This window comes from uncultured Pigmentiphaga sp., assembly GCF_937950555.1.
Taxonomy (GTDB): Bacteria; Pseudomonadota; Gammaproteobacteria; order Burkholderiales; family Burkholderiaceae_B; genus Pigmentiphaga.
This window is the reverse complement of the sequence record NZ_CALFCW010000043.1, coordinates 1-55,625: the sequence shown is the minus strand read 5'-3', so window position 1 is coordinate 55,625 and position 55,625 is coordinate 1. Positions and strand designations below refer to the sequence as shown.

Sequence of the window (55,625 nt, the reverse complement as noted above, 5' to 3'; positions counted from 1 at the left end):
TACCTCTGCCGTTCGCAGCAAACGGTGCAGGAGCGCGTGGAAAAGGTCTACGCACGCTTTCCCCGGCTGAAGGAACGCCACGGCCAGCTGGCCGGCACCTTGAGCGGCGGCGAGCAGCAGATGCTGGCGATCGGGCGCGCGCTCATGTCCGAGCCCGTTTTGCTGCTCCTGGACGAGCCGAGCCTGGGGCTCAGCCCCAAGATGGCGGCGGAAGTGTTCGACGTAGTGGGCGAGATCAACCGGCACGGCGTGACCGTCTTGCTGGTCGAGCAGAACGTGCACAACGCATTGCAGGCGGCCTCCCGCGCCTATGTGTTCGAAACCGGGCGCATCGTCGCGGAAAGGGAGGCCGCCGGGCTCTTGGAGGATCCGGAGTTGCTGACCGCCTATCTGGGAGGGTGAGCAGCGACGGCCAAGCCATGGGCCGGGTATCGGACATTATTAATTTGTTGATTAATTATTTAACGGAGGCGGCTTCTGCCGCACCCGTTGCGAGAAGGGAGAAGCTGTATGAGTCGTCCTCTACGCGTAGGCATCGTGGGTGGCGGGATCGGAGGCGTGGCGCTATCCCGTGCGTTGACGTTGCGCGGCATCGAACATCATGTGTTCGAGCGGGCGCCGGCCTTCGGCGAAGTCGGCGCAGGCGTACAGATCACGCCTAACGCGGTCAAAGTGCTCAAGGCGCTGGGCCTGGGAGACGATCTGAAGCGGGTCGGCTTTCTTCCGAACGCCATGGTCGGGCGCAATTGGCGCTCCGGCCGCGAGCTGTTCCGGACGCCGCTCAAGGATAGCTGCCCGCAGATTTACGGGGCGGAGTTCTATCACGTGCACCGGGCCGACGTGCATGCCATCCTGTCGCAGCACTTGCAAGACGGCAAGGGCGCGACGCTCGGTACCCAGTGCACGGGCGTGCGCACGGAAGGCAACGTCGCAGTAGCGTCTTTCGCGGACGGCACCGAGTACGAGGCGGACCTCATCGTGGGCGCCGACGGCGTGCGCTCCATCGTGCGCGATGCGCTGTTCGGCGCCGAGGCGGCCCGCTTCACCGGACACATGTGCTGGCGTGCGCTGGTGCCCGTGGATCACCATCCGCTCAAGTTCGTGCGGCCCGACGCGGCGTTCTGGATGGGGCCGCATGGCCACATTGTGACGTACTACGTCAATTGCGGCGCGTCGGTGAACATCGTCGCCGTCAGCGAAACGAACACCTGGGTGGAAGAGTCCTGGAACGTGCGCAGCAGCCGCGAAGAGCTGATGAAAGCGTACGAAGGCTGGCATCCCGACATCATCGAGCTCTTTAGCCGCACGCAGGACGTCTACAAGTGGGGCCTGTTCGACCGGGACCCGATGCCGAAGTGGTCAAAAGGGCGCGTGACCCTGCTCGGCGATGCGGCCCACCCGATGTTGCCTTTCTTGTCACAAGGGGCCGCGATGGCGATCGAGGACGGCTACGTGCTTGCCGCCGCGCTGGAGCATTACCGCGGCGACGTGCCGGCTGCCCTCGATGCGTACGAGGCGGAGCGGCGGCCGCGGACCAGCCGGGTGCAGCTCGAGGCACGCGAACGGGGCAGGACCTATCACCTGCCTTCGCCGTGGGCGCAGTTCAAGCGCGACCTCCTGTATCGCTGGCGCGAGCTGCTCAATCCCAACGCGGTGGGCATCCAGGCCAACTGGGTCTACGTCTACGACGCGACGAGCTGCACGGAGCGCTTCAACCGCCAGGCGATGGCGGCGTGAGCGGAGGCCTGCTGACATGAAAACGAACTACCGCATCGGCCAAATCGTCCCGAGCTCGAATACGACGATGGAAACCGAGATTCCGGCCATGCTCCGACTGCGTGAGCAGGTCCGGCCCGAACGGTTCACTTTCCATTCGGCACGCATGCGCATGAAGCACGTGACCAAGGAAGAGCTGGCCGCCATGGACGCCGAGTCCGATCGCTGCGCGCTGGAGCTGAGCGATGCCCGCGTCGACGTGCTGGGCTATGCGTGCCTGGTGGCCATCATGGCCATGGGTAATGGCTACCACCGGGAGTCCGAGGCGCGCTTGCGCCGGTGCACGCGCGAGAACGGAGGCGAGGCGCCGGTGGTCACGAGTGCGGGCGCGCTCGTCGATGGGTTGCGTGTGCTAGGAGCCCGGCGCATCGCCTTGGTGGCGCCGTACATGGTGCCGCTGACCAAGCTGGTGATCGGCTACATCGAGAACGAAGGCATCGAAGTCGTGCAATGGCGTGCGCTCGAAATTCCCGACAACCTGGAGGTGGGCAGGCATGATCCCTCCCGGCTGCCCGGGATCGTCGCATCGATGGACACTTCCGGCGTCGATGCCATCGTGCTGTCGGCCTGCGTGCAAATGCCTTCGCTGCCCGTGATTGCGCGAGTCGAAGCCCGGGCGGGCAAGCCCGTCGTGACGGCATCGGTCGCCACGACCTACGCGATGCTCAAGGCGCTGGGGTTGGAGCGGATCGTGCCCGGGGCCGGCGCACTCTTGTCGGGCGCATATTAAGGAGGTGCGCATGAGCAGTACGTATCTTTATGGCGCCAATGTGCGCGCCAATGGAATCCGGCAGCATTACCTGCGTTTCGGGGGCAAGGGGCGGCCGCTCGTGCTGGTGCCCGGCATCACCAGCCCGGCGGTAACGTGGGCCTTTGTGGCCGAGAGGCTGGGGCGGCAGTTCGACACCTATGTGCTGGACGTCAGGGGCCGGGGCCTGTCGGAAACCGCGCCGGGCATGGACTACAGCCTGGAAGCGTGCGCGGCCGACGTGGGGGCGTTTGCGCAAGCCCTCGGGCTGCAAGACTACTTCTTGGTCGGGCATTCCATGGGGGCGCGCATTGGCGCCATCGTGGCCGCCCATCATGCCGAAGGGTTGGCGCGGCTGGTGATGGTCGATCCGCCGGTCTCTGGGCCGGGGCGGCGTCCCTATCCGGCCAAGATCGACTGGTATGTGGATTCCATCCGCCTCATGAGCGAGGGCAATGGATGGGAAAAGCTCAAGCCCTTCTCGCCGACCTGGACCGAAGCACAATTGCGGCTTCGCGCCGAGTGGCTGCATACCTGCGACGAAGAGGCGGTGGTGTGCGCGTATCACGCCTTCGGCACGCAAGACATGCATGCCGACTTGCCTTCGATCAAGGTTCCCACCTTGCTCATGGTTGCAGGCAAAGGCGGCGTCATCGAGCCTGCGGACATCGAAGAGATCAAGGGCCTCATCCCGCAGCTGGAGGTGCATGTCGTGCCCGAGGCGGGACACATGATCCCTTGGGACGACGAAGAAGGATTCTTCAAGGGTTTCGGCAATTTCCTGGGAACCCCCGTTTAGCGAGGTAGCAACCATGGCTGTCAGCGATTCCGATCTCATCCAGGCGTGGACCAGGGTCTTGACCCTCTCCCGCTTGAAGCGCGGCGACGTCGTGACCGTACTGACCACCGAAGGCGTGACGCATCCCCAGACCTTGCGTTGTGCCATGACCGCGGTTGGCCTGATGGGCGCGCGCGCCAACCGGCTCGATCTATCACCGGTCAACGGCGACAAGTCGCTGAGCCGGGATTCCCTTGCCTACCTGGGCACCACGCCGCTCAGCGGCAACCGGGCGGCCATCGCGGCGCTCAAGGCCAGTGACCTGGTAATCGACCTGATGACGCTGCTGTTTTCGCCGGAGCAGCACGACATACTCCAGGGCGGCGGAAAAATTTTGTTGGCGGTCGAGCCGCCCGAGATCCTGCTGCGGATGGTGCCCACCGAGGAGGACAAGCAGCGCGTGCTGGCATGCGCCGCCCTGCTCGAAGGAGCGCGCGAGATGCGCGTGCGCTCGGCCGCAGGCACCGACCTGGTGTGCCCGCTCGGCGAATTCCCCGTGATGAAGGAGTACGGCTTCGTCGACGAGCCTGGGCGGTGGGACCACTGGCCGAGCGGCTTTGCGCTCACCTGGCCCAACGAGGGTGCCACCCAGGGCCGCATCGTCGTGGACCGTGGCGACATCCTGCTGCCGATGAAGTCGTACGTGAACGATCCCATCGTGATGGAAGTGAAAGACGGCTACGTGACCTCCATCAGCGGTGGCGTGGACGCAGAGCTACTCAAGGACTACATGAGTTCCTTCGGCGATCCGGAAGCCTATGCCATGTCGCACATCGGCTGGGGCGCCCAGGAGCGCGCGCGTTGGTCGACGCTGGGCCTGTACGATCGCGAGGCCACGATAGGCATGGACGCGCGCGCCTATGCGGGCAACTTCCTGTTCTCGCTGGGGCCCAATAACGAAGTGGGCGGCTCGCGGACCACGGCCTGCCACATGGACATTCCGCTGCGAGGCTGCACCGTGACGCTCGACGGGCGCGAGGTCGTGCGCGAAGGGCGCTTGTTGAACGAGTGCCTGGCCACGCCGGAGGTTGCATGACGGCCGGCCGCGGGGACGACGTCGCGGTGTATGCCCGCCAGGGCTTTGGCGCGGGCCTGCAGCTCGAGCCGCCCTTTGGCCTGCTCATCGTCGACTTCGTCAACGGGTTCGCCGATCCCGAGCTATTCGGGGGCGGCAATATCCCCGATGCGATCGCGGCCACGCAACCTCTGCTGGACGTGGCGCGTGAAAGGAACTGGCCCGTCGCGCATACCCGCATCGTTTACGCTGACGATGGCGCCGATGCGAATGTCTTTTCTGCCAAAGTGCCGGGATTGCTGAGGCTGACGGAGGACGCGCATGCCAGTGCGATCGTGCCGCAGCTGGCGCCGCAGGCCGGCGAGCTGGTCGTGCGCAAGAACGTGCCGTCGGCCTTCTTCGGCACGTCGCTCGCGCCATGGCTGACGCAGCGGGGGGTGCGTACGCTGCTGATCGCCGGCTGCGTCACCAGCGGCTGCGTGCGAGCCAGCGTGGTCGATGCCATGTGCTGGGGCTTTCGGCCCGTCGTGGTGGCCGATTGCGTCGGCGATCGCGCATTGGGCCCGCACGAGGCGAGCCTGTTCGACATGGCGCAGAAATACGCCGAGGTGCTCGATCGCGCAGCATTGATGCGGCGGCTATAGGCCGGCAGGCGCCCACCTACGGCCGCCGGGGCGCGGCCCGGGCGCCACTACGGCGCCAGCATGCCGCCTGTCACGAAGCGGGTGACCTGGTCGATGAGGCTATCGGTGTCGTCCGGGTCGTAGAGCCCGGGCGGCGCCATTTCTTCCATCCGGTGGGTATCAGAGAACGCGTACAAATACGTGCCCACCATTAGCGTGACGCGCCAGTAGGCATCCAGTTCCGGCAGCTTCGGCAGGGCCTGGCGCAATGCATCGACGTACATGCGCGTCGAACTTCCATAGGCGTCGGTGCGTAGCTTGTACGAGATCTGAGGCGGCTCGGTGTGCAGGCGCGCCTGCAAGCGCAGGAACGCGCGACCTTCGGGCGTTGAGCGGAAAGCCAGCGTGGGCAGCAGAAAAGCCTGCACGATGTCCCGTACCTTGAGCTTGCCGGGCTTGGCCCGGAGCCGGGCCAGGTTCTCGATGCGCTGCTGCGAAATGATCTGGCTGCGGCGCATGAATACCGCCTCGAACAATCCGAATTTCGATCCGAAGTAGTAGTTGATCAACGCCTGGGTGACGTTGGCCTTGGCGGCTACCTCCCGTAGCGTCGTGCCTGCATAGCCCAGATTGGCAAAGAGTACTTCGGCTGCATCGAGAATGTCGTCCCTGACGACGCTCTGGCCTTCGGGCCTGCCTGGCCCCTTTTGGCCGGCCTTGCGCCTGGTTGTGGCGGCGGGGATGCCCCGTCGGCCGCTGACCAATTTCATAATCGGCTGTTTAATTATTTATTGCGAAGCCTCCATCCTAAGGCTTTTCGGGGCGGGGGGCTATGTCTTTGCCCCCCATGTTCGCGCGGCGATGACCGCTTCACGCTCAGGCGGCGCCCTACGAGTCCTCGCTTGTCGTGGTGGGCTGCTTGCCTCGGGATGGAGGCGGCCGGCGTTAGGCCGTGGCGCCCGACGCGCGAATCACGTCGCCCCACTTCTTGCTTTCCAATTCGATCCGGCGCGCATATTCGGCGGCTTCGCCCAGCAGTGGCTCGGCGCCTTCTATGCCAAGCTTGGATTGGAACTCCGGCGTGGAGGCAGCCTTCAGTATTTCTCCGCCGAGCTGCGAAACGACTTCCTGCGGCACCCCCTTGGGGGCGAGGATGCCGTAGGTCAGCGTGCTTTCGAAGTTGGCCAGCGCCGGTACGCCGGACTCCGCAATCGTCGGCACGTCGGGCAGCAGCTTCATGCGCTTGGCGCTCGTGACGGCCAGCGCACGCAGTTTGCCGGCCTTGACCAACGACATGGCCGCGGGGATGACGCTGAAGCTGAAATGGACTTGTCCGCCTGCCACGTCCGCCAGCGCCGGCGCAGTGCCCTTATACGGTGCATGCACGGCACGAGCACCGAGCGCATGCAGGAACATTTCCCCGGTCAGGTGATTGCCCGTGCCCGAGCCGCTGGAGGCGTAGCTCATGTCTGCGCCCTTTTGCAGGGCTTCGGCCAGCTGTGCGACGTTCTGGATGGGCGAAGAGGCCGGCACCACCAGCAACAGCGCCGAAGACGCAAACATGGCCACCGGCTGCAGGTCGGTGGATGCGTTGAACCTGAGGTTCTTGTAGAGCGAGGGGTTGATGGAGATGGTTCCGGTATGCCCCAGCAGGAAGATGTTGCTGTCGGGCGCGGCGCGCACGACGTATTCGGTCCCCAGGTTGCCTCCGGCCCCGGGCTTGTTCTCGACGATCACGTCTTTCTTGAACATGTCGTTGAGGCTGTGGGCGAGCTGCCGGGCGAACACGTCGTTGCCGCCGCCGGGGGCGAACGGCACGACGATGCGCATCACGGGCTTGCGGGCCTGCGCCCGGGCCGGCGAGGACGCAAGGGCGGCCAGGCTCGCGGACGAAGCGGCCAGGAGCAGCGTGCGGCGGGTCGAAGAGGATGGCTTGTGAGTCATGTTGTCCCCATTTGTTGAAAATCAGTAAGGACGCCTTATCCGAGCGTGGATTCCAGCGCCAACAGGTGTTCGATGGTTTCGCGTGCGCGCACCACGTGGTAATGATCGCCGTCAACCATGACTTCGGCCGCGCGCGGGCGCGTGTTGTAGTTGCTCGCCATGACCATGCCGTACGCGCCGGCCGACTCGACGGCGAGGTAGTCGCCTTCGCGCACTGCAAGCTCCCGGTCCTTGGCCAGCCAGTCGCCGCTTTCGCAGACCGGGCCCACGACGTCGTAGACAGCCGTCGACGCGTCGGCGCGCGGTGCGACCGCCAGCACGCCATGGTAGGCGTCATACAGCGTCGGCCGGATCAGGTCGGTCATGGCAGCGTCGACGATCAGGAAGTTTTTGGCGGCGGTGGGTTTCAGGTATTCCACCTGGGTCACCAATATCCCGGCGTTGCCGACGAGGGACCGGCCCGGCTCGAGCACGATCTGGCGCGAGCCGTAGCCACGCGCGTCGATGCGCTCGAAGACTTGGCTGAGCAATTGCGAGGGCGCGAGCGCCGTTTCGTCGGCATAGCGGATGCCCAGGCCCCCGCCTAGGTCGAGGTGCTCGACGTGGATGCCGTCGGCCGCCAGGGCATCGAGCAGGTCCAGCAGCTTGTCGAGCGCGTCGAGGAAGGGCGCCGTCTCGGTGATCTGCGAGCCGATGTGGCAGTCGACCCCGACCACTTCGATGCCGGGCAGAGAGGCCGCGGTGAGATAGGCGGCGCGCGCCTCTTCGATCGCGATGCCGAATTTGTTCTCTTTCAGTCCGGTCGAGATGTAGGGATGCGTCTTCGGGTCTACGTCGGGATTGACGCGCAGCGACACCGGCGCGCGTTTGCCCATGGCATGCGCGACTTGCGATAAGCGGTGCAATTCGGGCACCGATTCGACGTTGAAGCACTTCACGCGGGCCTCGAGCGCAAGCCGCATCTCTGCCGCCTGTTTGCCGACTCCCGAGAAGACCACTTTGCCCGGATCGCCGCCCGCGGCAAGAACACGCTGCAGCTCGCCGGCGGACACGATGTCGAAGCCGGCGCCCAGGCGAGCGAACTCCCGCAGCACGGCCAGGTTCGAATTGGCCTTCATGCCGTAGCACACCAGCACGTCGCGCCCACCGATGCCTTCCCGGTAGGCTTCGTAGGCGGCGCGCAGCGCGGCGCGGGAGTAGACATAAAGCGGCGTGCCGAGCCGCTCGGCCAGAAGGGCAACGGACACGCCTTCCGCATGCAGGACGCCGTCGCGGTAGGCAAAGTGGGGGCTGCCGACGGGGGTCGGCAGGGGAGCTGGGGTGGTCATTGTGTCAGAGGAGTGTGCGAAATCGATTCGTTGCGCCGGGAAATGTCGTTGGCATTGCCGGAAGGCTTGGCCGCGTCCGGCTGGGCAGGCGGCGCGGCGGGTTCGGTGGCGGCCGGCGCTCTCTGCGGCAGGTAGAGCGGCCCCTTGATGCCGCAGCCGCTAGCCATGCCCAGGGCCGCCGCGGCCGCGGCGACGGCGACCCAGCGCCGGCCGGTGCGGCGCGGGCAAGCGTGCGCGCTGGCTACAATGCCAGTATCAGCAACCAACGAGGGGTCTGGGCATGTAGCGTGCGGAGCGCGCGGTAGTTTCATGTCGGACATAGTGGAAATTATGAACGAAAGCGAATTTCTTGCCTTGGCCGAGGCCATCCTGGATTCCATCGAGCGGCAGGCCGACGCCTGGTTCGAAGAGCGCGACATCGACATCGAGGCCACGCGCAACGGCAATGTGTTGACCCTGACCTTTGCGGACGGGAGCCAGGCGGTGATCAACAGCCAGGCGCCCAAGCAGGAGATGTGGGTTGCTGCACGCAGCGGCGGCTTCCATTATCGCCTGAAGGACGGCAAGTGGCTGGATACCCGCAGCGGGGAGGAGCTGGCGGAAGCGTTGTCACGGATTTGCTCCGAGCAGTCGGGGACGCAGATCGTCGTCGAGCCTCTGCCGGTGCGGTAACAGGGCTGGCAGTCTGGGCGCTGGTCCCCCGCTCCCGCCTACGGCAGATACGAGTCCTGCCGCGTGCCGCCGCCACCCGAGCCGCGTGCCCCGCCGTTGTCTCCACCGTTGATCAGGTTGCCCAGGCTGTCGATGAGCCGCGACATCGGATCGGCGGACGGGGGTGGCAGGCCTACGCTGGCGACGGCTTGGCCGGGCGGGAATTCGGCGAAGTAATAGTCGCCGTTCTCCACGATGATGCCCGGAGGCATCGGCTGTTCGCGCTCCGGAATGTTCTTGAGCGCGCGTTGCATGAACTTGAGCCAGATGGGCATGGCCGCCCCGCCGCCCGTTTCGCGCGTGCCCAGCGAGCGCGGCTGGTCATAGCCGAGCCAGGCGACGCCAACCAGGCCGGGCGTGTAACCGGCGAACCAGGCGTCCACGGAGTTGTTGGTCGTACCGGTCTTGCCGCCCACGTCCTTGCGCTTGAGCGCGAGCGCGGCGCGGGCCGTGCCCGTGCGCACCACGTCGCGCAGCATGGAGTCGGCGATGAAGGCCGTGCGTGCATCGATCGCGCGCAGCGACGGGTCGCCGGCCTTGGTCGGGCGGGCCTGCATCAGCACGCGGCCGGTGCTGTCGGTGACTTTCTCGATCAGGTAGGGCGTGACGCGGTATCCGCCGTTGGCGAACACCGAGTAGGCGCCGGCCATCTGCAAAGGCGTGACCGAGCCGGCGCCCAGGGCCATGGTGAGATAGGCCGGATGGCGCGCGGCGTCGAAGCCGAAGCGGGTGATGTAGTCCTGTGCGTATTGCGGCCCGATGCTCTGCAGTACGCGGATCGACACCATGTTCTTGGATTTCGCCAGGCCCTGGCGCATGGTCATCGGCGGGTCGTTCTTGCCGTCGTAGTTCTTCGGCTCCCAACGCTGCGAACCGGTGGCCGAAGCCTCCAGCACGAAGGGATCGTCGGAGATGAGGGTTGCCGGCGTGAGGCCGCGCTCGAGCGCCGCGGCGTAGATGAACGGCTTGAAGCTGGAGCCGGGCTGGCGCCAAGCCTGGGTGACGCGGTTGAACTTGCCGTTATAGAAATCGAAGCCCCCCACCATGGCGCGTATCGCCCCGTTCTGCGGGTCGGTCGACACGAAAGCCGCCTGTACCTGCGGCAATTGCAGGATTTCCCATTCATTGCCGGTCTTGATGATGCGGACGATGGCACCGCGGCGCAGCCGCACGTTGGGCTGGGCTTTCGGCGAGAGGGCCGATTGGACGAAACGGAGGCCTTTGCCGGAGATGTCGATGATTTCTCCCGAGCTGCGCGCTACGCGCACCAGCTTTGGATCGGCAGATAGCACCACGGCGGACAGGAGGTTGTCGCTGTCGGGGTAGCCGTCGAGCGCGTCATCGACGGCCTCGTTCAGCTTGGCCGCGTCGTTCTCGATGCCGGCAGGCAAGTCGACGAAACCTTCCGGGCCGCGGTAGCCGTGCCGCCGCTCATAGTCGAGCACGCCTTCGCGCAGCGCCTGGTAGGCGGCTTCCTGCATGTCACGGTCGACCGTCGTGTAGACGTTCAGCCCACGGGTGTAGGTTTCTTCCTTGTAGATGTCGTAGACGAGCTGGCGCGCGAGTTCGGCGACGTATTCAGCGTGTACGCCGAATTCTCCCCCCAGGTGCCGGATTTTCAGTTTCTCGTCGAGCGCCGCCTGATATTCCGCTTCGGTCAGGTACCCAAGGTTCCGCATGCGCTGCAGGACGTACTGTTGGCGCAGCTTGGCCCGGGCCGGGTTGACCACCGGGTTGTATCGCGAGGGGGCCTTGGGAATGCCCGCCAGCATGGCGGCTTCGGCGGTGGTGATCTCGGATAGGGGCTTGCCGTAATAGATGCGAGCCGCCGAAGCGAAGCCGTACGCCCGCTGGCCGAGGTAGATCTGGTTGATGTAGAGCTCGAGGATCTGGTCTTTGGTGAGGTTGGCCTCGATCTTGAACGTGAGCAGGATTTCGTACAGCTTGCGAGTCCAGGTTTTTTCCGAGGACAGGTAGAAGTTGCGCGCTACCTGCATCGTGATCGTGCTCGCGCCCTGGCTCTTGGAAAAATTGACCAGGTTGGTGAGTGCGGCGCGTATGACGCCGGTCCAGTCTATGCCGCCATGTTGGTAGAAACTGTCGTCTTCTGCGGACAAAATTGCCGATTTCAAGACGTCCGGGACCTCCCGGATGCGCACGACGTTGCGACGCTCTTCACCAAATTCGCCGATCAGGGTGTTGTCGGCGGTGTAGACGCGCAGGGGCATCTTGGGATGGTAATCGGTGAGGGCGTCCAGGTCGGGCAGGTTCGGATAGGCCAGGGCGAGGGCCAAGCTCACCAGCAGGGCGCCGCAGATGGCCAGACCGACGAAGACGCCGACGACCTTGAGGAGAATACGGGACATGAGGAAGCTGTTTCTCGTGCGAGGACGAGACCCATTATAGGAATATCGACACGAATCGGCTTGTAGACAGCTCCGCGGCGGCCGCGTTCCTGTAACAGTTGGTGTGCCGGCCCCCGGCCGCCGATTTTCCGCTCGTGCCGCTCTTGCGGGATAATGCAGGGATATTGTTTCTCTCGTGGCTTCGGCCCAACCGCTCGTGGACCAGGACTCTTTCGACCCCTGCGCGGCAGATGCCGCGGCGCCGGCCGGTCCGGCATTCGTGCCGCCCGTGTTCTTGGTCGGAATGATGGGCGCCGGCAAGACCACCATCGGCCGCGGGCTCGCGCGGGCCTTGTCGCGCGAGTTCCTGGACGTGGACCTAGTGCTCGAAGCGCGCTGCGGCGTTCGCGTCCCGGTCATCTTCGAGCTCGAAGGCGAGGAGGGCTTCCGACGCCGCGAAACCCATGCCCTGGACGAGTGCAGCCGCATTCCTGGCGTCGTGCTCGCCACGGGCGGGGGTGCCGTGCTGGCCGAGCGCAACCGGCGCATGCTCAAGGAGCGCGGCATCGTGCTGTACCTGCGTGCCCGCGCCGAGGAGCTCTACCAGCGCACGCGCTACGACCGCAATCGGCCGCTGTTGCAGACGCCCGATCCGCTGGGCCGCATTACGGCCCTGTTGCGGCAGCGCGAGCCGTTGTACGAAGAGATCGCCGACCTGATCATCGATACGGGCAGGGGGTCCGTGCCGAAGCTGGTCAACCGCATCCTGCCCTTGCTGGCCTCATGCAACAAGCAGGTGCGCCACCCCGCAGAATTGCCGCCGCTGGAGTGTCTATGAAAGAAGTCCGTGTCGAGACGCCGGGCGGGAGCTATCCCATACGGATCGCCCCGGGACGTCTCGATCGCCTGGCCGAGGCCGTTCCGGCCGACGCCACCACGCTGGTCTTGGTGACCAATCCCACCATTGCCGCGCTCTACGCCGAACGTGCCGAGCAGGCGCTCGCAGCCTCCGGGCGGCCGGTGCTGCGCATCGAATTGCCCGACGGCGAGCAATACAAAGACTGGCAGACGCTGAATCGGATCTTCGACGCCATGCTCGCCCGCCACTGCGACCGCAAGGCCGTGATCGTGGCGCTCGGCGGCGGCGTGGTGGGAGATATCGCCGGTTTTGCCGCGGCGGTCTACATGCGTGGCATTCGTTTCATCCAGGTGCCGACCACGCTGTTGTCGCAGGTGGATTCCTCCGTGGGCGGCAAGACGGCCGTCAACCACCCCATCGGCAAGAACATGATCGGCGCCTTCTATCAGCCCATCGCGGTAGAGATCGACACCGACGTGCTGGGCACGCTGCCGGCGCGGGAGGTGTCGGCCGGCCTGGCGGAGGTCATCAAATACGGTGCCATCCTGGACGCGGACTTTTTCGCGTGGTGCGAGGCGCATGCGCGGGACTTGCGCGCGCTGGAGCCGGAGGCGATGTCCGTAGCCATCGCGCGTTCGTGCGAACTGAAGGCCTTCGTCGTTTCGCAGGACGAGCGCGAAACAGGGCTGCGCGCCATCTTGAACTTCGGCCATACGTTCGGCCACGCCATCGAGGCCGGGCTGGGCTACGGCGCATGGCTGCACGGCGAGGCCGTGGGCTGCGGCATGGTGCAGGCGGCCGAGCTGTCGGTGCTGGCTGCCGGGTTGCCGCAAGCCGACGCCGAGCGCATCCGCGCCCTGGTGCTTGCCATCGGCTGCCCGGCCTATGCGCCCGACCTCGGGACGGAGCGCTGGTTCGACCTGATGCAGGGCGACAAGAAAACCGAGGCGGGCCAGATCCGGTACATCTTGTTGCCGAGGCTGGGCGAAGCGGTCCGCATGCCGGTCGAGGCAGCCCTGGTCAGGCAGGTGTTGGACCGGACGGTCGCCAAAACGGCAGGCGAGCAGCCAAGCATTCTCGCCTGACCCATTTCTTCTTTCGGAGGAGCCCTTACGTCCATGCCGCAAGTCCTCGCTCCGTATGCCGCCGACCCGGCCGCCACGCGCGGCCGGCGCCATCCCGAACCTTCGCCGCAAGGGCGCACCGAGTTCCAGCGCGACCGCGACCGCATCATTCACTCCAACGCCTTCCGGCGCCTGGAATACAAGACGCAGGTGTTCGTGAACCACGAGGGCGACTTATTCCGGACGCGGCTCACCCACAGCCTCGAGGTCGCGCAAATCGCCCGCTCCGTGGCCCGCAATCTGGGCCTGAACGAGGACCTCGTCGAAGCCATTTCCCTGGCTCATGACCTCGGCCACACGCCTTTCGGCCATGCCGGGCAGGACGAGCTCAACGCATGCATGCGGGAGTTCGCGCCTGGTTCGGGCGGTTTCGAGCACAACCTGCAGAGCCTGCGGGTCGTGGACGAGCTGGAGGAGCGCTACGGGGATTTCAACGGGCTGAACCTGTGTTTCGAGACGCGCGAGGGCATCCTGAAGCACTGCTCGCTGAGCCGGGCTGCCCAGCTGGGCGACGTAGGCGAACGGTTCCTGAATCGCACCCAGCCCTCGCTCGAAGCGCAGCTCACCAATCTGTCGGACGAGATCGCCTACAACAACCACGACATCGACGACGGCTTGCGCTCGGGGCTCATCACGCTCGAGCAAATGCGGCAGGTGAAGATTTTCGATCGCCATTATGCTGAGGTGGTGGCGCGTTATCCGGGGCTGGCAGAGCGACGGGCGATCACCGAAACCGTGCGGCGCATGATCAACACCTTGATCATCGACCTGACCGAGACCACCGCTGCGCGCATCGCGGAACACAAGCCTGCCTCCATCGACGACGTGCGGCAGGCGCCGCCACTGGTGGGGTTCAGCGCCGAGATCCGGGCCGAAGCCGACGAACTCAAGCAGTTCCTTCGCGACAACCTTTACCGGCACTATCGCGTGCTGCGCATGACCACCAAGGCCAAGCGCATCTTGCGCGACCTGTTCAAGGCTTTTCTCGACGATCCGCGCTTGCTGCCCCCGCAATACCAATCGCGCGCCAGCGTGGACCAGGCCCGCGCGATCGCCGACTACATCGCCGGAATGACGGACCGCTACGCCATCAAGGAGCACAGGCGCCTGTTCTTGGTGAACGATGAATAGCGGATGATTCCGTCCTTCGTCTTATTGCCGCGTGCGTCCGCCAGCGCCCTGCGTATCGGGCGTGCCGCACCAGAATTCATTCAGCGCGCTGTTAGGTGAACCGCGGCACAATACCGGAACTTGACAAGTCTTTGCCGCAACGATGCGGGCGCATGGTTGCGACGTTCCCGGCTACGGGCGGGAGGACGTTGGGTCGCGTGCGCCGGCATCATCGATCATCAGGTTGCACGTGATTTTCTCTGACCCGATATCGGTCTTCCTCGCTCCCAGGCCGGCGCCGGCGGGACGCAAACCGGAGGAGCCCCAGGCCGAAGGGCCCGGCCCCCATCCCCTTCCGCTCCATGCCTTTCCTCACTTGGCTCGGAGCACGCTATGGGCGGCGGTTTCATCCGGGGCGGAGCGCCTGACGACGCTGCATAGCGTCCCGGTAGGGCGAAGGCCCGCTGGCCGGCCATGCGGGCCGGCGAACCGGCTCCCCCAAGGCGCCAGTTCGGCCGATTTTTTCCAGACGCCGGATGCGCTCGCCGACGAGATGGTCGAACTGGCCGGCATCGAGCCCGGCCAGCGGATCTTGGATCCCAGCGCGGGCACGGGCTCGTTGCTGCGCGCAGCGCGTCGGAAGTTCGGCTTGAGCCTTACTTACGCGGCGGTGGAGGTCAATCACGCCATGGCGGCAGATCTGCGTGAGCGCTTGGCCGATGAAGTGCATCACGGCGATTTCCTCGGGTTGACCCCGGCGCGCGTCGGGCGCTTTCCCCGCATTCTCATCCATCCTCCGCTCGCCCATGGCGCTGATGTCCCGCATATCCTGCACGCCCTGGGCTTTCTCGAGCCCGGCGGTCGCCTCGTCGGTATTTGCGCCGACGGCGCAAGCCAGGGCCGCATTCTGCGGCCCTTGGTCGAAGCGCGCGGCGGCGTGTGGCTGCCGTTGTCGCCGCACCTGTTCACAGGCGTTGGAACGAGGATGCGCGCGGTGCTGTTCACCCTCGCGGCATGACTGCCGGCCGGGTGCTCCAGCCGGCGTCCCGGCGGACACGTCGCCCGCCGTCGGCGCAGCCACGCGCTGTGCCCCCTGGTTAGGCAGGCCTGGCATCCGTTGCCGGAACGGCAACGGGATTTCCGCAAAAAAGCAGGGCTTGTGCGCGCAGCCTGGCATGGGGCGTGCATGGATCGGCGCATGGCCCGGGAACAGGACGCCGCACGCACCAAGTGAGGGCATCCTGCCGCTCCACTGAGCGGGCAAGCATGTCTTCCGGGGCGCAACCCATTGAAGGAACCGATCCATGCTGATGTCTCGCTGGTTTACCGTAGGGGCCGGTCTGCTCGCGCTCGCGTGCGCTCTGCCGGCCGCCGCCCAAGCTCCCACCAAGATCAAGTTCATGCTGGACTGGAAGATCCAAGGCGTGCACGCCTGGTTCTATTGGGCCAAGGACAAGGGCTATTTCAAGGAAGCCAACCTGGACGTGACGATAGACCAAGGCGACGGTTCCGCCGCGGCCGTCACGCGTGTCATGTCGGGCGGCTATCACGCGGGCGTGGGAGACGTGAATGCGATTATCCAGAATGCCGCGTCCAAGCCGGGCGAGGCGCCCGTCATGGTCTACATGCTGTACAACCAGGCGCCGTTCGCATTGATCACCAAGGCCAACGGACCGATCAAGACGCTCAAGGACGTCGAAGGCAAGACCTTGGGCTCGCCCGCAGGCGCAGCGGCGCTGAAAGTGTTCTCCGCGCTTGCCAAGCGCAACGGCATAGACGAAAGCAAGGTCAAGTGGACGAATATGGCGCCCAACCTGCAGGAGCAAATGCTGCTGCGCGGCCAGGTCGATGCTTCTGCGGTGTTCGCGGCGACCAGCTATATGAACTTGGTCGCACAGCAAGTCGATCCGGACAAAGACATACGCTGGATCTTCTACAACGACAACGGCCTTGATTTGTACAGCAACGGCTTGCTCGTTTCCTCCAAGCTGCTCGCAGAGCAACCGGGCGCCGTAGAAGGCCTGGTCCGGGCCGTGAACCGTGCGCTGAAGGACTGCATCGCCGCGGCGGACGCCTGCATCGACAACCTGGCGCGCAATGAGCCGCTGATCGACAAAAGCATCGAGAAGCGCCGCATGCTGTACGTCCTGAAGCATTCGGTCCTAACGCCCGAGGTGGCGGAAATTGGCCTGGGCGACATCCGCGACGAACGCATGGCGCGCGCCATCGACCAGATCGCCGATAGCTATGGCCTGCCTCGCAAGCCAGCGTCGGAGGAAGTCTTCAACCGCCGCTTCCTGCCGCCCAAGGCCGACCGCACGGTCAAGCTGCCGCTATGACGAGCGCACCTGAGCCACGGGATGCCTGGAGCATCCGCAATGCATCCCTGCCCGGGCGCGAAGGTCGCTGGCGCGTGACGGTGGAGGCCGGATGCATCAGCGAGATCAGCCCGGAGGGCGAGGGCGGCGGCCATGCCGGCGCCTGGGATGCCGGCGGCCGCTTGTTGTCGCCGGCTTTCGTCGATCCTCACGTCCATGTCGACAAGGCGCTCACCGGCGACAGGGTAAGCGATGCGGTGGCCGCGTCCAACCTGGAGGCGGCGATACGTGCCGTGCGCCGCTTGAAGTCTGCGTTCACCGAGGAAGATGTCGCAACACGCGCGGAGACCTCGCTGCAATGGGGGCTGGCGCACGGCACGACGGTGGCGCGCACGCACTGCGAGGCGGACCGCTACGTCGGCTTGCGGGCGGTGGCGGGCGTGCAGGCCGCCGCGCGCGCGATGGCTGGAAAAGTGGATGTCCAGCTCATCGCCTTTCCGCAGGAAGGCTGGTTCGAGACCGAAGGCACCATGGAAGACGGCGCGGCGCCCTATATCGAGCAGGCACTGCAGGCCGGCGTGCGCATCGTGGGCGGAAACGTCAACCGTGCGCTGTGGCCTTCCGATCCCGAACGGCAGGTCGACGAGAGCTTCGCGCTTGCTGCGCGCTACGACTGTGACATCGACTATCACCTCGATAATTGGGATACGCCAGAGTCTTTCACCCTGCCGTATGTGGCGCGCAAGACCGTGGAGCAGGGATGGCAAGGCCGGGTTTCGGTCTCACATATCGCTTCGTTGGCGATGGTGAGCGATGCCGAGGCGGCCGATGCCATCGACGCAGTCCGCCGCGCTGGAGTGAACGTCTGCGTGCTGCCCACCCGCATCCGCCTGACCCGGGTGCTGGAGCTGATGGAGGCGGGCGTCAACGTCGCCTGCGGCACCGATAACCTGCGCGATCCCTTCGTGCGCTATGGCGACGCCGATCCGCTCAAGGCCATGCTGCTGCTCGCCCAGATCACGAACCAGCTGCACAACGCGGGGCTGGAGCGGATCTGGCGCACCATGACCGACAACGCGGCGCGCATGCTACGTCTTGCCGACTACGGGCTCGAGCCGGGCTGCCGGGCAGACCTGGTGCTGCTGGACGCAACTTCTGCCCCGGACGCGATATTGCGGCAGGCCGCCCGGCTTGCCGTATTCAAGCGGGGCGTGCAGGTGGCGGGACCTTTGCGCGTTTCCTGACGCCCGCTGGCGGCGGGTCATTCCCCTGCCAGCGTTTGCTGGATGTGCTCGATGAAGGCATGCGCGATCACCGGCAGCTGCCTGTGCCGCAGGCACGCGAGCACCAGCTTGCCTTTGGGGAAGTGCCGGTCTTCCAACTGTCGCGCGATGAGTTCCCCGCCCTCCGTGACGGCGCCGATGGCGATTTGGAAAGAAATGGCATGCTGGTGATACAGGCAGCCGCGCAGGAACTCGAAGGAGTTGCTTTCCACCATGGGCTGCAGCTTGACTGAGCTGCGCATCATGAATCTTTCAAGCAGCTGTCGTCCGCCTATGTCCCGGTTCGGCAGCACCACCGGATAGTCCGCACAATCGCGCAAATACAAATTAGGCCGCTTGGCCAGCGGATGATCGCGGTGCATGAGCGCGACCAGGGGTTGGTCGAACTGCCTGATGGCCTCGATATCGGCCTCTGGGGAGAGATTGAATACCAGGGCCAGATCGACGTTGAAGCCGCGCAATGCCGCGAGTGCCTGCAAATGGTCGCCGATGGTGACTTCGAACGCGACGAGCGGATGCGTCGCGCGGAAGGACGCGACCGCGCCGGGAAGATAGGCGGGCGCTAGGGCCTGGCTGGCAACGATGCGTACCGTTCCCCGGCGCTTTCCCTTGAGTTCCTCGATTTGTGACCGGACACCTTCGAGCTCGGCGGCGCGGCTGCGTATGTAGCGCACGAAGAGCTCGCCGGCGGCGGTCAGGCGCATGCCGCGTGGCAGGCGTTCGAAGATGGGAGCGCCAAGTTCTTCTTCCAGGTCCTGGATGCGGCGATTGACGGCGGATGGCGCGACATGAAGCCTTTCGGCGGCTTGCCGGATGGACCCGACGCGTGCGACCTCGTCGACGTAGCGAAGAAAGCGAAGGTGGTTCATAGCGGGCGAGAGGGAGAGGATGAGGCCAAGGGATGCACCGATTCGTGGCTCGCACGGCCCAATGGCGGGCGCTTTGCCTCGTGTTGGTGCGCTGGGGGCAGGGCGGAGGAGCATCGTGCGCGCTCTTGCGGTGTGCGCGGTAGCGCGTGCGCGTCGCGCGCAGTTTCCAGCCCGGCCCAAAGCAGCCCGGCGAAATGGAGGATCGTTGCTGGATCGGCAACGGCTAGTCCGTTAAATGGCATTGAACTGAATCGCTAAAAGAGGTTGGACGGGTACGGTCATTGCATTGGACAGAGAGCAATTCACGTTCCGGGCTTGCCCGATCATCTACTGCCGAGACCATGAGTGCACCCGTTTCCACCTTTCCCAGCTTCGGCCCCTCGCCGGACAACGCATGGACACAGCGGGCCGATTGCCTGAGCCTCGTTCGCCCACTGCGGGAACCGCGCCCGGTGCGCCTCGTTGCGGATGGCCAGGCGCTGGAATTCGACATGGCGCGTTCCGCGCTGATCGTGATCGACATGCAGAACGACTTCTGCCACGCCGACGGCTGGTTTGGGCAGAAGGGAATCGATGTCTCTCCCATGCGCGCCCCCATCCCTGTCATCGCGGAGCTGCTGCCGGCCTGGCGCGCGGCGGGCGGCAGGGTCATCTGGCTCAACTGGGGAGTGCGTGCGGACCGGCTCAACCTAAGTCCCACTATCCAGTTCAAGGGCAAGCGCACGGCCGACGGCGTGGGCTATGCGGAGCGTTCGCCGAACGATCGCGGGCGCAGCGTCGTGCCCGGGGAGTGGGGCGCGCGAGTCGTCGATGAACTACCCGTGGCCGATGCCGACGTGACCGTCTATAAGCACCGGCTCAGCGGATTCTGGGACAACGAGCTCGATAGCCTGCTTCGCCTGCAGGGCGTCACGACGCTCTTTTATGCCGGCGTCAATACCGACCGCTGTGTGTTCTCGACACTGCAGGACGCAGGTTTCCTCGGCTACGACAACATCCTGCTCGCGGACGCCTGCGGATCGCCTTCTCCCGATTACGTCACCCAGGCCATTCATTTCCTGGTCAAGCAACTGCATGGTTTCGTCGCCACGGCGCGCGACCTCGCCAGTGCGTTGACTGCCCTCGCCCCTTCATCTGCGGGGCGCTCATCTTCCTCCGTCCTCTAGGAGCCGTTCCATGATCGACCGTTTCAAGAAAATCGCCCATTGCGCCGCGGGTGCTGCCGCACTGGCGCTGTGCTTGTCCGTATTGCCTTCCGCAGCCAGCGCCCAGACACCGATCAAGCTGACCTTGAACTGGAAATACGAAGGAGCGCAGTCTTGGTTCTTCCTGGCACAGGAGCGCGGCTATTTCAAGGCGGAGGGGTTGGACGTGCAGATCGACCAGGGGGAAGGCTCGGCCGCCGGCGTGCCCAAGGTGGCTGCCGGCACGTATACGGCCGCGTTCGGCGACATGAATGCGCTGATCGAGTTCGCCGCGCGCCGGCCTGACGATGCTCCCGTCGGCGTCTACATGCTCTACAACGTCGCGCCGTTCGCGGTGGCGGTCAAGCAGGACAGCCCGATCAAGGCACCCAAGGACTTCGAAGGCCGCACGCTGGGCGGGCCAGCCACCGATGCAGCGCTCAAGCTGTTCCCCACCTTCGCCAAGATGACCGGCATCGACGCAGGCAAGGTCAAGATCAACAACATGGCGCCCAACCTGCGCGAGCAGATGCTGCTGCGCAACCAGGTGGACGGCATATTCGGCTATGTGAACACGATCTGGTTCGCTGCCAAGCTGACCGGCATGGATCCCGAAAAGGACATGCGGTTCATCAAGTACGCAGACTACGGCCTGGATCTCTACTCCAACACGATCATGTTCTCGCGCAAGTTCGCCAAGGAGCACCCCGAGGCGGTCAAGGGCTTCCTGCGTGCCCTGAACAAGGCCATCAAGGACGTCGTGGCCGATCCTGACGCCGGCATCGCCGCAGTGCTCAAGCGCGAGCCGCTGCTCAAGGCCGAACTCGAAAAAGAGAAATTGCTGGCCACGATGAAGCGCGACATGAGCCATCCCGAGATCGCGAAATTCGGCCTGGGAGACGTCGATGACGCCCGCATGAAGCGCGCCATCGATCTCGTGGTCCAGGCCAACGGGTTGAGCAATTCGCCGGCTCCGTCCGCCGTGTTCGACCGCAGCTTCCTGCCTCCGCGCGACGAGCGGCTGACGCATTTCTGAGCAACACCTGCGCGTCGCCCGCCGGCCGCGACGAGGCGGCGCGGCGCATCACCGCATTCACCGAGAGATTCGACATGGATTTGCAGCTGAAAGACAAAGTGGCCGTCATCACCGGGCCGGCCAAGGGCATGGGGCGGGCGATCACGCTCGCATTCGCCAGGGAAGGATGTGCGCTAGTGCTGGCCGGCCGGGACGTAGGCGCCATCGAGCCAGTCGCCGCCGAGGCGCGGGCCCTGGGCGTGCGCGCCAAGGTGGTCCCATGCGACCTGACCGACGCCGCCCAGGCCGAAGCCTTGGGGCGGGCAGCCGCAGAGGCCTTCGGCCGGGTCGACATATTGGTCAACGTCGCGGGCGGATCGGGCCCGATCGGCAAGACCGGTTGGGAGACGACCGCCGAAGAGTTCGACGAGATCGTCGGCCTGAACATGAAAGGCTGCTTCAACACCATGCGTGCCGTACTGCCAGGCATGATCGCCCGGCGCTACGGCAAGATCGTCAACGTCGGCGGGACCTTCGGCATGCGCGGCCGGGCCGGGCGCATGGCTTATTCCGCCTCGAAATGGGGGCTGCGCGGAATCACCAAGAGCTTCGCGCTGGAGGCCGGCCCGCACAACATCAACGTCAACTGCGTTGCACCGGGCATGGTGGACGGCCCGCGCTTTCGCGAAAAGGTCTGCGCCGACATGGCCAAGCGCCTGGGGATCTCCGTCGAGGAGGCCATGGCGCGCCATGCCTCCGACTATGCACTGCGCCGCGTCTCTACCGACGAGGACGTGGCCATGGCCTGCCTCTTTCTTGCCAGCGACGTGTCGCGCCAGATTACCGGCGTGGATTTGCCCGTCGACGGCGGTTGGGCTGCGCTGTAACGGAGAGTCGACATGAAAGAAGTAGACCTGGTCATCCGTGGCGGAAAAGTCGTATCGCCCGATCGCATCGTCGAGGCGTCGGTCGCGATCGCCGCCGGGGAAATCGTGGCCCTCGGACACGACGACCTCATGCCACCCGCGCGGGAGACCTTCCAGGCCGACGGCCTGTACCTCTTGCCGGGCGCGATCGATAGCCACGTGCATTTCCGCGATCCGGGCTATCCGCACAAGGAAACATGGAAGAGCGGCTCCGCGGCGGCGGCCTGCGGCGGGGTCACCACCGTTTTCGAAATGCCTAACACCAATCCTCCCACCGGAACGGTGGAAGCGCTGCGCATCAAGCAGCGGGCCGCGGAGTCGTCCTACGTCGATTACGGCATCCACGGGTTGCTCGGCGACGACACGATAGACCGGCTCGAGGAGCTGCTCGAGGCCGGCGTGACGAGCTTCAAGGCGTTCGTCGGCAATACCTTCGGCAACCTGCCCGCTCCCACTGACGGGGCGTTGCTGGAGGGCTTCGAGAAGCTCGCTCCGCTCGGCATCCGCACCGTCGTGCACGCAGAGAATTCCTCCATCATGGCGCGCCGCCAGCAGCGCATGGAGGCGGCAGGGCGCATCGATGCGCTGGCACACCTGGCCTCGCGCCCGGCAGTGTGCGAGATCGAGGCCATCGGCCGCGTGCTGGCGCTGGCCGAGTGGACCGGCGCGCGCGTGCACATTGCGCATCACAGCTCGCGCGACTCCCTATTCCTGCTGCGCGAGGCCAAGCGGCGCGGCGTGGACGTCACGGTCGAGACCTGCCCGCAATACCTGCTGCTCAATACCGGCGACATGACCCGCCTGGGCGGCATTCTGCGGCTGAATCCGCCCATACGCGAAGCCCATCACAATCAGCCGCTCTGGGATGCGCTCGTAGAAGGCGTGATCGACATGATCGCGACCGATCATGCCCCGCACACGCCAGAGGAAAAGAGCCGCGCCAATATCTGGGAATGCGACTGCGGGTTCCCGGGGGTCGAGACCCAGATGCCGCTCATGCTGACCGAAATCAATCGTGGCCGCGCGAGCCTCATGGACTACGTGCGCTGGAGCGCCGCTAACCCGGCCAAGGCCTGGGGGCTGTACGGCAAGAAGGGAGTGATCGCCGTCGGGGCCCATGCCGACATCGCGATCGTGGATCTCGAGCGCGAAGGCGTCCTCTCGGAGGGCAAGCTGCACAGCATCAGCAAGATCTCGCCCTGGAACGGCCGCGTCGTCAAAGGTTATCCCTTGCACACCCTGGTCCGCGGGCGCTTCGTGGTGCGCGACGGCCGCCTGGTCGAAGAGGCCGCGGGCTGGGGGCGATCGGTCAAGGACGTGCAGCGCATGCCGGACCCCGCGCCCCGCAACATGGAAACCTACATGTCGAACATCCTGGCCACGCCTGCAGGCGTACCCCCTACGGCGACGCCGCGTCGGGAGGCAGCATGAGCGACGCAATAGCCACGGGCAGGCCGCAGATCGTCGGCGTGCATCGCGTGTCGTGCCGGGGCCCAGGCGACTTGTCCGGGGTGCAGGCGCTGGTGGATGCCGGCGAGCTCGACCCACGCGACATCGTCGCGGTGATGGGCAAGACCGAGGGCAACGGCTGCGTGAACGACCACACGCGCGAATACGCGGCAGTCAGCTGGTGTCATTTCCTCGCGCCATACTTCGATTGTGCGCCAGCCGAGGTCGAGTCGCGCGTGGCGCTGGTGATGTCGGGGGGCACCGAGGGCGTGCTGTCGCCGCATTTCACGGTCTTCACGCGCCGCTTCGCTGATGGCGTGGAGCCGTCTTCTCCTGGGAAGCGTCTCGTGGTGGGCATCGCCCACACGCGGGATTTCGCCCCGGAGGAAATCGGCCGCGCGGCGCAGGTCGATGCCACCGCCCAGGCGGTGCGGGCGGCCATGGCCGATGCGGGCATCACATCGGCGCAGGATGTGCATTTCGTGCAGGTGAAATGCCCGCTGCTGACCTCGGCAAAGGTGAACGACGCGCTCGCGCGCGGCTTGGACCCGGTCACGCGCGATACCTACGAATCCATGGGCTATTCGCGCGGCGCCTCCGCGCTGGGCGTGGCCGCTGCGACGGGCGAAGTCCCGCGCGAGCGGATAGCCGATGCCTCAGTGCTGAATGACTGGTCGCTGTGGTCGGCGCGGGCATCGGTGTCGGCAGGCATCGAGCTCGAGGGCAACGTGGTCATCGTCCTCGGCGAGGCAGAGGGCAGCCTGTCCCCGTATCGCATCGCGCATACGCTGATGCGCGATGCCGTGGACGCGGCAAGCGTGCGCGCCATGCTGCGCGAAGCCTTCGGCCTCGATCCGGACCGGGACGCGCAGGCGCTCGGCCAGCGGCTGGTGAATCTGCTCGCCAAGGCCGAGGCCAGCCCCGACGGTCTCGTGCGCGGACAGCGCCACACCATGCTGAACGATTCGGACATCAATGCAACCCGCCATGCGCGGGCGGCCGTCGGCGGCGTGCTCGCCTCCGTAGCGGGGCACACCGCCTTGTACGTTTCGGGCGGCGCCGAACACCAGGGCCCGCCCGGGGGCGGGCCGGTGGCCGCCATCTTGCGTGTCGATGCTCCGCCTTTCCTCAGGGAATGAAACCATGACCAAACCTTTCATCGAACTGGCCGATGTGACGCTGCGCTACGGCGGCGGTACGTTGGCGCTCGACCATACCGACCTGGGCATCGAGCAAGGCGACTTCGTGGCGCTGGTCGGGCCCAGCGGCTGCGGCAAATCGACCATCTTGAAGCTGGTGGCGGGGCTGCTGGACCCCAGTTCCGGCGGGGTCATCGTGGGCGGACGCGAGGCGGGTGCCAAGGGCGCCGGTCCGGCCGACCCGCACGCGCCGCGCGTGCGCATCGGCTTGGCGTTCCAGAATCCCACCATGCTGCCGTGGCTGACGATACGCGAGAACGTCATGATTCCGCTCAAGATCGTCCAGCCGTTCCGCTCCGAGTATGCGCGAAAGAAAAAAGGCGAGTTCGCCGACCGCGCCGAGGCCTTGCTGGAACAAGTAGGGTTGAAGGGCTTCGGCGACAAGCGCCCGTGGCAGCTGTCCGGCGGCATGCTGCAGCGGGCATCGCTGTGCCGGGCACTGGTGCACGATCCGCAGCTGCTGCTGCTCGACGAACCTTTTGGTGCACTGGACCAGTTCACCCGCGAAGAGCTGTGGGCCATCATGCAGGACCTGTGGATCGCCAAGCGGCCGACGGTGCTGCTAGTGACCCACGACTTGCGCGAATCCGCCTATCTCGCCAATCGCATTTGCGTGATGAGCTCGCGTCCCGGGCGCATCCTCGAAGACCGGAAGGTGGCCTTTGCACGGCCGCGCACGCTGGAGGGCAGCTATGCGCCCGAGTTCGCCACGCTGGTCCAGGAGCTGCGCATGCGCATAGCCCATGCGCGCACGGAAACCGAGACCGTCTCCCCGAAAGACGAAGCCCTCCCAAGGAGAGTCGCATGAGCGATGAGAAGAAACCGCTGCTGTCGCCCAAGGCGAAGCGACGCGTCCTGTCCGTGCTGGCATTGGCCGGCTTCTTTCTGCTCTGGGAAGTGATCTGCCTGGCCACGGGCGTATCCGACCTGGTATTGCCGCGTCCTTCGCAGATCGCAGCCGTGCTGGTGTCGAAAATGCCGCTGCTCTGGCCTCACACGTTGCAGACGCTGTACACGACGGTCACGGGCTTCGTGCTCGGCGTATTGGTGGGCATCCTGCTGGGCGTGATCATCGGCTCTTCGCGGCTCGCCTACGATGTGGCCTATCCCCTGCTGGTCGGCTTTTCCAGCATTCCCAAGGTCGCGGTGGTGCCCATCTTCGTGGTCTGGTTCGGAGCGGGCACCATGCCGGCCATCCTGACCTCGCTCGTCATCAGCATTTTCCCGGTAGTGGTGAACGTCGCCACGGGCCTGGCCAATACCGAGCCCGAGCTGGAGGACGTGCTGAAAGTGCTGGGCGCGAGCCGGCGCGACGTGCTGTGGAACGTGGGCCTGCCGCGCGCGCTGCCGTACCTGTTCGCGTCGCTGAAGATAGCCATTACACTGTCGTTCGTCGGCACCGTGCTGTCCGAGACCGTCGCCGCCAACAAGGGAATCGGCAACGTCATGATGATCGCCAGCGGCAACTTCGACGTTCCCCTCGTGTTCGCCGGACTGGTCATCCTCGCCGTGCTGGGGGTCGCGCTGTATGCGATTTCTGCCCTGATCGAGATCAGGCTGACCGGGTGGGCACAGCGCAAGAACGACATGGCCATGGCATGACGCGCCGGCCCGCGGCGGCGTGCCGCGGGCTTGGCGATGGGAAATCGAATGAACACTACCGCAGTAACATTGGCTCGGGTCGCAGTCTTCTGCGGCTCGAATATCGGATTTTCGGACGCGTACGCGCAGGCCGCGCGGCAATTGGGCGAACAGATTGCCGCCCGGGGCCTGACCTTGGTTTACGGCGGGACGCACAAAGGCTTGATGGGCATCATGGCCGATGCCGTGCTGCAGGCCGGAGGGCAGGCGACGGGCATCATCAACCGGCGCCTGCACGAGCGCGGCCACCTTCATCCAGGCCTGTCCTCGCATGAGATCGTGCCCGACATGCGCGCGCGCAAGGCCCGCATGGCGGAACTGGCAGATGCGTTCATTGCCATGCCGGGCGGCTTGGGGACGCTCGAGGAACTGTTCGAGGCAGCCACGCTCACCCAGCTCGGCGACCATACCAAGGCATGCGGGGTCCTGAACGTCCGCGGCTTTTATGAACCCATGCGCGCCATGCTCAGCCATGCCGTCGCCGAGGGGTTCATGAAGCCAGAGCACCGCGACATGATCGTCGTCGAAGCCGATCCCGGCGCGCTGCTCGACGGCTTGGCGGCATGGAAGGCGCCCACGGTGACGAAGTGGATCGGAGATCCCGATCCGGCACCGGCCGCCTAGCCACGGCCTTCGCCTGGGTGCTCCGCCCCCGGGGGTGCCCGGGGATTAAACTGAATCAGCGCCGTCCCGTGGCCTCATCCCGGCCGGCCTTTTGACTCTTTGCAAACGACCATGACGACGAGAATCCGCATCCGCGCCGCCGAATACACTTTCATCGCCGAAACGCATCCCGACGCCCCGCAGACCGTGGCCGCGTTCATGAAGCTGCTGCCCTACAAGCAGAAGCTGATTCACGTGCGCTGGAGCGGTGAGGGGTGCTGGATCCCGCTGGGCGAGTTCCAGCTGGGCGTTGGCTTCGAAAACCACACCAGCCATCCGTCTGTGGGGGACATCCTTTTCTATCCCGGCGGCTACAGCGAGACCGAGATCATCATGGCCTACGGCAGCTGCATGTTCGCGAGCAAGATGGGCCAGCTGGCGGGCAACCATTTCCTGACCATCGTCGAAGGCAAGGAAAACCTGCGCGCGCTGGGAGTAAAAACGCTGTGGGAGGGCGCGCAGGACATCGTTTTCGAGCTCGCGTAGGCAGCCCTATGCCGGCGTGCCGGAGCCTTCCAATAGCGCGCGCAGGTCTGCATCGAAAGCTCCGTCCAGCAGGATGAACACAATGGTGCAGGGCTGGTCGGAACGATTGCTCCAGGCATGGTTGGTGCCACACTGCACCACGATGTCGCCCGCATTCAGCTCGACTTCAGTGTCGTCGAGCACCATGACAATCTTGCCGGACAGTACCACCGCATAGTCAATGGTCTCGGTGCGATGCATCATGGCATGCCGCACCGGGCCGCGGGCCGCCGCCGACGCGGCGCGGTTGCCCAGCGCCTCGAACTCCCGTGCGATCGTTGCCGGATCCAGGTTCTGGCGGTCCGGCGGGAAATGGTTGACGCGAATGACACTCCCGTTTCGGTGGGGAAGTTGCCGGCGGGGGCCCGGCGTCGGGTCTTCAGGCCTGGCGGAGATCCGTGCGGGGCTTTCGGTGGTGCGCCAAATATCATTGGACCAGAACCCGGGCCGGGCCGTGGACTCATGCAGGAAGGGGGCCACGTCGTCGGAGATGACGATGGCCTTGCCCGTTTCGTCATGCCCGGTGACGACCCTGCGCACTCGTCCCCTGGCAGCGGTTGGATTGGCTGTCATTCTTGACCCATTGGTTTGATTTGCCGGATGCGGGTGTGGCAACCGGATACGGCAGTAATCCTAATGGCGAACGATGCCGTTGGGTTGATAGCTTATGGCACAACGCTTGTGCCATAGAGGTGCACATGCCAGGGCGGGGCCAGGGGGTGGCTTGTCTGGCCCGTCTTCGACCGTGCGGCCCAAGGGAGGATCATGGACAAGTTGGCGGCGCTAATAGCCTTTGCTGAAGTGGCGAAGACGGGTAGTTTCACGCGAGCGGGCAATGCCCTGGCCCTGGGCCCTTCCGCCGTGACCAAGAAAATCGCCGCCCTGGAACAGTGGCTTGGCATCAGGGTTCTGCAGCGAAATACGCATGGAGTCGCGCTGACCGATGACGGGCAGCTGTGTCTCGACATTGCGCAAAAGGTGCTGCAAAGCGTCGATGAGTTGGAGCAAGCCGTGGCCTTGAGACGGGCCCAGCCTGCCGGGCAGGTTCGCATCGGCATGCCATACGCCATGGGCCAGCTCTACTTGGCCCCCATGCTCAGCGAGTTTCTCTCGAAAAATCCCGAGCTGGTCCTGGACGTCCAATATTCGGACGAAGTTCCCGACATCCTGGAGCAGCGCCTCGATGTCGTTGTTCATATCGGTGAGCCCAGAGACTCCCGGGTCATTGCGAAGCCCCTTGCCAAGTCGCGGCGCGTGACCTGTGCCTCGCCGGCATACCTCAATGCTCACGGCGTGCCCCGGGCCGTCGGGGATTTGCAGCAGCATGAACGAATCGCGCTGCTCATCAATGGCCGGGTTCGGCCATGGACCTTCAAGCAGGGACAATCTGTCATTGCCGTGCCGCCTCAGGGAAAGCTCACGGTCAACTCTGGTGTTGCCTTGCGCCAGGCCGCGCTCGCAGGGGTGGGGCTGATTCAGTGCAATTCGATCCTGGTCGCCCCTGACCTGGCCAGTGGCGCGCTATTGCCCGTCCTCGATGATTGCTCGGTGGAAAGTGAGGGCCTTTACGCGGTATTCCTGGAGAATCGGCGCATGGTGCCGCGAGTTCGCGTGACGGTGGATCTGCTTGAGAAAATCTTCCTGCCCTACCGGCACGGGACGTCCGGCGCTGCGGCAGTCCTTCCGAGACAATGAGTCGCGTGTTCAAGCAACGCTCGCGGCCGCACCGTCTGGCGTGGGATGTCCTGGGCCGGTGCATGGCAGCACGTTCGGCCCAGGGCTCGTTCATTCATCCACCTTGATTCCCTCGGATCGGATGAGCGCGCTCCAGTGTGCGGTATCGCGCTTGACCGTCTCGGCGAATTGCTGGGGTGTGCCGGCGATGAATTCGACGCCGGTGGATTCGGCGTAGGCCCGCATTTCCGATGAGGTAAACGCCCTCTGGACCGCTGCGTTGATCGCATTGATTTTTTCCGCCGGCGTACCCGTTGGTGCAAACAATCCATACCAATTGTTCACATAAACATTGGGGACGCCGATCTCATCAAACGTCGGCACGTCGGGCAGCACGCGTGACCGTTTCGGTGCCGCTATCGCAAGCGCCTTGAGCTTGCCGGCCTTGATGTTAGCCAAGAGGCCGGAGATGTCTCCGATGAACCCATCCACTTGTCCACCGATGGTGTCGGTCGTCGCAGGGGGCGCTCCTTTGTAGGGAACATGCAGCACCTTCGCCGACGTGGCCAGTTTGAACTGGACAATGCCCATGTGGGACATGCCTCCCACTCCCGTGGAGGCCATCTTGACGCCGCTGCTCTTCGCCTGGCGTATGTATTCGCTCGCGGTGTTGATGGCATGTCCGTGGCCGACGACCAAGACTTCCGGGGAAGATGCGAGCATGGCCACCGGAACGAAATCTTTCTCGGGGTTGTAAACGAGCTTCGGGTAGAGGGAGGGGTTGATGGCGATGGCGCCGATGGAGCTCAGGAAAAGGGTGTTTCCATCCGGCTTGGAGCGGGCGACGAGATTGGCGGCAATGGCGCCGTTGCCTCCCGGCTTGTTCTCGATGATGACGGGCTGGCCCAGTTCTTTCTCCAACTGCCTGGCCGTCACCCGCGCAAGGGAATCCGCCGGACCGCCCGGAGGAAACGCGAGCACAAGGCTGACCGCCGACTGGGCGTGAGCTGCGCCCGCGCATGACATCAAGGCGAGGAAGATTACCGTCCTACGCCACCGTTCGTTCGCAAGAGGTCGTCGCACATCCGTCTCCAGAATCGTTGCCAGCCTCGAAAGAATCATCTTGTGGCCCGGCTGATTGTTTTCGACCGCCTCACATCGTTCTGAGGGCGTACCGCTACTGTTTCACATTTCGACTTGCCTGACCTCGTCTAAGAAGGCATAACGCTTTTTCCAATTTGATCAGTTGGACGGCGTTCGGGGGGGCGTGGCGGACGACAAAGACGCCGGCGCAGACATGCCGCGGCCGGCATCGGCGGCGAGGAAGATCGCGTTTTGAAAGGAGAGCTTGTGGGGGCTGCGCCGCGCATGGCGGGCCAGTTTCCGTTTCGCGCCGTCACCGGAGACCGGCGGCGCGGCCGAAGCCGCGCCAGGAATGCATCGGGGAAGCGGCAGGTGACCTGCCGCTCGGGGTTACCGCAGGAACAGTTTGTAGGCCGGGTTCTCGGTTTCGTCCCAGTGACGGTATCCGAGTTCCGACAGGAAGGTCTTGAATGCCTTCTTATCGGAAGGAGGAACTTGCATGCCGACCACGATTTGTCCGTAATCGCCGCCCTGGTTGCGGTAATGGAAAAGGCTGATGTTCCAGTTGGGCGACATCGAATTGAGGAACCGCATCAGCGCGCCCGGACGTTCGGGGAACTCGAAGCGGTACAACTGTTCGTTGTCGGTCGCCGGAGCCTTGCCGCCTATCATGTGGCGCAAGTGCGTCTTGGACAGCTCGTCGTGCGTCAAGTCGATGGCGGTGAATCCATGGCGGCGGAAGTTGGCCGCAATCTTCGATGACTCGCCCGCCGACGCAATCTGCAGGCCTACGAACACATGGGCCAGCTTCGAGTCCGCCATGCGGTAATTGAACTCGGTCACGTTGCGGTTGCCGACCAGCTCGCAGAAACGGCGGAAGCTGCCGCGCTCTTCGGGCATGGTGACGGCGAACACCGCTTCGCGCGCCTCACCGACCTCGGCACGGTCGGCGACGAACCGCAGGCGGTCGAAGTTCATGTTGGCCCCGCAGGCGATGGCGATCAGGGTCTTGCCTTTCCATCGATGCTGCGCGGCGTATTTCTTGAGGCCGGCCAGGGCGAGCGCGCCGGCCGGCTCGAGCACGCTGCGCGTCTCCTCGAATACGTCCTTGATGGCGGCGCAGATGGCGTCGGTGTCGACGATCACGAAGTCATCCACGTATTTGCGCGCGAGACGGTAGGTTTCCTCGCCCACCAGCTTGACCGCGGTGCCGTCCGAGAACAGCCCGACGTCGGGCAGGGTCACGCGGCGGCCTTTGCTGATGCTCTGGGCCATGGCGTCGGAGTCTTCGGTCTGGACCCCGATGATGCGGATTTCCGGACGCAGCTGCTTGATGTAGGCCGCAACCCCCGCGATCAGTCCGCCCCCGCCCACGGCCACGAAGATGGCGTCGATGGGGCCCGGGTGCTGGCGCAGGATCTCCATGCCGATGGTGCCCTGGCCGGCGATGACGTCCGGGTCGTCGAACGGGTGCACGAAGGTGAGCTTTTCCTTGGCTTCGAGCTCCTTGGCATGGTTGTAGGAGTCCGTGAAGCTCTCTCCGTACAGGACGACTTCGGCGTTGCGCGCACGCACGGCGTCCACCTTGAGCTGGGGCGTGGTGACGGGCATGACGATGACCGCCCGGCAGCCCAGGCGCTGGGCGGAGAGGGCCACGCCCTGGGCGTGGTTGCCGGCCGAGGCGCAGATGACGCCGCGTTCCAGGGCCTTGGGCGGCAAATTGGCCATCTTGTTGTAGGCCCCCCGCAGCTTGAAGCTGAATACGGGTTGGGCGTCTTCCCGCTTGAGCAGCACCGTGTTCGCAATTCGCGCCGAAATCTGCGGAGCGCTGTCGAGGGGAGACTCGACGGCGACGTCATAGACTTTGGCGGTGAGAATGCGCTTTAAATAGTCGGTAGCCATGATGCTGCTTTCAGGGTTGGAGGGAAAAAAGTTAACCCTTTAGTGTGACACAGATATGGGGCGGGGCGTTTTCGGCGACGCTAATACACCCTCTTCGTTGCTACACTCCGCCCATGCAACAATGGCTCGAATCCTCGACACAGTGGCTGCTCCACACCCTGGCCTTGCCGGAGGTGGGGCTGTCGGCTGTCTTCGTGGTCAGCTTGATCTCTGCCACCCTCCTGCCCATGGGGTCGGAGCCTGCGGTGTTCGGCTACGTCAAGCTCGCGCCGCACATGTTCTGGGTCGCCATCCTCGTGGCTACCGCGGGTAACACCGTGGGTGGTGCCATCAGCTACGGGATGGGCGTGCTGGCCAAGCGGGCCTATGAACGCATCAAGGCCAGGCGCGAAATGCGTCACCCCCACGATCGCTCCGCCGACGACAGGCACGAACAGGACAAGCACGAAACCTCGCGCAAAGATCGCTGGCATGCCTACGCCCATGCTTGGATAGAACGCTTCGGCCCGAAGACGCTGCTCTTGTCCTGGGTGCCCTTGATCGGCGATCCGCTGTGCGCGGTGGCGGGGTGGCTGCGCCTGGATTTCCGGGCCTGCATGGTCTATATGGCGATCGGCAAATTCGGCCGTTACCTCGCCATGACGGCTGCGCTCCTGTGGGTATTTCCGAATTCATGAACGAGGGATGTCGACGAATGAAGACGATACGGATCTACGGCCTGGGCACTTGCGACACGTGCCGCAAGGCGCGCAAATGGCTGGCAGCGCAGGGGTTGGAAGCAGAGTTCATCGACTATCGCGAACACCCGGTCGGCGGGGATGTGCTGCAGGACTGGGCGAGCCAGGTCGGAGGCTGGGAGAAGCTGGTCAACCGCGCTTCCACGACCTGGCGCAATCTGCCCGAGGCGCGCAAGCAGCCCTCGAGCGAGGCGCAATGGCTCGCGTTGGCAACCGAGTATCCGCAATTGGTGAAGCGTCCGGTGCTGGTGACACCGGACGGAGCGGTCAGCGTCGGGTTTTCCGAGAAGTCCTGGTCGGCGCGTTTGGGCTGAGGCAGGCTCTGCCGGGGCGCCCGGAAGCGTCGAAATGCGCGCGTAATGCCCGTATTTCACGCCGGATATGACCCTTTTGGCAGGTCGGGAAAGGGGGCCGCCTTCAGCGGGGAAGCGGGCCAATCGGCTAGAATGGCTGGCTACCTTCGGGATGAAGTACAGCCCCACCATGAATGCCCCTTTGCCCATCGCCCTCGCTTCTGCGCACGTGCCGACCCGCCTGCGGGAGATTCCCTACAATTACACGTCTTTCTCCGACAGGGAGATCGTGCACCGCATCCTGGGGCCGGAAGCCTGGGAGATGCTCAGCGAGCTGCGCAGCGAGCGCCGGACCGGGCGCTCGGCGCGGATGCTGTACGAGGTCCTGGGCGACATCTGGGTAGTGCGCCGCAACCCCTACCTGCAAGACGACCTGCTCGACAACCCCAAGCGCCGGCACCTGTTGATCGAGGCCCTGCATCATCGCCTGCGCGAGATCGAGCGCCGCCGCGAGCCGGACGATCCCGAGCGCGACGGCAAAGTGGGCCGCCTGCTGGAGATGGCGCGCCGGGCGGTGCAGGCTTTCGAGCATCAGTTCACCGAGACGCTCGAATTGCGCCGCCGGGTGCAGAAGGTCCTGGGCCGTGCCACGGCACGCGACAACATCAAGTTCGACGGCCTGTCGCGCGTAGCCCACGTCACCGACGCGACCGACTGGCGGGTCGAGTTCCCCTTCGTGGTGCTCACCCCCGACAGTGAAGAAGAGGTCGCCGCCCTGGTGCGCGGTTGCATCGAGCTCGGGCTGACCATCATTCCGCGGGGGGGCGGCACGGGGTATACGGGCGGCGCGGTGCCGCTGACCTGGAAGTCCGCCGTCATCAATACCGAGAAGCTCGAAACCCTGAGCGAGGTCACGGTGGGGCCGCTGCCGGGCGTCGACCGCGAGGTGGCCACGATCTTCACCGGCGCGGGCGTCGTTACCAAGCGCGTGGCCGACGCCGCCGATAAGGCGGGATATGTGTTCGCGGTGGACCCGACCTCGGCCGAGGCGTCCTGCGTGGGCGGCAATGTCGCCATGAACGCGGGGGGCAAGAAAGCCGTGCTGTGGGGGACGGCACTCGACAACCTGGCCTGGTGGCGCATGGTCGACCCGGATGGGAATTGGCTCGAAGTCACCCGACTGGAGCACAACCTGGGCAAGATCCACGACGTGCCGGTGGCGCGCTTCGAGCTCAAGTGGTTCGACGGCGCCGGCAAGCCGGGCGAGCGCCTGCTGCGCAGCCAGGTCCTGGAGATCGAAGGCCGCGTGTTCCGCAAGGAAGGCCTGGGCAAGGACGTGACCGACAAGTTCCTGGCCGGCCTGCCGGGCGTGCAGAAGGAAGGCACCGACGGCCTGATCACGTCCGCCCGCTGGGTGCTGCATCGCATGCCCAAGCACGTGCGCACCGTGTGCATGGAGTTTTTCGGACAGGCGCGGGATGCGATTCCTTCCATCGTCGAGATCAAGAACTACCTCGACGGGGAAGGGCGCGCGCGCGGCGCCATCCTGGCGGGCCTGGAGCATTTGGACGAGCGTTATCTGCGGGCAGTGGGGTATGCGACCAAGAGCAAGCGCGGCACCCTGCCCAAGATGGTGCTGATCGGCGACATCGTCGGGGACGACGAGGACGCCGTGGCCGTGGCGGCCAGTGAGGTCGTGCGTTTGGCCAACACGCGTCACGGCGAAGGCTTCGTCGCCGTCAGCGCCGAGGCGCGCAAGAAATTCTGGCTCGACCGTTCGCGCACGGCGGCGATATCGCGGCACACCAATGCGTTCAAGATCAACGAAGACGTCGTGATCCCGCTGCCCCGCATGGGCGAGTACACCGACGAGATCGAGCGCATCAACATCGAGCTGTCCATCCGCAACAAACTCAAGCTAGTCGATCGCCTGGCCGAGTTTTTCGATAGCGGCGACCTGCCCCTGGGCAAGAGCGAGGACGCGGAAGGCGAAAAACTGTCGCGCGAAGAAATCCTCGGCGACCGCGCCGCCCAGGCGCTCGAGCTGCTCGATGCCGTGCGCGCGCGCTGGAACTGGATTTTGAACAACATGGACCTGCGGCTGGCCGACACGCTGGGCGAGTTCGCCCGCATCGGCCTGGGGCAGCTGCTGCAGGGCCTCCAGGAACGCCTGCAAGTGCAGCCCGAGGCGAGGGTGTTCGACGTCGTGCAAGATCGCACGGTGCGCGTCTCCTGGAAGAACGAGATTCGCGCCCCGCTCTCGCGCATCTTCTCGGGCGCCGCCTGTGCGCCCATCCTGGCCAAGGCTCAGGAAATACACGACCGTGTGCTCAAGGGCCGGGTGTTCGTCGCGCTGCACATGCATGCGGGCGACGGCAACGTCCACACCAACATCCCGGTGAACTCCGACGACTACGAGATGCTGCAGGAGGCCAACGAGGCCGTGGCGCGCATCATGGACGTCGCCCGGCGGCTGGACGGCGTGATTTCCGGGGAGCACGGCATCGGCATCACCAAGTACGAATTCCTCTCCGAGCAAGAGCTGGCGCCGTTCCAGGAGTACAAGCGTCGCATCGATCCGCACAACCGGTTCAATGCGGGCAAGCTCATGCCGGGTGGCGACCTGCGCCATGCCTACACGCCGAGCTTCAACCTCATGGGCTACGAGTCGCTCATCATGCAGCAGAGCGACATCGGCGCGATCTCCCATGCCATCAAGGACTGCCTGCGCTGCGGCAAATGCAAGCCCGTCTGCGCCACGCACGTGCCGCGCGCGAATTTGCTGTATTCGCCTCGTAACAAGATCCTCGCGACATCGCTGCTGATCGAGGCGTTCCTCTACGAGGAGCAGACGCGGCGCGGCATCAGCATCAAGCACTGGGAAGAATTCGAAGACGTGGCCGATCACTGCACGGTCTGCCACAAGTGCGAGAAGCCCTGTCCGGTGGACATCGACTTCGGCGACGTATCCATGAACATGCGCAGCCTGCTGCGCCGCATGGGCCGCAAGTCGTTCAATCCGGGCACGGCGGCCGCGATGTTTTTCCTGAACGCGAAAGATCCGCGCACGATTAACGCCACGCGCAAGGCCATGGTGGACGTGGGCTACAAGGCGCAGCGCCTGGCGCACGACCTCTTGGCCAAATTCGCGCGCAAGCAGACCGAGCATCCGCCGGCCACGGTGGGCAAGCCGCCCATCCGCGAGCAGGTCGTGCACTTCGTCAACAAGAAGATGCCGGGCAACCTGCCCAAGCAGACCGCGCGCAAGCTGCTCGACATCGAGGATCCCAAGTACATCCCCATCATCCGCGATCCGCACAAGACCTCGGCCGACACGGAGGCGGTGTTCTATTTCCCCGGATGCGGGTCCGAGCGGCTGTTCTCGCAGGTCGGACTGGCGACCCAGGCGATGCTCTGGCATGCGGGCGTCCAGACCGTCCTGCCGCCGGGCTACCTGTGCTGCGGCTACCCCCAGCGCGGCAACGGCATGGAAGACAAGGCGCAGAAGATCATCACCGAGAACCGCGTCTTGTTCCACCGGATGGCCAACACCCTGAACTACCTGGACATCAAGACCGTCGTCGTCAGCTGCGGGACCTGCTACGATCAGCTCGCCGGCTACGAGTTCGACAAGATCTTCCCGGGGTGCAGGCTGATCGACATTCACGAGTACCTGCTCGAGAAGGGCATCAAGCTGGACGGCGTGACGGGGGCACGGTACATGTACCACGATCCCTGCCACACGCCCATGAAGCTGCAGGATCCGATGAAAACGGTCCGGGCGCTGGTCGGCGAGGGCGTGGACAAGAGCGACCGCTGCTGCGGCGAATCGGGTACCCTGGCGGTCACCCGGCCAGACATCTCCACGCAGGTCCGATTCCGCAAGGAAGAGGAGCTGCGCAAAGGCGCCGACAAATTGCGCGCCGACGGGTACAACGGCCAGGTCAAAGTGCTCACTTCCTGCCCGTCGTGCCTGCAGGGGCTGAGTCGTTACAACGATGACGCGAACCTCGATGCCGACTACATCGTCGTCGAGATCGCACGTAACGTTCTGGGGCAGCAATGGATGGAGGACTACGTCAGGAGGGCGAACGAGGGCGGCATCGAACGCGTGCTGCTTTGAGTGTTGCGGCGCATCGGCACGATGCGCCGCGGCTGCCGCGATGAAAGCGAACCCCTTGCTTCCGCTGTCGCCCGAGCCGGTCGATGCGGCGTCGCTGGAGGACTTTCGCATCTCCCAGCCGCTCGAGATCCTCACCCTGCTCGGGCGGATGGCCGAACAGGGCGAGATCCTGTCGCTCTCCAGCGAGGATGGCGTCTCCTACCTCTCCGCCATCGATCAGGTGGATCGTGGCCGGCGCCTGCTATGGCTGCGCGGCGCCGAGGGCGACGAACGCTTGCAGCAGCTGGTCCAGTCCCGCGAGGTGGTGGCCGTCGGGTACCTGGACCATGTCAAGATCCAATTCCCCGCCCTCAACTTGTTGTGGCTGCCGGGCCCCGGCCGGAGCCAGTTGAGCTGCCTCTTGCCGCTGCACATCTACCGCTTTCAGCGGCGCTTGCACGCCCGCGTCCGTCCCCCGGGGCCGGCAGTAGCCCGGGTGAGGCTGGGCGCTGCGGCGCACGAGTTCGAGCTGGAGGTCATCGACGTCAGCATGACCGGCATCGGCTTGCGCCTGGCGCCAGGCGGCCCCCTCCTCGAGGTCGGCGCGCAAGTCGGCAGGGCGTCCATCTCGCTCGAGCCCGCCACGACGTTCGAGGCGGATCTCAAAGTCATGCACGTCACGCCCTGCCGCCCGCCCCGCAGCGGCTATCACGTGGGGTGCACGATGAGCGGTGTCGGGGAGGAGGCTTTGCAGGCGCTGCAGCGCTTCATCGGCAAGGTACAGGCGCGGCTGGGCGCGGGCGAAGCTCCTGGTATGCTCGACCCATGAGTTCCGCCCCGCTTTCCCCTTGCCCCCTCTGCGCCTCGGCCAACGCCCCTGCACTATGGCGCAACGACAAACTTCGCGTGATTGCCGTCGATGACGCGGACTATCCAGGCTACGTGCGCGTCATCTGGCTCGCCCATGCGGCAGAGATGACCGATCTCGGCGATGCCGACAGGTCGCTCCTGATGCAAGTGGTGTGCGAAGTCGAGTCGGTCATGCGCGACCACATGCGTCCGGATAAGGTGAACGTGGCTGCGCTGGGTAACATGGTGCCTCACCTGCATTGGCACATCATTCCGCGCTGGCGCGGAGACCGTCATTTTCCCGATGCGATATGGGCGCCGCCGCGGGTACCGGCGGGCGATGAGCCGGAAGCGTTCCGGCGCATGCTGCAGGACGCCGCCGGGCGCGTGCCGGCGTTTCACGACCGGCTCCAAGAACGGCTATCGGTGCGTTTCGGCCGCGCCACGTGCGCCACGTGACCCGCGGGCCGGTCCGGCGCCGCCTACAGCAGGTCGCAGCGCACGGTGATGGGTAGTCGCCGCAGGGCTTCCATGAGCGCAGCGTCGGCCTGGTTGCCGATGTCGGTTAACACGTAGCCGATCGGCCCTTTGGTTTGCAGCTGTTGGCTGCAGATGTTGATCTTGCGTTCGGCGAAGACTGCGTTGAGCGTGGCCAGGGCGCCCGGCTCGTTGCGGTGCACGTGCAGGATGCGCGCGGTGCCGGCGAGGTCTTGGTGCGGCAGCTCGGGGAAGTTCACTGCCCCTTTGGTGGTTCCGCTCTGGATGAAGCGCACGAGTTTTTCCGCGACTTCCTTGCCAATGTTTTCCTGCGACTCCATCGTGCTGCCCCCGATGTGGGGGGTCAGGATGACATTGGGCATGCCGATGAGCGGGCTCTTGAGCGGTTCGTCTACGCTCTTGGGTTCGACGGGGAACACGTCGAGCGCCGCGCCGCGCAAGTGGCCCGCGTCCAGCGCTGCCTTCAGGGCGTCGATGTCCACCACGGTGCCCCGCGACGCATTGATGAGGATCGCGCCGCGCTTCATCTGGGCCAAGGTTTCGGCGTTGATGATGTTCTGGGTCGCGCGGCCGCCGGGGACGTGCAAGGTCACGACGTCGGCCTCGGCTAGCAGCGCAGACAGGTCCGGATAGGCGCGGGCGTTGCCCAGCGGCAGTTTGGCCTCGACGTCGTGGAAGATCACGCGCATGCCCAGGGCTTCGGCCAGGATGCCCACCTGCGAGCCGATGTTTCCGTAACCGATGATGCCCAGCGTCTTGCCGCGTGCCTCGTAGGCACCGGTTGCGCTCTTGTCCCAGTATCCTTGGTGGACCCGCAGGTTTTTCTCGGGGATGCGCCGCAAGAGCAGAATGGCTTCCGCCAAGACCAATTCGGCCACCGAGCGCGTATTGGAGAACGGGGCATTGAAGACCGGAATGCCGCTTTCCATGGCGGTGGCGAGGTCGACCTGGTTGGTGCCTATGCAGAAGCAGCCGATGACCCGCAGGTCGGGCAGGCTGGTAATGATGCTGGCGTCCAGGTGTGTGCGGGAGCGTATGCCCACGACGCTCGCGCCCCGCAGGGCGTCGCGTAGCGCCTCCGGCGGAAGGGCGCTGGCGTGCGTTTCGATCTGCGTGAAGCCGGCGGCGGAGAAAACCTCGACCGCGCTGGGGTGAATGTTCTCGAGTAAGACGATTTTCGCCATGGGGTACGGTTCCGGCTAGGGCGGCGCGCTTCGGCGTGAGGCGGCCGGCGGGTATGGGTTTTCCTATCTTAACCCCAGGCGTGCGCCAGGTCCGGAGAAACCCTAGTGCCGACCGGTTTGGTCGCCCTCGGCGATGCGGGATTCGGGGAAAATCAAGGAGAACGTGCTGCCTTGCCCCAGCTCGCTGTCGATTGTCAATTCGGCTTCATGCCGCATGGCGATGTGCTTGGTGATCGCCAGGCCCAGCCCCGTGCCGCCAGATTCACGCGAGCGGCTGCGGTCGACCCGATAGAAGCGCTCGGTCAGCCGCGGCAGGTGATGGGGAGCGATGCCGATGCCGGTATCCCGGACGGCGAAGCAGGCGCCGCCGTCGGGCGTGCGTCGCCAGCTCACGGAGATGCGGCCCCCGTCGGGCGTGTAGCGCACGGCGTTGACGATGAGGTTGGACAGGGCAGAGGCAATCTCGGTGGCGGTGCCGAGGATGTCCAGCCCGGCATCGACTTCACTGGCGAACGCATGGCGGCCGGCCGAAAGCGCGCGCGCCTGGCCCAATGCGGTTTCGATCAGCCCGAGCATGCCGACGGGGCGCGGGTCGGCGCTGGGCGAGGATTCCAGGGTCGAAAGGGTGAGCAGGTCCGCGACGATGGCCTGCATGCGCTGGGCCTGGTCGTGCATCAGCTTGAGGTAGTGCGCGCGTTGATCCTCGCTGAGGGCGTCGGGCGGCATGTCGCGCAGCGTTTCCAGGAACCCGGCCAGGACCGTGAGCGGCGTGCGCAGTTCGTGCGAGACGTTGGCGACGAAATCGCGGCGAGTCGTCTCGAGTTTTTCGAGCTGCGTGACGTCGCGGGTCAGCAGCATGCGTTGGTTCCCGCCGTACGTAATGAGTTGCGCCAGCAGCATCCGCTCACCGCCTCCCGGGCTGCGCATCAGCAACGGGGCGGGCCATTCCGGCTGGCGGGCGTATTCCACGAAGGATGGCGCGCGCACGAGGTTCAGCAGGTTCTGGCCGCGGTCTGCAGGAAAGCGCAGGCCCAGGTGCTGGCGCGCGACGCGGTTGCACCAGTCGATGTGGAATTCATGGTCCAGCGTGACCAAGCCGTCGGGCAGTGCCTGCGCGGCGGCGAAGAACCCGTGCACGTTGCCTTCCAGCTCCGCCAGCTGGCGCTCCTGCTGGCGCAGGTGCTGATAAATGCGCGCCAGCGCGTCATCCCATGAGCCGGCCGACGCAGGTGGGGGACGCTTCAAGTCGAGGGTCCAGCGCGTGACCCGCGAGAGCTGCCAGACGTGCCACAGCAGCAGCGTTCCCAGTCCGAAGCAGAGCACTTCCCAGCCGAACCTGCCGGTGGCGGGCCGGGCGAGGGCGGCCAGCGCGGCCCAGGCTAGGGCGGCGAGGAGGGTGCGTAGCCAGACCATGGCGGGCATTGTCGCATTGCGGGCCGGGGTAAACGACGGGGCGAGGGGGCAGAAGCCGCAGAGCGGGCCGGCTTCATCGATCGGTGCCGTTCGCGAAGGCGGATCAGGCGCCGCTGCCGTTCATGGCGGGACGCGCCGTGAACCGGTAGCCGCTGCCGCGGATGGTTTCGATGTGGCAATCGTGCTTGCTCGGCTCGAGCGCCTTGCGCAGGCGGCGGATGTGCACGTCCACGGTCCGTTCTTCGACGAACACGTGATCCCCCCAGACGTGGTCCAGCAATTGCGAGCGCGTGAAGACCCGTTCGGGGTGGGTCATGAAGAAATGTAGCAGGCGGAATTCCGTCGGCCCGATGTCGAGGGGCCGGCCATGGCCGTTGAGGCGGTGGGTAGACGGGTCCAGCTGCAGCCCGGCCACCTCGATCGGGTCGTCGGTCAGCTGGGGCGCCCGCCGGCGCAGCACGGCCTTGATGCGGGCCATGAGCTCCTTGGGCGAGAACGGCTTGGTGATGTAGTCGTCGGCCCCGGCTTCGAGCCCGTCGACTTTATCCTGTTCCGCGCCCTTGGCGGTGAGCATGATGATGGGAACGCCCTTGGTGCGCTCTTCGGCACGCAGCTTGCGGGCCAGGGCGATTCCCGACGTGCCGGGCAGCATCCAATCGAGCAGGATGAGGTCGGGCAGTTCGGCGCGGATCAGGGTTTGCGCCTGTTCCGCATCGGCCGCCCGCAAGACTTTATGGCCCGCGAAGGACAGGTTGACGGAAATCAGCTCCTGGATGGCCGGTTCGTCTTCGACGACTAAAATGGTGCTGGACATGGTGTGCCGCTCAAGGTTGCTCAAGCATGTCCATAGTATGGCGGTATTGTTTCACGTATGTGACACGCGGGCACCGGTTCCTTCGGTGGCGGGGGCGCGGCGCGTCCATCGGCTACCATGGAGGGCTTAGCGCGAGAAAATTATGGCAGGCCTCGACAAACACATCCCTTCGCCGACCAACATCGTCGTGCACCGCAAGTCCCGGGTGCTCGAGATCTCCTTCGATGACGGCAAGACTTTCAAGCTGCCGTTCGAGCTGCTGCGGGTCTATAGCCCCTCCGCCGAAGTGCGCGGGCATGGGCCGGGCCAGGAAACCTTGCAGGTCGGCAAGCGCGACGTCGACATCGTGGCACTGGACCCGGTGGGCAACTATGCGGTGCAGCCCCATTTTTCCGACGGGCACAGCACGGGCATTTACTCCTGGGACATCCTGTATGCGCTCGGGCGCGACCAGGACCGGCTCTGGGCCGAATATCTCGCTGCGCTCGAGGCTGCCGGCGCGTCCCGCGATCCCGAGCCACTGGACGGCCTGGAAACAACCGAAGTACGCCGTGAAGGTAAACAATGAGCGATAAGCATTATTCCGCGGGTCCGGAGAGCGTCGACGTCGCGGACGGCACCACGCATTTCGGCTTCCAGAAAGTGGCCGAAGCCGAGAAAGCCCGAAAGGTCGCCGAAGTCTTCCATTCGGTGGCCTCCCGTTACGATCTGATGAACGACCTGATGTCCGGCGGGCTCCACCGGGCCTGGAAGCTGTTCACCGTGGCGCGTGCGGGCGTGCGTCCGGGCATGAAAGTCCTGGACATCGCGGGCGGCACCGGCGATCTCGCCAAGGCCTTCGCGCGCCGTGCCGGGCCGACGGGCGAGGTATGGCTCACCGACATCAATGATTCCATGCTGCGCGTCGGGCGCGACCGGCTGCTCGATGAGGGGCTGATCATACCGACCGCAGTGTGTGATGCCGAGAAGCTACCTTTCCCGAATGGCTATTTCGACCGGGTGACCGTGGCGTTCGGCTTGCGCAACATGACGCACAAGGACCTTGCCCTGGCGGAGATGACCCGCGTGCTGCGCCCGGGCGGCAAGCTGCTCGTGCTGGAGTTTTCGCAGGTGGCCAAACCCCTGCGCGCGGCCTACGACTGGTATTCGTTCAACGTGCTGCCGTGGCTGGGCCGCAAGGTGGCCAAGGACGAGGCCAGCTATCGGTACCTCGCCGAATCCATCCGCATGCACCCCGACCAGGAGACCTTGGCCCGCATGCTGGAGAAGGCGGGCTTGGCGCGGGTGCAATATTTCAACTTGACTGCCGGTGTGGTCGCCCTGCACGAGGGCGTTCGGCTCTAGGGCGCGAGGTCAGGCACTGTTGCATCTTCCTTGCAAATCCAGGCGCTTGCGACTGGCGATTTGTTGCTCAGTCCGTTAAATTTCAGCTTATTGTCAGGAAAGGCGGGGCGTCGCGTCTGCGGGGGCGTAGCGGCCGGGCCCGGACTGACGGAAACGGCGGGTGGGCGCGCCGGGCGCTTCGGACAAGGTCCGGCGCGGTTCGGTAGGCGCTCGCAGCCACGACATTGATTACAGGAGAATCCATACAATGTCTCGACGATTCTTTTCCCGGATCCTTCCGGCGCTGGTCATTGCCATCTCGACGGTGGCGATGCTCGGCGTTTCGCACGACGCCTTGGCCAAGCGCCTCGGGGGCGGAGGCAGCATAGGCCGTCAATCGAGCAACGTCACCCAGCGGCAGGCCGTGCCGCCGGCGCGTAATCCCCAGCAACAGGGCCAGCAGGCCGCGCCGTCGCAGGCTGCTCCGGCTGCGGCGGGCGCCGCCGGCGCCACGGCGGCGCGCAGCGGCATGTCGCGCTGGCTTGGGCCCATTGCCGGCATTGCCGCGGGCCTGGGCCTCGCCGCGTTGCTGTCGCACTTCGGCCTCGGGGCCGCTGCCGCCGAGTTCATCGGCAGCCTGCTCTTGATCGCGCTGGTGGTCTTTGCCTTGATGTTCATCCTGCGTCGCCTGCGCGGTGGCCAGCAGCCGGCACTGCAAGGTGCGGGCAATAGCCGCTTCCAACGGGAGGAGCCGCCGGTCCAGCCCATGGCGCGGGCACCTTTGGCGCCCGTCGCGGCCGCTCCTGCTGCCGCCCCCACTGCGACGGCGGTGGAAGAGCCCGCCAAGGGGGAATGGGGCATCCCGAGCGACTTCGACACCGTGAACTTCCTGCGCCACGCGAAGAACTACTTCGTCAAGCTGCAGGGGGTATGGGACCGCGGCGATATCGATGAGCTGCGCGAGCTGGTGACGGACGACCTCCTCGCCGAGCTGAGCCAGCAGATCGGCAAGCGTGAAGGGCAAAACGTCACCGAGGTGGTCCTGCTCAATGCCGAGCTGCTGGGCATCGAGACGGTCTCCGACGGGCACCTTGCCAGCGTCCGCTTCTCGGGCATGCTGCGCGAAGCGCCGGGCACCGAGGCCTTCCGTTTCGAGGAGGTCTGGAATCTCTTCAAGCCCAACGACGGCGGGTGGCTGCTGGCCGGCGTGCAGCAGATCCCGGCCCGGGACGAATAAATCACGTTCCGGCTCGCGAGCCGGTAAACTTGCGGGGTCCAACCCCGTGGAGCGCCCGTCTGCGGACGGGCGTATTTTTTTCCGTCCCTATGCCCGTGTCCTCGTTGAATCCTTCCGCCGTCGCCATCCGGGTGCTCAACGCGCTGTTGCTGCGCGAACCCTGGGCGCGCGAAAGGCTCCGCCCGCATGCCGGCAAGACGGCCTGCCTCGTCGCCGGCGGCATGCATCTGGCGCTGACCATCACCCCTCACGGACTCGTGCAGGCCGCCGGACCGGAGGCTGCCCCCGACGTCACGCTTAGCGTGGATACGGGCCGGCTCCCGGATCTGCTGTCAGAAGATGCCGCCCGTCGCATGGGCGCCGTGCGCATCGAAGGGGATGCCGCCCTGGCGCACGTCGTGGGCGACCTGACACGCGACTTGCGCTGGGACGTGGAGGAGGACTTGGCTGCCGTGATTGGGGACATCCCCGCGGCCCGCCTCGTGCGGACAGCGCGCGGCCTGGCCCAGGGCGCGCGCGCGGGCGCCTGGCGGCTGGCCGAAAACGTGGCCGAGTATCTGGCCGAGGAGTCGCGCGCCGTGGCCTCGAAGCCGGAAGTGCAGCAGTGGGCGGGCGAAGTGCGCCGGCTGCGGGACGACGTCGAGCGCGCCGCCAAGCGCGTCGAGCATTTGAACGCGCGGCTCGCCCGTCTGGAAGCAAGCCCGGGCAAGGGGGCGTGACGCCATGCTCACCTTCCTGCGCCTGATTCGCATCATCTTCGTCAGCTTCCGCTATGGGCTGGACGAACTCGTCATCTCCGGCATCCGGCATCCCTGGACCGAGCGGCTGCTGGTCGTGTTGCGGCTGGGGCGCAAGCTCGATGCGCCGCGCGGCGAACGCCTGCGGATGGCGCTGGAGACGCTGGGGCCCATTTTCGTCAAGTTCGGCCAGGTGCTGTCCACGCGTCGCGACCTCATCCCCGCGGACATCGCCGACGAGCTGGCCCGGCTCCAGGATCGCGTGCCGCCGTTCCCGAGCGAAGTCGCGATCGAGTGCATCCGCCGGGAACTGGGACGCCATCCAGACGAGCTTTTCGCCAGCTTCGACCGTAACCCGGTAGCCTCTGCGTCGATCGCCCAGGTGCATTTCGCGGTGCTGCGCGACGGCCGCGAGGTGGCGGTCAAGGTGCTGCGGCCCAACATGGCGCCCATCATCGAGAAAGACCTGCGCTTGTTGCGCGCCGCCGCCGCCCTGATCGAGAAGGTTTCCGCCGATGGTCGCCGCCTGAAGCCGCGCGAAGTGGTGGCGGAGTTCGACAAATACCTCCACGACGAGCTCGACCTGCTGCGCGAGGCCGCCAATTGCAGCCAGCTGCGCCGGAATTTCTCCCCGGACGGGCCGCGCGGCGACCTGTTGATCGTGCCGGAAGTGATGTGGGATTATTGCTCGCCGTCCATTTTCACGATGGAGCGCATGCGCGGCATCCCCGTCAGCCATGTCGACCGCTTGGTCGAGGCCGGCGTGGACTTGAAAAAGCTGGCGCGGGATGGCGTGGAAATCTGCTTCACGCAGATGTTCGCCGACGGCTTTTTCCATGCCGACATGCATCCCGGCAACATTTACGTGTCGGACGATCCCCGCACGCTGGGGCGCTACATCGCGCTCGATTTCGGCATCGTCGGGTCGCTGTCGGAGTTCGACAAAAACTATCTGGCCCAGAATTTCCTGGCTTTCTTCCGGCGCGATTACCGGCAGGTGGCGCGCCTGCACATCGAGTCTGGGTGGGTTCCGGCCGGGACCCGGGAAGAAGAACTGGAAGGTGCGATCCGGGCATGTTGCGAGCCGTATTTCGACCGGCCGCTGGCGGAGATTTCCCTCGGGCAGGTATTGTTGCGGCTGTTCCAGACCTCGCGCCGTTTCAATGTCGAGATCCAGCCGCAGCTGGTGTTGCTGCAGAAAACCTTGCTCAACATCGAAGGCCTGGGCCGTGAGCTCGATCCCTCGCTCGATCTCTGGAAGACCGCCAAGCCCTATCTTGAGCGCTGGATGAACGAGCGCGTGGGCTGGGCGGCGCTGCGCAACGGCATCCAGCGCGAATCCCAGCAATGGGCCCAGATGCTTCCCCAGATCCCGCGGCTGGTGCACAGCCAGCTGGCGCGCCCCGACCGCTCCGGCGAGACGCTGGCCGAATTGCAGCGCCTGCGGGCGGCGCAGCAGCAGACCAACCGCCTGCTGGCGGTCATCGCCGGCGTGTTGGCGGTGGGGGTGGCCGTGGCCTTGTGGGCCGTGTCGCGCTAGACGACCGGCGGGGCCCGGCGGCACGCCTGGCCTAGGCAGGCCGGTGCAGCCGGAAGCCTCCACAGCCCTGGCGACGGCGGCGTTCAGGCGTGCCCGGCACGCTGTTTTTGCCTGGGCTTTCGGGGCGCGCTATGCGATACTCCCGCGGTTTTGGCATTTGTCCGGGTGGCCGCGACATCATGGTGTTCTGGTTCGTCTTGCTATACCTGCTGGTTTCCGTCGCCATCGGGGTCGTCGCCGCTCGTCGGGTGTCGAATTCCACCGATTACGCTGTTGCCGGCCGCTCCCTTCCGCTGTTCATCGTCATCGCCACGACTTTTGCCACCTGGTTTGGCTCCGAGGCGGTGCTGGGCGTACCGGCGGTCTTCGTGCAGGAAGGCCTGGACGGCGTGGTGGAGGACCCGTTCGGCGCGTCGATGTGCTTGGTGCTGGTGGGGCTGTTTTTTGCCGCCCGCCTCTACCGGCACAATCTGCTCACCCTCGGCGACTATTACCGCGAGCGCTACGGCCCCTTCGTCGAGGTCTTGATGAGCGTGGCCATCATCATCTCTTACCTGGGATGGGTCGCGGCGCAGGTCAAGGCGCTGGGGCTGGTGTTCCACATGCTCGATCCGGGCGTGTTTTCACAGACGGGGGGCATGATCATCGGCACCCTTATCGTCATGACCTACACGCTGTTCGGCGGCATGTGGTCGGTGGCGCTGACCGATTTTTTCCAGATGATCATCATCGTGGTGGGGTTGTTCACCATTGCGTATTTCGCCACCGACCTGGCTGGCGGGGTGGACGCGGTCGTGCACCAGGCCTCCAGCCGGGACCTGTTCAGCCTGCTGCCGCCTGCCACGCCGCACGATATCCTGTTCTTCATCGCGGCGCTGCTCACGATGATGCTGGGATCCATCCCGCAGCAGGACGTCTACCAGCGGGTCATGTCGTCCAAAGACGTTGCCACCGCCCGCCGGGGCCCGGTCATCGGTGGCTTGCTTTACTTGGCTTTTGCCTTCATCCCCATGTACATCGCGGTGGCCGCGTTCGGCATCATGCCCGAGAAAGTGGGCGAGCTCATGCAGGAGGATCCGCAGAAGATCCTGCCGACCATCATCCTGGAGCACATGCCCGTCGCGGCGCAGGTGTTCTTCTTCGGCGCGCTGCTCTCGGCCATCATGTCCACGGCCTCGGCCACGCTGCTGGCCCCGTCCACGACCTTCGCCGAGAACATCCTGCGCCATGTCCGCCCGGGGATGTCGGACAAGGCCTTCCTGCGTGCCATGCGCTGGTCCGTGGTCGTGTTCGGGCTGTGCGTGCTGACTTTTGCGCTGGTCACATCCGACAGCATCTACGAGATGGTGGCGGGCGCGTACACGGTCACGCTGGTGGGTGCCTTCGTGCCGCTGTTGATGGGGCTTTACTGGCGGCGCGCGACCACGCAGGGCGCGGTGCTGTCGTCGGTCCTCGGGGTCGTGGCCTGGCTTCTGGTCCGGGCCTTCGCCCCAGAGGTGTTCCCTCCACAATTGGCCGGTTTGCTGGCAGGATTCGCGGGTATGTGGCTCGGCAGCCTGCTCCCCCAAGTCGTGCGGGCGCGTGAGCGGCCGGCGCTGCATCCTATCCTGTGAGTTTGTTACATCGGCTTGCCGTCCGGGCGCGCCGGGTGTAGAAGAAAGGCGTCATTAGGGGGTAAAACTCCGCCTATATCGTCCGTCGTTCGTCGACCTTCCGGCGCCTTGGCCCGCCCAGGCTGCCGGCTTCGATACAGGGGGCCCGCCATGTTGTACCCGGAGCTTTTCAAATCCCTGGAGTCCGTGCGCTGGGACATGGGAAAGGACGTGCCGTGGGATCAGTTCGACGCCAGCCTGTTGACCGATGAACAGGCGCGCACGATCAAGATGAACGCGATCACGGAGTGGTCGGCATTGCCCGCCACCGAAATGTTCCTGCGCGACAACCGCGAAGACAGCGACTTCAGCGCCTTCATGTCGATCTGGTTTTACGAGGAACAAAAGCACTCCCTGGTGCTCCAGGAGTATTTGCGGCGCTTTCGGCCCGACCTGGTTCCCACCGAAGAAGAGCTGCACAACGTTCGCTTCGAGTTCGACGCCGCGCCCGCGCTGGAAACCCTCACCTTGCACTTCTGCGGCGAGATCCGCCTGAATCACTGGTATCGGCGCGCCGCCCAGTGGCACACCGAGCCGGTGATCAAGGCCATCTACAAGCTCATCGCCCAGGACGAAGCACGCCATGCAGGGGCCTATCTCCGGTACATGAAGCGCGCCCTGACGGACCGCGGAAAAGAGCTGGCCGACCAGGCACGCGCCGCATTCGCCAAGATCGGCGTGCTGATGGCCTCGGCCAAGCGTACGTCGCAGGCCTTGCATCCCACCAACCTGCACGTCAACAAGAGCCTTTTTCCCAACGATACGGTCCAGTCGCGCCTGCCCGAGCCCGGCTGGCTGGAGCGCTGGCTCGACGAGCAGATCCAGTTCGACAAGGAATGGGAAAGCAAGGTGGTCGACCGCATTTTGCACAATCTCTCCACCTTGCTTGGCCGCAGCTTCGCCACGGTGCAGGACTTGAACCGCTACCGCAAGGAGCTCATGGCGCGGTAGGCGGCGTCAACCCAAGGGCACCGGCACGAAGAGTTTCGCGTCGCCCCGCTGGATCAGCAGCGCCACCGTATTGCCTGACTGGGCGAGCAGGCTGCGCACCTGGTCCACGTCTTGCACGGGCACCCCGTTGAGTGCGAGCAGCACATCGCCGGGCTCGATGCCCGCTTTCTCCGCCGGACCGACCGCCTGTTCGACAATTAAGCCACCTTGGCCTTCCGTGGCCGCCCGTTCCCGCGGGGAAAGCGGCCGCAGCGCCAGGCCCAGTTTGCCTTGGGATGCGCCCGGCGCATCGGTCCGGGCGACGGTTTCCGGTTCGGCACCGCCCAGCTTGGCGACGATGTCGCGTGGCTTGCCGTCGCGCCATACCTCCAGCTTCACCTCCTGGCCGGGCGAGGCCAGGCTGATCGCGGCGGGCAAGTCGCCCGAGGCGACTACGGGCTTGCCGTCGATGCCGCGTATGACATCGCCTGCCTTCAGTCCAGCCTTGTCTGCGGGGCTGCCGGGCTCGACGTGGGCCACGAGCGCGCCGGCGGGCGCATCGAGCCTGAACGAGTCGGCCAGCGCCTGGTTGACCTCCTGGATGGTCACGCCAAGCCGGGCATGGCGTACTTCGCCATGCGCGATGATCTGGTCCTTGACCCGGGTTGCCAGGTCGATCGGGATGGCGAACGACAGGCCTTGATAGCCGCCGGTCTGGCTATAGATTTGCGAGTTGATGCCCACGACCTCGCCGCGCGAGTTGAACAGCGGTCCGCCCGAGTTGCCTGGGTTGACCGCCACGTCGGTCTGGATGAAGGGCACGGCGCTGTCGCTCGGGAGCGAGCGGCCTTTGGCACTGACGACGCCTGCCGTCACCGTGTTTTCCAGTCCGTAGGGCGATCCGATGGCTAGCACCCATTCCCCGACGCGCAGCGCGTTGGGATCGCCCAGCTTCACGGTGGGCAGGCCTTTTGCGTCGATCTTGAGCACGGCCACGTCGGTGCGCGGGTCTGCGCCCAGCACCTTGGCCTGGAACTCTCGCCGGTCGGTGAGCTTGACGGTCACTTCTTTGGCGCCGTTCACCACGTGCGCATTGGTCAGGATGAGGCCGTCAGGGCTCACGATGAACCCCGATCCCTGGCCACGCACGGGCACGCTGCGCTCGCCGCCGCGGGGATACCCGGGAAAGCCGCGGAAGAAGTGCTCGAACGGATCGTCAGCGACCTTGCGGGCGCCGGTAACGCTGATGTTGACCACGGCCGGGCCGTAGCTTTGCGTGATCTGCGAAAAGTCGGGCAGGGTAGCCGCGCCCACTGGAGCGGAGGACGAAGGCGTGGTCAAGGTGGCCGGGTCGGCTTGGCCATCGGCGATGCGGGTCAGAGCGCCGGCGCCGGCCGCGCCGAATACGCCTGCGGCAACCAACGCCACAACCAGGTGCGAGGCGGAGAATTTGCGGGTATGCATAGTCGGCTCCTTTGCCATGAGTGGTTGAGTCATGGCGCGATGGTGAAGCCGTTTCCTTAAGCCATGCTTAAGTCGCGCGATGAGGAAAGCGCACCCGCACGCGCAGCCCGCCCAGTGGGGAGTCCTGCAGTTCGACCGTCGCGCCGTGGCGTGCCGCGACGGCCTTGACGATGGCCAGCCCCAGGCCGCTGCCCGGCGTCTCTGCCGCATGGAGCCGGTAGAAGCGATCGAACACCCTGCTGCGTTCGGAAGGCGGGATGCCCGGCCCGTCGTCATCCACGTCCAGCGTGACGCACTGCCTGTCGTTCGCGAGCCGCACGTCCACCCGTCCAGACTGGGGCGCATACTTGACCGCGTTGTCGACCAGGTTGCGCACCAGCAGCGCCAGCGCGTCACCCTGTCCGCGGAGCCGGGCGCTGGGCGCGCCTTCCATGCCGATGTCCACGCCGCGCGCCTGGGCCTGCGGCAGGACGTCGCTGATCGCCGTGCGCACGACGTCTGCCAGGTCTATCTCGGCAAAGGAAGCCACGGGCGCTTCTTGCCGTGCCAGCGACAGTAATTGCTCGACCAGCCGGGCACTGCGTTCGATGCCGGCGGCAAGGCGCTCGAAGGCTTGTTGGCGCGACGCTTCGTCTTGAGCTCGCTTGATCGATTCCAGCTGCAGCTTCAGCGCGGCGAGCGGCGTGCGCAATTCGTGGGCAGCGTCGGTCACGAATTGCTGCTGGGCGGCGAAGGCCTGGCGCACCCGCCCGAGCAACAGGTTGAGCTCCCGGACGAGAGGGCGGACTTCATCGGGTAGCCCGGAATCGCTGACCGGGGACAAGTCGTCGGGCTGGCGCGAGGCGATCTGCCTGCGCGTCCGTTCCACCGGCGTCAGCGCGTGGCTGACCACCCACCAGACGACGAGCATGAGCAGCGGCGCCATGGCGGCGATGGGCCATATCGTGCGCAGGGCGAGCGACCGCGCCGTGGACTTGCGCACGCGTACGTCCTGTGCGACCTGGATGACCTGCAGGGGTGCCTGGAGGGTATACATGCGATAAGCGTTGCCTTCGGTTTCCACCGTGGAGAAACCGGGCACGATGCGATCGGGCAGGACGAGCTTGGGGGTGGACCGGAACAGGCGCACGCCATCTGGCGTCCAGATTTGAATGATCAGGTCGCGTGCGGCGGGGTCGTCGAGGACGCCGCCATCCGGCCCCGTGCTGAACAGGGGATTGCCGTTGCCCAGGGAGAGCGCGATGCGCCGCAGCTGGTGATCGAAAATTTCGTCGGTCTGGATCAGCGCGCCGCGATACGCAATGGCGCCTTGCAGCAGCGCCGCGAGGAATATGGCCGCCAGCAGGAAAGCCAGCAAGCGGCCGCGCAGCGAACGGATGGGAAAGCGCGACATGTCAGCCTTTGGGAATCACGTATCCGACGCCGCGAACCGTCTGGATGAATTGAGCGCCTAGTTTCTTGCGCAGGCCGTGGATGTACACCTCGACGGCGTTGCTGCTGATTTCGTCTTTCCAGCTGTAGAGTTTCTCTTCCAATTGGGCGCGGGACAGGATGAGGCCGGGCCGCGCCAGGAGCGGTTCCAGCACCGCCCATTCCTTGGCCGTGAGCATGACCGGTTCGCCGTTGACCGTGGCGGTGCGCGTGGCCGGGTCGAGCACCACGCCGCCATGTTCGTATAAGGGCTCGCCACGTCCGGCGCTGCGCCGGATCAGGGCCCGGATGCGTGCCAGCACTTCGTCCACGTCGTAGGGCTTGACCACGTAGTCGTCGGCACCCGCATCCAGGCCCGCGATGCGTTGTTCGACCGCATCGCGGGCGGTCGCGATGAGCACCGGCGTCTGCACCTTGCGCGCCCGCAGGCCGCGCAGCAGCGCCAGGCCGTCACCGTCGGGCAGGCCGAGGTCCAGCAATACCAGGTCGTAATGCTCGGTGCGCAGCGCGGTATCGGCGCTCTTGGCGTTCTTCACCCAGTCCACCGCGTAGTGTTCGGCGCGCAGCACGTCGAACACGCTTTCCCCTATCATCGGGTCGTCTTCCACCAGCAGTAGTCGCATTGCGATTCCTTCGTTCCGTGGCGGCCCCGGCCGTGGCCCTGCACAGAGTGTATCGTTGCCGCCCGGAAGGCATTCCTGCACGGACCGGCCGTCACGCCTCTACAATGAACGCTTTGCATCCGTGTGCCGCCCATCGTGCCTGCCCGCTTCGAATCCAAGATCCTCAGCCCCGATGAATGCCTGGCCGCGCGCGCGGCGTGGCCGCGTCCCGTGGTGTTCACCAACGGCGTCTTCGATATTCTGCACCGCGGCCACGTCACCTATCTGGACGCGGCCGCGCAGCTCGGCGCCATGCTGGTGGTGGCCATCAATACCGATGCTTCGGCGCGGCGGCTGGGCAAGGGGCCGGACAGGCCGCTGAACGGCCAGGACGATCGTGCCGCGCTGCTGGCTGCCCTGGCGTCGGTGGACGTGGTCACCTGGTTCGACGAAGACACCCCGCTCGAGCTGATCGGCAAGCTGCGGCCCGATTTGATCGTCAAGGGCGGTGATTACGACATGGAGAAACTGCCCGAGACAGCGCTGGTGCGCAGCTGGGGCGGCGACGCGGTCGCCATCGATTTCGAGCACGACCGCTCGACCACCAAGCTCGTCCAGCGCATACGCGGGAGCTGAGCCGCGCGGGGACTAGCGGCAGTCCCGCACCGAAGCGCGGCCGAAAAGGCTTCGGGCGTCGTCCAGCGCGCGGCGCCCGGCGGGCGATACGTCCTCGAGCCGTAACCAGTTCTTGCCTCCCTGCGGGTCGCGCGGCACCACTTTCACGTTGCGCACGCCTTGGCCTTGCACGGTCGCCGCGTGCTTGCGGGCGCCCGCCTCCGTGCTGAACACGCCCAACGAGATGCCGTACTGGAACGGGCCGGCCTCTTGGATGACGAAATATTCCTTCACGCCATCCCGGCCAAGTTGCGCGGCGGCGGCCTGGGCAGCGGCGGCGCTGCCGAGCGGAGGCACGATGACCATCCAGCCTGGGCGGCCTGCTTCGCGCCGGGCGCTGTACTTGACGCCGGGCAGGTGTTGGCCGAGCCAGTCTTGGGCGGCGCCGAGTTCCGCGTCACCGAAAACGCCCCATTCCAGGCAGGCGAAGGGCCGGCCGGCCACGGGCTCGCCCGTGGTCGCAGCATTTTCGGTTGCCAGGGGGGCGGGTTCGCCGTAGGCCGGCGTTACCGGGGCAGACGGCAGGGGCGGCGATTCCGGCGCCGCAGCGGGGGCGGGAGATGCTGGCGTCGCGATGGAGGGCGATCCGGGAGGGGCAGGCCGGGCCGGGGAGGAAGCCGGCGCCGCCCGCTGGGGGGACGGCACGCTTGCCCAGGGGGCGGGCTCGGGCGCTGCATTGATGCCCGGCAGGCGCGGCACCTGGATCGTGTCGGGCCGGATTTCCATTTTCAGCCTGGCCGGGTCTCGGCCTCGTTCAGAAAGCGGCTGGCCGAACCAGCCGCGTTCCATGCCGAAGAGCGCCACATTGGCGAGGAGCAGTAAGACGAACAGGCTGCGCATGAAAACCCGGGGTGATCAGGATGAAGCGGAAACGATACCCGACTCGGCCAGGCAGGCCAGGCCGTCGAGCACGGGATTGTCGACGACCCGGACCGGTTGCGTCGAGCCGATGGCGCGCATCAGGTGGATGACTTCGTCGGCAATGGCGGTCCAGGCACCGCCGCTTGCGACCAGTAGCGGTTCCTGCCGGTAGCGCTCCCGCGCCGCCAGCCATTGGCGCACCACGGCGCCGGCCTGGGCGGCTGCGATGCCCGACATGATCGCATCGTCGGTATTGTCGGGAAATGGCGTGGCCTGTCCGTTGGCCCGCGGCAGGCCCGCGGTGCCCGCGGCGAGCGATTGCCGCATGAGTTCGCGGCCGGGCAGGATGAGCCCGCCGGCAAAGCGACCGCCTGCATCGAGCGTGTCCACGGTCGTTGCTGTCCCGAAATGCGCGATTACGTGCACGGGCGCCGGGGCGCCGGGGGGCGCGGCGCGGCGCCATCCCTGCCAGATCCCGACCAGGCTGAGCCAACGGTCGGTTCCCAGCCGTTCTGGGTGCCGGTAGCCGTTGGTCACCCCGAGCAACCGGCGGCTGGCGCGTATCCAGTGCACGGTGCAGTCCTCCTGCGCCAGGAGCTCGCCGATCAGCTGTTCGATGCGCGGGCCCGCGACGTTGGACCCGAAGGCACGCTGCGGTCGCAGGCCATGTTCGGCCAGCCAGCGGGGCAGGGCCGAGGGGAGTTCGTCGTGCCGGAAGGCCGCCTGCAGTGGGTGGCGCAGCTCAGGGCCGCCTTCGCGCCACCCAAGCTTGACGCGGGTGTTGCCTGCGTCGATGAGCAGCGTGGGCGGGTCGTCGTGGGCGGCAGGCGCTGCGGCTTTCATGCCAGTCCTCCTTGGGGCGCGGCGCGCACCGAAATGTCGCCCACGGTAACCGCTTGCAGCCGGCCCTCGGCGTCTTCGACCTGGAGCATGGCGCGCTCGTCGACTCCCCGCGCCGTGCCTTCGAATAGCACGCGGCCGTCATTGATGATGCGCACGGGTTGGCCGTAGAGCGCGTCCCAGCGGGCAAAGCGTTCGCGAAACGGCGCAAAGCCCTCGGCCGCATATGCCTGGGCGGCCGCGCGCCAGGCGTGGGCGACTTCGGCGACGAGCCGCGCCGGGCCGGCGGGG

General features: G+C 65.7%; 53 protein-coding genes and 1 pseudogene (1 of these 54 running past the window's edge). 36 read left to right on the top strand and 18 right to left on the bottom strand.

Going from position 1 to position 55,625, the window contains the following annotated elements:
- The 6 genes from Q0319_RS11555 to Q0319_RS11530 form a co-directional block, all read left to right on the top strand.
- Window positions 1-402 carry the 3' portion of an ABC transporter ATP-binding protein gene (locus tag Q0319_RS11555; RefSeq protein WP_363322272.1) on the top strand. The gene continues 303 nt to the left of window position 1, outside the view, so 402 of the gene's 705 nt are visible here — the last part of the coding sequence; its start codon lies beyond the left edge, outside the window; it ends in the stop codon at window positions 400-402.
- A 108-nt stretch (window positions 403-510) separates the two neighbouring features.
- Window positions 511-1,737 (top strand): FAD-dependent monooxygenase, encoded by a 1,227-nt coding sequence (locus tag Q0319_RS11550; protein WP_296468084.1) that lies wholly within the window; start codon window positions 511-513, stop codon window positions 1,735-1,737.
- Between the two features lie 16 nt (window positions 1,738-1,753).
- A complete protein-coding gene (locus Q0319_RS11545) occupies window positions 1,754-2,506 on the top strand; it encodes an Asp/Glu racemase (protein WP_296468086.1) in 753 nt (250 codons plus the stop codon).
- Between the two features lie 10 nt (window positions 2,507-2,516).
- Window positions 2,517-3,323: an alpha/beta hydrolase gene (locus tag Q0319_RS11540; RefSeq protein ID WP_299452654.1), complete on the top strand. Its 807-nt coding sequence runs from the start codon at window positions 2,517-2,519 to the stop codon at window positions 3,321-3,323.
- Between the two features lie 13 nt (window positions 3,324-3,336).
- Complete coding sequence (locus Q0319_RS11535; RefSeq protein WP_296468089.1) at window positions 3,337-4,398, top strand: 2,5-dihydroxypyridine 5,6-dioxygenase; 1,062 nt, start codon at window positions 3,337-3,339, stop codon at window positions 4,396-4,398.
- Window positions 4,395-5,021 (top strand): isochorismatase family protein, encoded by a 627-nt coding sequence (locus Q0319_RS11530; RefSeq protein ID WP_299452652.1) that lies wholly within the window; start codon window positions 4,395-4,397, stop codon window positions 5,019-5,021. The genes Q0319_RS11535 and Q0319_RS11530 overlap by 4 nt, the downstream gene beginning before the upstream one ends.
- Before the next feature lie 47 nt (window positions 5,022-5,068).
- Here the strand turns inward: Q0319_RS11530 and Q0319_RS11525 are convergent, their stop codons facing one another.
- The 4 genes from Q0319_RS11525 to Q0319_RS11510 all read right to left on the bottom strand — a co-directional run bounded on the left by Q0319_RS11525 (window position 5,069) and on the right by Q0319_RS11510 (window position 8,538).
- Window positions 5,069-5,770, bottom strand: a complete 702-nt coding sequence (locus Q0319_RS11525; protein ID WP_296468091.1) for a TetR/AcrR family transcriptional regulator — start codon at window positions 5,768-5,770, stop codon at window positions 5,069-5,071.
- A gap of 175 nt (window positions 5,771-5,945) precedes the next feature.
- Window positions 5,946-6,944, bottom strand: a complete 999-nt coding sequence (locus tag Q0319_RS11520; RefSeq protein WP_296468092.1) for a tripartite tricarboxylate transporter substrate-binding protein — start codon at window positions 6,942-6,944, stop codon at window positions 5,946-5,948.
- 35 nt (window positions 6,945-6,979) lie between these two features.
- The gene (gene lysA, locus Q0319_RS11515) at window positions 6,980-8,272 is read right to left on the bottom strand and encodes a diaminopimelate decarboxylase (protein WP_299452647.1); all 1,293 of its coding nucleotides are present in this window, start codon (window positions 8,270-8,272) and stop codon (window positions 6,980-6,982) included.
- Window positions 8,269-8,538 carry a lipoprotein gene (locus Q0319_RS11510; protein WP_296463678.1) on the bottom strand — a complete coding sequence of 90 codons (270 nt, stop codon included), beginning with the start codon at window positions 8,536-8,538 and terminating at the stop codon, window positions 8,269-8,271. The genes lysA and Q0319_RS11510 overlap by 4 nt, the downstream gene beginning before the upstream one ends.
- A gap of 64 nt (window positions 8,539-8,602) precedes the next feature.
- On the opposite strand from Q0319_RS11510, the gene cyaY reads away from it, so the two are divergent.
- On the top strand, window positions 8,603-8,944 hold the full coding sequence (gene cyaY / locus Q0319_RS11505) for an iron donor protein CyaY (RefSeq protein ID WP_296463680.1): 342 nt from the start codon (window positions 8,603-8,605) through the stop codon (window positions 8,942-8,944).
- Between the two features lie 38 nt (window positions 8,945-8,982).
- On the opposite strand, the gene Q0319_RS11500 is transcribed toward cyaY, so the two are convergent.
- The gene (locus Q0319_RS11500; protein ID WP_296463682.1) at window positions 8,983-11,349 is read right to left on the bottom strand and encodes a penicillin-binding protein 1A; all 2,367 of its coding nucleotides are present in this window, start codon (window positions 11,347-11,349) and stop codon (window positions 8,983-8,985) included.
- A 283-nt stretch (window positions 11,350-11,632) separates the two neighbouring features.
- Between Q0319_RS11500 and Q0319_RS11495 the strand changes: the two genes are divergently transcribed.
- From Q0319_RS11495 to Q0319_RS11470, 6 genes are all read left to right on the top strand, one after another.
- A complete protein-coding gene (locus tag Q0319_RS11495; protein ID WP_299452705.1) occupies window positions 11,633-12,166 on the top strand; it encodes a shikimate kinase in 534 nt (177 codons plus the stop codon).
- Window positions 12,163-13,272, top strand: coding sequence for a 3-dehydroquinate synthase (gene aroB, locus Q0319_RS11490; RefSeq protein WP_299452642.1), 1,110 nt, complete (start codon window positions 12,163-12,165; stop codon window positions 13,270-13,272). The genes Q0319_RS11495 and aroB overlap by 4 nt, the downstream gene beginning before the upstream one ends.
- 33 nt (window positions 13,273-13,305) lie before the next feature.
- On the top strand, window positions 13,306-14,442 hold the full coding sequence (locus Q0319_RS11485) for a deoxyguanosinetriphosphate triphosphohydrolase (RefSeq protein WP_296463686.1): 1,137 nt from the start codon (window positions 13,306-13,308) through the stop codon (window positions 14,440-14,442).
- Between the two features lie 532 nt (window positions 14,443-14,974).
- A complete protein-coding gene (locus Q0319_RS11480) occupies window positions 14,975-15,439 on the top strand; it encodes a hypothetical protein (RefSeq protein WP_296463688.1) in 465 nt (154 codons plus the stop codon).
- Between the two features lie 286 nt (window positions 15,440-15,725).
- Window positions 15,726-16,760 (top strand): ABC transporter substrate-binding protein, encoded by a 1,035-nt coding sequence (locus Q0319_RS11475; RefSeq protein ID WP_296463689.1) that lies wholly within the window; start codon window positions 15,726-15,728, stop codon window positions 16,758-16,760.
- Window positions 16,757-17,983, top strand: coding sequence for an amidohydrolase family protein (locus Q0319_RS11470; RefSeq protein WP_299452636.1), 1,227 nt, complete (start codon window positions 16,757-16,759; stop codon window positions 17,981-17,983). Before Q0319_RS11475 ends, Q0319_RS11470 begins: the two co-directional genes overlap by 4 nt.
- Window positions 17,984-18,000: 17 nt before the next feature.
- On the opposite strand, the gene Q0319_RS11465 is transcribed toward Q0319_RS11470, so the two are convergent.
- Entirely contained in the window at window positions 18,001-18,891 is an 891-nt protein-coding gene (locus Q0319_RS11465; protein WP_296463693.1) for a LysR family transcriptional regulator, read from the bottom strand.
- A gap of 341 nt (window positions 18,892-19,232) precedes the next feature.
- Between Q0319_RS11465 and Q0319_RS11460 the strand changes: the two genes are divergently transcribed.
- The 9 genes from Q0319_RS11460 to Q0319_RS11420 all read left to right on the top strand — a co-directional run bounded on the left by Q0319_RS11460 (window position 19,233) and on the right by Q0319_RS11420 (window position 27,454).
- Entirely contained in the window at window positions 19,233-20,057 is an 825-nt protein-coding gene (locus Q0319_RS11460; RefSeq protein ID WP_296463695.1) for an isochorismatase family cysteine hydrolase, read from the top strand.
- 10 nt (window positions 20,058-20,067) lie between these two features.
- On the top strand, window positions 20,068-21,111 hold the full coding sequence (locus tag Q0319_RS11455) for an ABC transporter substrate-binding protein (protein WP_296463697.1): 1,044 nt from the start codon (window positions 20,068-20,070) through the stop codon (window positions 21,109-21,111).
- A 74-nt stretch (window positions 21,112-21,185) separates the two neighbouring features.
- Window positions 21,186-21,977, top strand: a complete 792-nt coding sequence (locus tag Q0319_RS11450; protein ID WP_296463699.1) for an SDR family NAD(P)-dependent oxidoreductase — start codon at window positions 21,186-21,188, stop codon at window positions 21,975-21,977.
- A 12-nt stretch (window positions 21,978-21,989) separates the two neighbouring features.
- The gene (allB, locus tag Q0319_RS11445; RefSeq protein WP_299452631.1) at window positions 21,990-23,447 is read left to right on the top strand and encodes an allantoinase AllB; all 1,458 of its coding nucleotides are present in this window, start codon (window positions 21,990-21,992) and stop codon (window positions 23,445-23,447) included.
- On the top strand, window positions 23,444-24,604 hold the full coding sequence (locus tag Q0319_RS11440) for a ring-opening amidohydrolase (RefSeq protein ID WP_299452629.1): 1,161 nt from the start codon (window positions 23,444-23,446) through the stop codon (window positions 24,602-24,604). Before allB ends, Q0319_RS11440 begins: the two co-directional genes overlap by 4 nt.
- A 4-nt stretch (window positions 24,605-24,608) precedes the next feature.
- The gene (locus Q0319_RS11435) at window positions 24,609-25,472 is read left to right on the top strand and encodes an ABC transporter ATP-binding protein (RefSeq protein ID WP_299452627.1); all 864 of its coding nucleotides are present in this window, start codon (window positions 24,609-24,611) and stop codon (window positions 25,470-25,472) included.
- Window positions 25,469-26,266, top strand: coding sequence for an ABC transporter permease (locus tag Q0319_RS11430; RefSeq protein WP_296463706.1), 798 nt, complete (start codon window positions 25,469-25,471; stop codon window positions 26,264-26,266). Before Q0319_RS11435 ends, Q0319_RS11430 begins: the two co-directional genes overlap by 4 nt.
- 48 nt (window positions 26,267-26,314) lie before the next feature.
- On the top strand, window positions 26,315-26,929 hold the full coding sequence (locus Q0319_RS11425; RefSeq protein ID WP_296463708.1) for a TIGR00730 family Rossman fold protein: 615 nt from the start codon (window positions 26,315-26,317) through the stop codon (window positions 26,927-26,929).
- Between the two features lie 111 nt (window positions 26,930-27,040).
- A complete protein-coding gene (locus tag Q0319_RS11420; RefSeq protein WP_296463710.1) occupies window positions 27,041-27,454 on the top strand; it encodes a DUF3830 family protein in 414 nt (137 codons plus the stop codon).
- A 6-nt stretch (window positions 27,455-27,460) separates the two neighbouring features.
- Here the strand turns inward: Q0319_RS11420 and Q0319_RS11415 are convergent, their stop codons facing one another.
- Window positions 27,461-28,066 carry a cupin domain-containing protein gene (locus Q0319_RS11415; RefSeq protein ID WP_296463713.1) on the bottom strand — a complete coding sequence of 202 codons (606 nt, stop codon included), beginning with the start codon at window positions 28,064-28,066 and terminating at the stop codon, window positions 27,461-27,463.
- Window positions 28,067-28,258: 192 nt separating this feature from the next.
- On the opposite strand from Q0319_RS11415, the gene Q0319_RS11410 reads away from it, so the two are divergent.
- Window positions 28,259-29,188, top strand: coding sequence for a LysR family transcriptional regulator (locus Q0319_RS11410; protein WP_299452623.1), 930 nt, complete (start codon window positions 28,259-28,261; stop codon window positions 29,186-29,188).
- A gap of 90 nt (window positions 29,189-29,278) precedes the next feature.
- On the opposite strand, the gene Q0319_RS11405 is transcribed toward Q0319_RS11410, so the two are convergent.
- A complete protein-coding gene (locus Q0319_RS11405) occupies window positions 29,279-30,250 on the bottom strand; it encodes a tripartite tricarboxylate transporter substrate binding protein (protein ID WP_296463717.1) in 972 nt (323 codons plus the stop codon).
- Window positions 30,251-30,640: 390 nt separating this feature from the next.
- Window positions 30,641-32,152: a threonine ammonia-lyase, biosynthetic gene (gene ilvA / locus Q0319_RS11400; protein ID WP_299452621.1), complete on the bottom strand. Its 1,512-nt coding sequence runs from the start codon at window positions 32,150-32,152 to the stop codon at window positions 30,641-30,643.
- A 113-nt stretch (window positions 32,153-32,265) separates the two neighbouring features.
- Here ilvA and Q0319_RS11395 point away from each other — a divergent pair, with 113 nt between their 5' ends.
- The 5 genes from Q0319_RS11395 (at window position 32,266) to Q0319_RS11375 (ending at window position 38,592) form a co-directional block, all read left to right on the top strand.
- Complete coding sequence (locus tag Q0319_RS11395; protein ID WP_296463721.1) at window positions 32,266-32,829, top strand: YqaA family protein; 564 nt, start codon at window positions 32,266-32,268, stop codon at window positions 32,827-32,829.
- A 17-nt stretch (window positions 32,830-32,846) separates the two neighbouring features.
- Window positions 32,847-33,203, top strand: coding sequence for an arsenate reductase (locus Q0319_RS11390; protein ID WP_296463723.1), 357 nt, complete (start codon window positions 32,847-32,849; stop codon window positions 33,201-33,203).
- A 169-nt stretch (window positions 33,204-33,372) separates the two neighbouring features.
- The gene (locus Q0319_RS11385) at window positions 33,373-37,305 is read left to right on the top strand and encodes an FAD/FMN-binding oxidoreductase (RefSeq protein WP_296463725.1); all 3,933 of its coding nucleotides are present in this window, start codon (window positions 33,373-33,375) and stop codon (window positions 37,303-37,305) included.
- A 40-nt stretch (window positions 37,306-37,345) separates the two neighbouring features.
- Window positions 37,346-38,113, top strand: a complete 768-nt coding sequence (locus Q0319_RS11380) for a flagellar brake protein (protein ID WP_299452617.1) — start codon at window positions 37,346-37,348, stop codon at window positions 38,111-38,113.
- Complete coding sequence (locus Q0319_RS11375) at window positions 38,110-38,592, top strand: HIT family protein (protein WP_296470956.1); 483 nt, start codon at window positions 38,110-38,112, stop codon at window positions 38,590-38,592. Before Q0319_RS11380 ends, Q0319_RS11375 begins: the two co-directional genes overlap by 4 nt.
- A 23-nt stretch (window positions 38,593-38,615) precedes the next feature.
- On the opposite strand, the gene serA is transcribed toward Q0319_RS11375, so the two are convergent.
- The 3 genes from serA to phoB all read right to left on the bottom strand — a co-directional run bounded on the left by serA (window position 38,616) and on the right by phoB (window position 42,042).
- Window positions 38,616-39,815 carry a phosphoglycerate dehydrogenase gene (gene serA / locus Q0319_RS11370; RefSeq protein ID WP_296470953.1) on the bottom strand — a complete coding sequence of 400 codons (1,200 nt, stop codon included), beginning with the start codon at window positions 39,813-39,815 and terminating at the stop codon, window positions 38,616-38,618.
- Between the two features lie 102 nt (window positions 39,816-39,917).
- On the bottom strand, window positions 39,918-41,228 hold the full coding sequence (phoR, locus tag Q0319_RS11365) for a phosphate regulon sensor histidine kinase PhoR (protein WP_299452702.1): 1,311 nt from the start codon (window positions 41,226-41,228) through the stop codon (window positions 39,918-39,920).
- A 103-nt stretch (window positions 41,229-41,331) separates the two neighbouring features.
- The gene (gene phoB, locus Q0319_RS11360; RefSeq protein WP_296467982.1) at window positions 41,332-42,042 is read right to left on the bottom strand and encodes a phosphate regulon transcriptional regulator PhoB; all 711 of its coding nucleotides are present in this window, start codon (window positions 42,040-42,042) and stop codon (window positions 41,332-41,334) included.
- A 142-nt stretch (window positions 42,043-42,184) separates the two neighbouring features.
- On the opposite strand from phoB, the gene Q0319_RS11355 reads away from it, so the two are divergent.
- The 7 genes from Q0319_RS11355 to Q0319_RS11325 all read left to right on the top strand — a co-directional run bounded on the left by Q0319_RS11355 (window position 42,185) and on the right by Q0319_RS11325 (window position 49,482).
- Entirely contained in the window at window positions 42,185-42,610 is a 426-nt protein-coding gene (locus Q0319_RS11355; RefSeq protein WP_296467980.1) for a DUF971 domain-containing protein, read from the top strand.
- Window positions 42,607-43,386: a bifunctional demethylmenaquinone methyltransferase/2-methoxy-6-polyprenyl-1,4-benzoquinol methylase UbiE gene (gene ubiE, locus Q0319_RS11350; protein WP_296467977.1), complete on the top strand. Its 780-nt coding sequence runs from the start codon at window positions 42,607-42,609 to the stop codon at window positions 43,384-43,386. Before Q0319_RS11355 ends, ubiE begins: the two co-directional genes overlap by 4 nt.
- A gap of 247 nt (window positions 43,387-43,633) precedes the next feature.
- Window positions 43,634-44,602, top strand: coding sequence for a TIM44-like domain-containing protein (locus Q0319_RS11345; protein ID WP_296467975.1), 969 nt, complete (start codon window positions 43,634-43,636; stop codon window positions 44,600-44,602).
- Between the two features lie 104 nt (window positions 44,603-44,706).
- Entirely contained in the window at window positions 44,707-45,321 is a 615-nt protein-coding gene (locus Q0319_RS11340) for an SCP2 sterol-binding domain-containing protein (protein ID WP_296467973.1), read from the top strand.
- 4 nt (window positions 45,322-45,325) lie between these two features.
- Window positions 45,326-46,879 (top strand): ubiquinone biosynthesis regulatory protein kinase UbiB, encoded by a 1,554-nt coding sequence (ubiB, locus tag Q0319_RS11335; RefSeq protein WP_296467970.1) that lies wholly within the window; start codon window positions 45,326-45,328, stop codon window positions 46,877-46,879.
- Between the two features lie 179 nt (window positions 46,880-47,058).
- Window positions 47,059-48,492, top strand: a complete 1,434-nt coding sequence (locus Q0319_RS11330) for a sodium:solute symporter family protein (protein WP_299452699.1) — start codon at window positions 47,059-47,061, stop codon at window positions 48,490-48,492.
- 150 nt (window positions 48,493-48,642) lie between these two features.
- Window positions 48,643-49,482 (top strand): ferritin-like domain-containing protein, encoded by an 840-nt coding sequence (locus Q0319_RS11325; RefSeq protein ID WP_296467968.1) that lies wholly within the window; start codon window positions 48,643-48,645, stop codon window positions 49,480-49,482.
- 6 nt (window positions 49,483-49,488) lie between these two features.
- Here the strand turns inward: Q0319_RS11325 and Q0319_RS11320 are convergent, their stop codons facing one another.
- The 3 genes from Q0319_RS11320 to Q0319_RS11310 form a co-directional block, all read right to left on the bottom strand.
- The gene (locus Q0319_RS11320) at window positions 49,489-50,925 is read right to left on the bottom strand and encodes a DegQ family serine endoprotease (protein ID WP_296467966.1); all 1,437 of its coding nucleotides are present in this window, start codon (window positions 50,923-50,925) and stop codon (window positions 49,489-49,491) included.
- 67 nt (window positions 50,926-50,992) lie between these two features.
- The gene (locus tag Q0319_RS11315) at window positions 50,993-52,318 is read right to left on the bottom strand and encodes an ATP-binding protein (protein ID WP_299452607.1); all 1,326 of its coding nucleotides are present in this window, start codon (window positions 52,316-52,318) and stop codon (window positions 50,993-50,995) included.
- 1 nt (window position 52,319) lies between these two features.
- Complete coding sequence (locus Q0319_RS11310) at window positions 52,320-52,979, bottom strand: response regulator (protein WP_296467962.1); 660 nt, start codon at window positions 52,977-52,979, stop codon at window positions 52,320-52,322.
- A 132-nt stretch (window positions 52,980-53,111) separates the two neighbouring features.
- On the opposite strand from Q0319_RS11310, the gene rfaE2 reads away from it, so the two are divergent.
- Window positions 53,112-53,594: a D-glycero-beta-D-manno-heptose 1-phosphate adenylyltransferase gene (rfaE2, locus tag Q0319_RS11305; RefSeq protein ID WP_296467984.1), complete on the top strand. Its 483-nt coding sequence runs from the start codon at window positions 53,112-53,114 to the stop codon at window positions 53,592-53,594.
- A gap of 12 nt (window positions 53,595-53,606) precedes the next feature.
- On the opposite strand, the gene Q0319_RS11300 is transcribed toward rfaE2, so the two are convergent.
- From Q0319_RS11300 to Q0319_RS11290, 3 genes and pseudogenes are all read right to left on the bottom strand, one after another.
- Window positions 53,607-54,473, bottom strand: coding sequence for a hypothetical protein (locus tag Q0319_RS11300; protein WP_299452602.1), 867 nt, complete (start codon window positions 54,471-54,473; stop codon window positions 53,607-53,609).
- A gap of 15 nt (window positions 54,474-54,488) precedes the next feature.
- Entirely contained in the window at window positions 54,489-55,337 is an 849-nt protein-coding gene (locus Q0319_RS11295; protein WP_299452599.1) for a type III pantothenate kinase, read from the bottom strand.
- Window positions 55,334-55,625, bottom strand: a pseudogene (locus Q0319_RS11290) (biotin--[acetyl-CoA-carboxylase] ligase); the annotation flags it as partial. The pseudogene Q0319_RS11290 and the gene Q0319_RS11295, both read right to left, overlap by 4 nt.

Excerpts from the sequence above, each read along its gene's own strand:
- Q0319_RS11550 (WP_296468084.1), top strand. The coding sequence starts at position 511 with ATGAGTCGTCCTCTACGCGTAGGCATCGTGGGTGGCGGGATCGGAGGC.
- Q0319_RS11545 (WP_296468086.1), top strand. The coding sequence starts at position 1,754 with ATGAAAACGAACTACCGCATCGGCCAAATCGTCCCGAGCTCGAATACG.
- Q0319_RS11540 (WP_299452654.1), top strand. The coding sequence starts at position 2,517 with ATGAGCAGTACGTATCTTTATGGCGCCAATGTGCGCGCCAATGGAATC.
- Q0319_RS11535 (WP_296468089.1), top strand. The coding sequence starts at position 3,337 with ATGGCTGTCAGCGATTCCGATCTCATCCAGGCGTGGACCAGGGTCTTG.
- Q0319_RS11530 (WP_299452652.1), top strand. The coding sequence starts at position 4,395 with ATGACGGCCGGCCGCGGGGACGACGTCGCGGTGTATGCCCGCCAGGGC.
- Q0319_RS11525 (WP_296468091.1), bottom strand. The coding sequence starts at position 5,770 with ATGAAATTGGTCAGCGGCCGACGGGGCATCCCCGCCGCCACAACCAGG.
- Q0319_RS11520 (WP_296468092.1), bottom strand. The coding sequence starts at position 6,944 with ATGACTCACAAGCCATCCTCTTCGACCCGCCGCACGCTGCTCCTGGCC.
- lysA (WP_299452647.1), bottom strand. The coding sequence starts at position 8,272 with ATGACCACCCCAGCTCCCCTGCCGACCCCCGTCGGCAGCCCCCACTTT.
- cyaY (WP_296463680.1), top strand. The coding sequence starts at position 8,603 with ATGAACGAAAGCGAATTTCTTGCCTTGGCCGAGGCCATCCTGGATTCC.
- Q0319_RS11500 (WP_296463682.1), bottom strand. The coding sequence starts at position 11,349 with ATGTCCCGTATTCTCCTCAAGGTCGTCGGCGTCTTCGTCGGTCTGGCC.
- Q0319_RS11495 (WP_299452705.1), top strand. The coding sequence starts at position 11,633 with ATGATGGGCGCCGGCAAGACCACCATCGGCCGCGGGCTCGCGCGGGCC.
- aroB (WP_299452642.1), top strand. The coding sequence starts at position 12,163 with ATGAAAGAAGTCCGTGTCGAGACGCCGGGCGGGAGCTATCCCATACGG.
- Q0319_RS11485 (WP_296463686.1), top strand. The coding sequence starts at position 13,306 with ATGCCGCAAGTCCTCGCTCCGTATGCCGCCGACCCGGCCGCCACGCGC.
- Q0319_RS11480 (WP_296463688.1), top strand. The coding sequence starts at position 14,975 with ATGGTCGAACTGGCCGGCATCGAGCCCGGCCAGCGGATCTTGGATCCC.
- Q0319_RS11475 (WP_296463689.1), top strand. The coding sequence starts at position 15,726 with ATGCTGATGTCTCGCTGGTTTACCGTAGGGGCCGGTCTGCTCGCGCTC.
- Q0319_RS11470 (WP_299452636.1), top strand. The coding sequence starts at position 16,757 with ATGACGAGCGCACCTGAGCCACGGGATGCCTGGAGCATCCGCAATGCA.
- Q0319_RS11465 (WP_296463693.1), bottom strand. The coding sequence starts at position 18,891 with ATGAACCACCTTCGCTTTCTTCGCTACGTCGACGAGGTCGCACGCGTC.
- Q0319_RS11460 (WP_296463695.1), top strand. The coding sequence starts at position 19,233 with ATGAGTGCACCCGTTTCCACCTTTCCCAGCTTCGGCCCCTCGCCGGAC.
- Q0319_RS11455 (WP_296463697.1), top strand. The coding sequence starts at position 20,068 with ATGATCGACCGTTTCAAGAAAATCGCCCATTGCGCCGCGGGTGCTGCC.
- Q0319_RS11450 (WP_296463699.1), top strand. The coding sequence starts at position 21,186 with ATGGATTTGCAGCTGAAAGACAAAGTGGCCGTCATCACCGGGCCGGCC.
- allB (WP_299452631.1), top strand. The coding sequence starts at position 21,990 with ATGAAAGAAGTAGACCTGGTCATCCGTGGCGGAAAAGTCGTATCGCCC.
- Q0319_RS11440 (WP_299452629.1), top strand. The coding sequence starts at position 23,444 with ATGAGCGACGCAATAGCCACGGGCAGGCCGCAGATCGTCGGCGTGCAT.
- Q0319_RS11435 (WP_299452627.1), top strand. The coding sequence starts at position 24,609 with ATGACCAAACCTTTCATCGAACTGGCCGATGTGACGCTGCGCTACGGC.
- Q0319_RS11430 (WP_296463706.1), top strand. The coding sequence starts at position 25,469 with ATGAGCGATGAGAAGAAACCGCTGCTGTCGCCCAAGGCGAAGCGACGC.
- Q0319_RS11425 (WP_296463708.1), top strand. The coding sequence starts at position 26,315 with ATGAACACTACCGCAGTAACATTGGCTCGGGTCGCAGTCTTCTGCGGC.
- Q0319_RS11420 (WP_296463710.1), top strand. The coding sequence starts at position 27,041 with ATGACGACGAGAATCCGCATCCGCGCCGCCGAATACACTTTCATCGCC.
- Q0319_RS11415 (WP_296463713.1), bottom strand. The coding sequence starts at position 28,066 with ATGACAGCCAATCCAACCGCTGCCAGGGGACGAGTGCGCAGGGTCGTC.
- Q0319_RS11410 (WP_299452623.1), top strand. The coding sequence starts at position 28,259 with ATGGACAAGTTGGCGGCGCTAATAGCCTTTGCTGAAGTGGCGAAGACG.
- ilvA (WP_299452621.1), bottom strand. The coding sequence starts at position 32,152 with ATGGCTACCGACTATTTAAAGCGCATTCTCACCGCCAAAGTCTATGAC.
- Q0319_RS11395 (WP_296463721.1), top strand. The coding sequence starts at position 32,266 with ATGCAACAATGGCTCGAATCCTCGACACAGTGGCTGCTCCACACCCTG.
- Q0319_RS11390 (WP_296463723.1), top strand. The coding sequence starts at position 32,847 with ATGAAGACGATACGGATCTACGGCCTGGGCACTTGCGACACGTGCCGC.
- Q0319_RS11385 (WP_296463725.1), top strand. The coding sequence starts at position 33,373 with ATGAATGCCCCTTTGCCCATCGCCCTCGCTTCTGCGCACGTGCCGACC.
- Q0319_RS11380 (WP_299452617.1), top strand. The coding sequence starts at position 37,346 with ATGAAAGCGAACCCCTTGCTTCCGCTGTCGCCCGAGCCGGTCGATGCG.
- Q0319_RS11375 (WP_296470956.1), top strand. The coding sequence starts at position 38,110 with ATGAGTTCCGCCCCGCTTTCCCCTTGCCCCCTCTGCGCCTCGGCCAAC.
- serA (WP_296470953.1), bottom strand. The coding sequence starts at position 39,815 with ATGGCGAAAATCGTCTTACTCGAGAACATTCACCCCAGCGCGGTCGAG.
- phoR (WP_299452702.1), bottom strand. The coding sequence starts at position 41,228 with ATGGTCTGGCTACGCACCCTCCTCGCCGCCCTAGCCTGGGCCGCGCTG.
- phoB (WP_296467982.1), bottom strand. The coding sequence starts at position 42,042 with ATGTCCAGCACCATTTTAGTCGTCGAAGACGAACCGGCCATCCAGGAG.
- Q0319_RS11355 (WP_296467980.1), top strand. The coding sequence starts at position 42,185 with ATGGCAGGCCTCGACAAACACATCCCTTCGCCGACCAACATCGTCGTG.
- ubiE (WP_296467977.1), top strand. The coding sequence starts at position 42,607 with ATGAGCGATAAGCATTATTCCGCGGGTCCGGAGAGCGTCGACGTCGCG.
- Q0319_RS11345 (WP_296467975.1), top strand. The coding sequence starts at position 43,634 with ATGTCTCGACGATTCTTTTCCCGGATCCTTCCGGCGCTGGTCATTGCC.
- ubiB (WP_296467970.1), top strand. The coding sequence starts at position 45,326 with ATGCTCACCTTCCTGCGCCTGATTCGCATCATCTTCGTCAGCTTCCGC.
- Q0319_RS11330 (WP_299452699.1), top strand. The coding sequence starts at position 47,059 with ATGGTGTTCTGGTTCGTCTTGCTATACCTGCTGGTTTCCGTCGCCATC.
- Q0319_RS11325 (WP_296467968.1), top strand. The coding sequence starts at position 48,643 with ATGTTGTACCCGGAGCTTTTCAAATCCCTGGAGTCCGTGCGCTGGGAC.
- Q0319_RS11320 (WP_296467966.1), bottom strand. The coding sequence starts at position 50,925 with ATGCATACCCGCAAATTCTCCGCCTCGCACCTGGTTGTGGCGTTGGTT.
- Q0319_RS11315 (WP_299452607.1), bottom strand. The coding sequence starts at position 52,318 with ATGTCGCGCTTTCCCATCCGTTCGCTGCGCGGCCGCTTGCTGGCTTTC.
- Q0319_RS11310 (WP_296467962.1), bottom strand. The coding sequence starts at position 52,979 with ATGCGACTACTGCTGGTGGAAGACGACCCGATGATAGGGGAAAGCGTG.
- Q0319_RS11300 (WP_299452602.1), bottom strand. The coding sequence starts at position 54,473 with ATGCGCAGCCTGTTCGTCTTACTGCTCCTCGCCAATGTGGCGCTCTTC.
- Q0319_RS11295 (WP_299452599.1), bottom strand. The coding sequence starts at position 55,337 with ATGAAAGCCGCAGCGCCTGCCGCCCACGACGACCCGCCCACGCTGCTC.